This is a genomic window from Nitratireductor alexandrii, assembly GCF_004000215.1.
GTDB classification, from domain to species: domain Bacteria; phylum Pseudomonadota; class Alphaproteobacteria; order Rhizobiales; family Rhizobiaceae; genus Mangrovimarina; species Mangrovimarina alexandrii.
The window spans coordinates 1-56475 of record NZ_RBVY01000008.1 but is presented as its reverse complement, the minus strand read 5'-3'; the positions used below and the strand labels follow the sequence as shown (position 1 = coordinate 56475).

54 protein-coding genes and 2 pseudogenes (1 of these 56 only partly in view) are annotated in these 56475 nt (G+C 64.2%); 25 read left to right on the top strand and 31 right to left on the bottom strand.

Annotated features, from left to right (window positions below; translation table 11 throughout):
• Nucleotides 1-624, bottom strand: partial view of a nucleotide exchange factor GrpE gene (grpE, locus tag EP380_RS17470; RefSeq protein WP_106570435.1) — the 5' portion only. It extends 63 nt beyond the left edge of the window; the window shows 624 of its 687 coding nt (coding positions 1-624); its start codon is at nucleotides 622-624; its stop codon lies beyond the left edge, outside the window.
• Nucleotides 625-748: 124 nt separating this feature from the next.
• The gene (gene hrcA / locus EP380_RS17465; RefSeq protein WP_106570434.1) at nucleotides 749-1819 is read right to left on the bottom strand and encodes a heat-inducible transcriptional repressor HrcA; all 1071 of its coding nucleotides are present in this window, start codon (nucleotides 1817-1819) and stop codon (nucleotides 749-751) included.
• 181 nt (nucleotides 1820-2000) lie between these two features.
• Here hrcA and rph point away from each other — a divergent pair, with 181 nt between their 5' ends.
• From rph to EP380_RS17430, 7 genes are all read left to right on the top strand, one after another.
• Complete coding sequence (gene rph, locus EP380_RS17460; RefSeq protein ID WP_106570433.1) at nucleotides 2001-2717, top strand: ribonuclease PH; 717 nt, start codon at nucleotides 2001-2003, stop codon at nucleotides 2715-2717.
• Nucleotides 2718-2729: 12 nt separating this feature from the next.
• Nucleotides 2730-3140 carry a VOC family protein gene (locus EP380_RS17455; protein ID WP_127599658.1) on the top strand — a complete coding sequence of 137 codons (411 nt, stop codon included), beginning with the start codon at nucleotides 2730-2732 and terminating at the stop codon, nucleotides 3138-3140.
• Nucleotides 3141-3794 (top strand): non-canonical purine NTP pyrophosphatase, encoded by a 654-nt coding sequence (locus EP380_RS17450; protein ID WP_127599656.1) that lies wholly within the window; start codon nucleotides 3141-3143, stop codon nucleotides 3792-3794.
• Entirely contained in the window at nucleotides 3791-4951 is a 1161-nt protein-coding gene (gene hemW, locus EP380_RS17445; RefSeq protein ID WP_127599654.1) for a radical SAM family heme chaperone HemW, read from the top strand. Before EP380_RS17450 ends, hemW begins: the two co-directional genes overlap by 4 nt.
• 67 nt (nucleotides 4952-5018) lie before the next feature.
• Nucleotides 5019-5927: a 16S rRNA (cytidine(1402)-2'-O)-methyltransferase gene (gene rsmI / locus EP380_RS17440; RefSeq protein WP_127599652.1), complete on the top strand. Its 909-nt coding sequence runs from the start codon at nucleotides 5019-5021 to the stop codon at nucleotides 5925-5927.
• Complete coding sequence (locus tag EP380_RS17435) at nucleotides 5917-6297, top strand: YraN family protein (protein ID WP_127599650.1); 381 nt, start codon at nucleotides 5917-5919, stop codon at nucleotides 6295-6297. Before rsmI ends, EP380_RS17435 begins: the two co-directional genes overlap by 11 nt.
• 113 nt (nucleotides 6298-6410) lie before the next feature.
• On the top strand, nucleotides 6411-7238 hold the full coding sequence (locus EP380_RS17430; RefSeq protein ID WP_127599905.1) for a cyclase family protein: 828 nt from the start codon (nucleotides 6411-6413) through the stop codon (nucleotides 7236-7238).
• 49 nt (nucleotides 7239-7287) lie between these two features.
• Here EP380_RS17430 and EP380_RS17425 read toward each other — a convergent pair whose 3' ends face one another.
• From EP380_RS17425 to EP380_RS17380, 10 genes are all read right to left on the bottom strand, one after another.
• On the bottom strand, nucleotides 7288-8661 hold the full coding sequence (locus EP380_RS17425) for a cytochrome P450 (protein WP_127599648.1): 1374 nt from the start codon (nucleotides 8659-8661) through the stop codon (nucleotides 7288-7290).
• Between the two features lie 70 nt (nucleotides 8662-8731).
• Nucleotides 8732-10267 (bottom strand): FGGY-family carbohydrate kinase, encoded by a 1536-nt coding sequence (locus tag EP380_RS17420; protein WP_164749904.1) that lies wholly within the window; start codon nucleotides 10265-10267, stop codon nucleotides 8732-8734.
• Nucleotides 10260-11735, bottom strand: coding sequence for a xylulokinase (locus EP380_RS17415; protein ID WP_164749903.1), 1476 nt, complete (start codon nucleotides 11733-11735; stop codon nucleotides 10260-10262). The genes EP380_RS17420 and EP380_RS17415 overlap by 8 nt, the downstream gene beginning before the upstream one ends.
• Complete coding sequence (locus EP380_RS17410) at nucleotides 11728-12657, bottom strand: ABC transporter permease (RefSeq protein ID WP_127599642.1); 930 nt, start codon at nucleotides 12655-12657, stop codon at nucleotides 11728-11730. Before EP380_RS17410 ends, EP380_RS17415 begins: the two co-directional genes overlap by 8 nt.
• Nucleotides 12654-13634: an ABC transporter permease gene (locus tag EP380_RS17405; protein ID WP_106570422.1), complete on the bottom strand. Its 981-nt coding sequence runs from the start codon at nucleotides 13632-13634 to the stop codon at nucleotides 12654-12656. Before EP380_RS17405 ends, EP380_RS17410 begins: the two co-directional genes overlap by 4 nt.
• A complete protein-coding gene (locus EP380_RS17400) occupies nucleotides 13631-15160 on the bottom strand; it encodes a sugar ABC transporter ATP-binding protein (protein WP_238719909.1) in 1530 nt (509 codons plus the stop codon). The genes EP380_RS17405 and EP380_RS17400 overlap by 4 nt, the downstream gene beginning before the upstream one ends.
• Nucleotides 15161-15318: 158 nt before the next feature.
• Nucleotides 15319-16395 carry an ABC transporter substrate-binding protein gene (locus EP380_RS17395; RefSeq protein WP_127599640.1) on the bottom strand — a complete coding sequence of 359 codons (1077 nt, stop codon included), beginning with the start codon at nucleotides 16393-16395 and terminating at the stop codon, nucleotides 15319-15321.
• A 180-nt stretch (nucleotides 16396-16575) separates the two neighbouring features.
• Nucleotides 16576-17439 carry a MurR/RpiR family transcriptional regulator gene (locus EP380_RS17390; RefSeq protein WP_127599638.1) on the bottom strand — a complete coding sequence of 288 codons (864 nt, stop codon included), beginning with the start codon at nucleotides 17437-17439 and terminating at the stop codon, nucleotides 16576-16578.
• Nucleotides 17440-17487: 48 nt separating this feature from the next.
• Nucleotides 17488-18216 carry a creatininase family protein gene (locus tag EP380_RS17385; RefSeq protein ID WP_127599636.1) on the bottom strand — a complete coding sequence of 243 codons (729 nt, stop codon included), beginning with the start codon at nucleotides 18214-18216 and terminating at the stop codon, nucleotides 17488-17490.
• 35 nt (nucleotides 18217-18251) lie between these two features.
• Nucleotides 18252-19166 (bottom strand): phosphotriesterase family protein, encoded by a 915-nt coding sequence (locus tag EP380_RS17380; RefSeq protein WP_127599634.1) that lies wholly within the window; start codon nucleotides 19164-19166, stop codon nucleotides 18252-18254.
• 160 nt (nucleotides 19167-19326) lie between these two features.
• On the opposite strand from EP380_RS17380, the gene EP380_RS17375 reads away from it, so the two are divergent.
• A complete protein-coding gene (locus tag EP380_RS17375) occupies nucleotides 19327-20301 on the top strand; it encodes a phosphotriesterase family protein (protein WP_106570536.1) in 975 nt (324 codons plus the stop codon).
• A 16-nt stretch (nucleotides 20302-20317) separates the two neighbouring features.
• Here the strand turns inward: EP380_RS17375 and EP380_RS17370 are convergent, their stop codons facing one another.
• The 8 genes from EP380_RS17370 to EP380_RS17335 all read right to left on the bottom strand — a co-directional run bounded on the left by EP380_RS17370 (nucleotide 20318) and on the right by EP380_RS17335 (nucleotide 28665).
• On the bottom strand, nucleotides 20318-20962 hold the full coding sequence (locus tag EP380_RS17370; RefSeq protein ID WP_127599632.1) for a 2-dehydro-3-deoxy-6-phosphogalactonate aldolase: 645 nt from the start codon (nucleotides 20960-20962) through the stop codon (nucleotides 20318-20320).
• Nucleotides 20963-21252: 290 nt separating this feature from the next.
• Entirely contained in the window at nucleotides 21253-22164 is a 912-nt protein-coding gene (locus EP380_RS17365) for an ABC transporter permease (RefSeq protein WP_238719908.1), read from the bottom strand.
• A 17-nt stretch (nucleotides 22165-22181) separates the two neighbouring features.
• On the bottom strand, nucleotides 22182-22958 hold the full coding sequence (locus EP380_RS17360) for an ABC transporter ATP-binding protein (protein WP_106570414.1): 777 nt from the start codon (nucleotides 22956-22958) through the stop codon (nucleotides 22182-22184).
• Between the two features lie 27 nt (nucleotides 22959-22985).
• On the bottom strand, nucleotides 22986-23984 hold the full coding sequence (locus EP380_RS17355) for an ABC transporter substrate-binding protein (RefSeq protein WP_164749902.1): 999 nt from the start codon (nucleotides 23982-23984) through the stop codon (nucleotides 22986-22988).
• A gap of 114 nt (nucleotides 23985-24098) precedes the next feature.
• Nucleotides 24099-24866: an alpha/beta fold hydrolase gene (locus EP380_RS17350; RefSeq protein WP_127599628.1), complete on the bottom strand. Its 768-nt coding sequence runs from the start codon at nucleotides 24864-24866 to the stop codon at nucleotides 24099-24101.
• Nucleotides 24863-25909, bottom strand: a complete 1047-nt coding sequence (locus EP380_RS17345) for a 2,5-dihydroxypyridine 5,6-dioxygenase NicX family protein (RefSeq protein WP_127599626.1) — start codon at nucleotides 25907-25909, stop codon at nucleotides 24863-24865. The genes EP380_RS17350 and EP380_RS17345 overlap by 4 nt, the downstream gene beginning before the upstream one ends.
• Nucleotides 25910-27472, bottom strand: a complete 1563-nt coding sequence (locus EP380_RS17340; RefSeq protein ID WP_164749901.1) for a class I adenylate-forming enzyme family protein — start codon at nucleotides 27470-27472, stop codon at nucleotides 25910-25912.
• Nucleotides 27473-27519: 47 nt separating this feature from the next.
• Entirely contained in the window at nucleotides 27520-28665 is a 1146-nt protein-coding gene (locus tag EP380_RS17335) for an acyl-CoA dehydrogenase family protein (RefSeq protein WP_127599623.1), read from the bottom strand.
• A 209-nt stretch (nucleotides 28666-28874) separates the two neighbouring features.
• Between EP380_RS17335 and EP380_RS17330 the strand changes: the two genes are divergently transcribed.
• The gene (locus EP380_RS17330) at nucleotides 28875-29546 is read left to right on the top strand and encodes a TetR/AcrR family transcriptional regulator (protein WP_106570408.1); all 672 of its coding nucleotides are present in this window, start codon (nucleotides 28875-28877) and stop codon (nucleotides 29544-29546) included.
• Between the two features lie 26 nt (nucleotides 29547-29572).
• On the opposite strand, the gene EP380_RS17325 is transcribed toward EP380_RS17330, so the two are convergent.
• The gene (locus EP380_RS17325) at nucleotides 29573-30553 is read right to left on the bottom strand and encodes an NAD(P)H-quinone oxidoreductase (RefSeq protein ID WP_106570407.1); all 981 of its coding nucleotides are present in this window, start codon (nucleotides 30551-30553) and stop codon (nucleotides 29573-29575) included.
• On the opposite strand from EP380_RS17325, the gene EP380_RS17320 reads away from it, so the two are divergent.
• On the top strand, nucleotides 30513-32048 hold the full coding sequence (locus EP380_RS17320; RefSeq protein ID WP_127599621.1) for a malonyl-CoA decarboxylase domain-containing protein: 1536 nt from the start codon (nucleotides 30513-30515) through the stop codon (nucleotides 32046-32048). The two genes, EP380_RS17325 and EP380_RS17320, sit on opposite strands and share 41 nt — an antisense overlap.
• 50 nt (nucleotides 32049-32098) lie before the next feature.
• On the top strand, nucleotides 32099-32911 hold the full coding sequence (locus tag EP380_RS17315; protein ID WP_127599619.1) for an aspartate dehydrogenase domain-containing protein: 813 nt from the start codon (nucleotides 32099-32101) through the stop codon (nucleotides 32909-32911).
• A 456-nt stretch (nucleotides 32912-33367) separates the two neighbouring features.
• On the opposite strand, the gene EP380_RS17310 is transcribed toward EP380_RS17315, so the two are convergent.
• Complete coding sequence (locus EP380_RS17310) at nucleotides 33368-34594, bottom strand: MFS transporter (protein ID WP_127599617.1); 1227 nt, start codon at nucleotides 34592-34594, stop codon at nucleotides 33368-33370.
• A 121-nt stretch (nucleotides 34595-34715) separates the two neighbouring features.
• Here EP380_RS17310 and EP380_RS17305 point away from each other — a divergent pair, with 121 nt between their 5' ends.
• From EP380_RS17305 to EP380_RS17295, 3 genes are all read left to right on the top strand, one after another.
• Entirely contained in the window at nucleotides 34716-35492 is a 777-nt protein-coding gene (locus tag EP380_RS17305) for an AraC family transcriptional regulator (protein ID WP_164749900.1), read from the top strand.
• A gap of 382 nt (nucleotides 35493-35874) precedes the next feature.
• On the top strand, nucleotides 35875-36264 hold the full coding sequence (locus tag EP380_RS17300) for a hypothetical protein (RefSeq protein ID WP_127599613.1): 390 nt from the start codon (nucleotides 35875-35877) through the stop codon (nucleotides 36262-36264).
• Nucleotides 36265-36267: 3 nt separating this feature from the next.
• On the top strand, nucleotides 36268-37551 hold the full coding sequence (locus tag EP380_RS17295) for a relaxase/mobilization nuclease domain-containing protein (protein WP_127599611.1): 1284 nt from the start codon (nucleotides 36268-36270) through the stop codon (nucleotides 37549-37551).
• A 60-nt stretch (nucleotides 37552-37611) separates the two neighbouring features.
• Here EP380_RS17295 and EP380_RS17290 read toward each other — a convergent pair whose 3' ends face one another.
• Both EP380_RS17290 and EP380_RS17285 read right to left on the bottom strand, forming a co-directional pair.
• Complete coding sequence (locus tag EP380_RS17290) at nucleotides 37612-42084, bottom strand: tetratricopeptide repeat protein (protein ID WP_127599609.1); 4473 nt, start codon at nucleotides 42082-42084, stop codon at nucleotides 37612-37614.
• 69 nt (nucleotides 42085-42153) lie between these two features.
• Nucleotides 42154-42660 (bottom strand): hypothetical protein, encoded by a 507-nt coding sequence (locus EP380_RS17285; protein WP_127599607.1) that lies wholly within the window; start codon nucleotides 42658-42660, stop codon nucleotides 42154-42156.
• A gap of 225 nt (nucleotides 42661-42885) precedes the next feature.
• Here EP380_RS17285 and EP380_RS17280 point away from each other — a divergent pair, with 225 nt between their 5' ends.
• Together EP380_RS17280 and EP380_RS17275 are read left to right on the top strand one after the other, a co-directional pair.
• A complete protein-coding gene (locus EP380_RS17280) occupies nucleotides 42886-43140 on the top strand; it encodes a hypothetical protein (protein ID WP_127599605.1) in 255 nt (84 codons plus the stop codon).
• Nucleotides 43137-43880, top strand: a complete 744-nt coding sequence (locus EP380_RS17275; protein WP_127599603.1) for a hypothetical protein — start codon at nucleotides 43137-43139, stop codon at nucleotides 43878-43880. Before EP380_RS17280 ends, EP380_RS17275 begins: the two co-directional genes overlap by 4 nt.
• Nucleotides 43881-43942: 62 nt before the next feature.
• Here EP380_RS17275 and EP380_RS17270 read toward each other — a convergent pair whose 3' ends face one another.
• A complete protein-coding gene (locus tag EP380_RS17270) occupies nucleotides 43943-44215 on the bottom strand; it encodes a hypothetical protein (protein ID WP_127599601.1) in 273 nt (90 codons plus the stop codon).
• 38 nt (nucleotides 44216-44253) lie between these two features.
• Between EP380_RS17270 and EP380_RS17265 the strand changes: the two genes are divergently transcribed.
• The 7 genes from EP380_RS17265 to EP380_RS17235 all read left to right on the top strand — a co-directional run bounded on the left by EP380_RS17265 (nucleotide 44254) and on the right by EP380_RS17235 (nucleotide 49610).
• Nucleotides 44254-44724: a hypothetical protein gene (locus EP380_RS17265; protein WP_127599600.1), complete on the top strand. Its 471-nt coding sequence runs from the start codon at nucleotides 44254-44256 to the stop codon at nucleotides 44722-44724.
• Nucleotides 44724-46394, top strand: coding sequence for a type IV secretory system conjugative DNA transfer family protein (locus EP380_RS17260; protein ID WP_127599598.1), 1671 nt, complete (start codon nucleotides 44724-44726; stop codon nucleotides 46392-46394). Before EP380_RS17265 ends, EP380_RS17260 begins: the two co-directional genes overlap by 1 nt.
• Before the next feature lie 33 nt (nucleotides 46395-46427).
• On the top strand, nucleotides 46428-46745 hold the full coding sequence (locus EP380_RS17255) for an amino acid transporter (protein ID WP_127599596.1): 318 nt from the start codon (nucleotides 46428-46430) through the stop codon (nucleotides 46743-46745).
• Nucleotides 46746-46886: 141 nt separating this feature from the next.
• Complete coding sequence (locus tag EP380_RS17250) at nucleotides 46887-48149, top strand: hypothetical protein (protein WP_127599594.1); 1263 nt, start codon at nucleotides 46887-46889, stop codon at nucleotides 48147-48149.
• The gene (locus EP380_RS17245; RefSeq protein ID WP_127599592.1) at nucleotides 48146-48634 is read left to right on the top strand and encodes a hypothetical protein; all 489 of its coding nucleotides are present in this window, start codon (nucleotides 48146-48148) and stop codon (nucleotides 48632-48634) included. Before EP380_RS17250 ends, EP380_RS17245 begins: the two co-directional genes overlap by 4 nt.
• Before the next feature lie 13 nt (nucleotides 48635-48647).
• On the top strand, nucleotides 48648-49142 hold the full coding sequence (locus tag EP380_RS17240) for a hypothetical protein (RefSeq protein WP_127599590.1): 495 nt from the start codon (nucleotides 48648-48650) through the stop codon (nucleotides 49140-49142).
• Nucleotides 49143-49178: 36 nt separating this feature from the next.
• Nucleotides 49179-49610 carry a hypothetical protein gene (locus tag EP380_RS17235; protein ID WP_127599588.1) on the top strand — a complete coding sequence of 144 codons (432 nt, stop codon included), beginning with the start codon at nucleotides 49179-49181 and terminating at the stop codon, nucleotides 49608-49610.
• Between the two features lie 263 nt (nucleotides 49611-49873).
• Here EP380_RS17235 and tnpC read toward each other — a convergent pair.
• The 3 genes and pseudogenes from tnpC to tnpA form a co-directional block, all read right to left on the bottom strand.
• A pseudogene (gene tnpC, locus EP380_RS17230) lies at nucleotides 49874-51407 on the bottom strand (IS66 family transposase).
• Between the two features lie 72 nt (nucleotides 51408-51479).
• Nucleotides 51480-51836: an IS66 family insertion sequence element accessory protein TnpB gene (gene tnpB, locus EP380_RS17225; protein WP_127599586.1), complete on the bottom strand. Its 357-nt coding sequence runs from the start codon at nucleotides 51834-51836 to the stop codon at nucleotides 51480-51482.
• Nucleotides 51833-52279 (bottom strand): IS66-like element accessory protein TnpA, encoded by a 447-nt coding sequence (tnpA, locus tag EP380_RS17220; protein WP_127599584.1) that lies wholly within the window; start codon nucleotides 52277-52279, stop codon nucleotides 51833-51835. Before tnpA ends, tnpB begins: the two co-directional genes overlap by 4 nt.
• A gap of 75 nt (nucleotides 52280-52354) precedes the next feature.
• Between tnpA and EP380_RS24095 the strand changes: the two are divergent.
• Nucleotides 52355-52483: pseudogene (locus EP380_RS24095) on the top strand (sunset domain-containing protein); the annotation flags it as partial.
• 68 nt (nucleotides 52484-52551) lie between these two features.
• On the opposite strand, the gene EP380_RS17215 reads toward EP380_RS24095, so the two are convergent.
• Nucleotides 52552-54927 (bottom strand): DUF7779 domain-containing protein, encoded by a 2376-nt coding sequence (locus EP380_RS17215; RefSeq protein ID WP_164749899.1) that lies wholly within the window; start codon nucleotides 54925-54927, stop codon nucleotides 52552-52554.
• Nucleotides 54928-55097: 170 nt separating this feature from the next.
• Between EP380_RS17215 and EP380_RS23890 the strand changes: the two genes are divergently transcribed.
• Nucleotides 55098-55232, top strand: a complete 135-nt coding sequence (locus tag EP380_RS23890; RefSeq protein WP_275069012.1) for a hypothetical protein — start codon at nucleotides 55098-55100, stop codon at nucleotides 55230-55232.
• A 46-nt stretch (nucleotides 55233-55278) separates the two neighbouring features.
• Here the strand turns inward: EP380_RS23890 and EP380_RS17210 are convergent, their stop codons facing one another.
• Together EP380_RS17210 and EP380_RS17205 are read right to left on the bottom strand one after the other, a co-directional pair.
• Nucleotides 55279-56025, bottom strand: a complete 747-nt coding sequence (locus EP380_RS17210; protein ID WP_127599581.1) for a hypothetical protein — start codon at nucleotides 56023-56025, stop codon at nucleotides 55279-55281.
• The coding region (locus EP380_RS17205; RefSeq protein WP_238719907.1) for a hypothetical protein at nucleotides 56022-56475 on the bottom strand (454 nt) is incomplete at its 5' end. The genes EP380_RS17210 and EP380_RS17205, both read right to left, overlap by 4 nt.

Here is a 56475-nt window from a genome sequence, read left to right as displayed (position 1 = left end):
AGCCTTGGGGCCGCCTTTGGCCACCCCCACCATGGCCGGGCGCAGGACGCGCTCGCCGATCACGTACCCGCTCTGCACAACCTGTACCACCGTGCTGGCGGGAACCTCCGGGTTCGGCACCTCGAACATGGCCTGATGAAAATTCGGATCGAATTTCTCGCCGTCGGGGTCGATCTTCTTCACGCCATGGCGCTCGAGCGCGGCATGCATGGAGCGCTCCGTCATCTCGACGCCGTCGATCAGCGCGACGAGACCCGCCTCGCCCCGCTCGCGCGCCTCGGCGGGCACGGCATCGATCGCCCGGCGCAGATCGTCGCAAACCGTCAGCATGTCGCGGGCGAAATTGGCGATCGCGTAGGCGCGGGCGTCCTGGACGTCGCGCGCCGTGCGCCGGCGCAGATTCTCCATTTCGGCGGCCAGACGCAGGGCGCGGTCCTTGAGTTCCTCGTTTTCCTTGGCGAGCTTCAAAAACGCTTCGCGCTCGGCCTCGAACCCGCCGTCCTGACCGGTTTCGGCCGTGTCCGCCTCGCCGCCCATTTCGGCATAGTGGCTTTTTGCCGCTTCCATGTCGGAGGTGGCGGCCCGGTCGTCCTTGCCGCGTTCGTTCTTCGGATGGTCGTTCATCGACTGATCCCGTGTGTCACAGAGTTCTCGGAGTTGTGCCCGATATCGATGCTTGCGACCGGAAAATCAAGAGGCCCGGTCGCGGGCGGCGTGTCGGCCGACCCGCGGCGCAACCGGGGCGGGCTCACTGCATCAGGCGCGAGAGAACCTGGGCGGTGTAGTCGACCATCGGCACGATACGGGCATAGTTGAGCCGCGTCGGCCCGATCACCCCGAGCGCACCGACCACGCGCGCCTCCTTGTCGCGATAGGGCGCGACCACCAGCGAGGAGCCGGACAGGGAAAACAGCTTGTTTTCCGAACCGATGAAGATGCGCACGCCGGAGCCTTCCTCGGCCAGGTTGAGGAGCTGGACCAGCCCCTCCTTGGTCTCCAGGTCGTCGAACAGATGCTTGAGCATCTCGATATCGTCGGGCGCGGTCAGGTTTTCCAGCAGATTGGCGCGGCCGCGCACGATCAGCCGCGCCGGCAGGCCGGCATCGGCCCCGGCCCACACCGCCAGGCCCTTTTCGACCAGGTCCTGGGACAGGGTGTCGAGCGCGGCGCGGGTCTCCTCGAGCAGGCGGGCGATGTCGGAGCGCGCCTCGGCCAGGGTTTTGCCGCGAATATGGGCGTTGAGGAAGTTGGAGGCCTCGTGCAACTGCGCCGCCGTCACGCCGGCGGGCAGGTCGACGATGCGGTTTTCGACGTCGCCGGATTGCGACACCAGCACCGCCAGCGCCTTGGTCGGCTCGAGCTGGATGAACTCGATATGTTTGAGCGCGGTTTCGTGCTTGGCGGCCAGCACCAGCCCGGCGCCGCGCGACATGCCCGAAAGCATCTGGCTCGCCTCGGTGAGCATGTGTTCCAGCGAGGCATCGCTGCCCGAGGCCTTGACCTGGGCCTCGATCACACGCCGCTCCTCCTCCGAGAGATCGCCGATCTCCATGAACGCGTCGACGAAGAAGCGCAGCCCTTTCTGGGTCGGAAGCCGGCCGGCCGAGACATGCGGCGCATAGACCAGGCCGAGATGTTCCAGATCGCTCATGACGTTGCGCACCGTGGCCGGCGACAGCGAGGACGGCAGCATGCGCGACAGATTGCGCGAGCCGACGGGCTCGCCGTCGCGCAGATAGGTGTCGACGATCAGCCGGAATATGTCGCGCGAGCGCGCGTCGAGATTCTGCAAGGTCTTGTCGATCAAGGGTTTGGTCATCTCCGCAGCACGATCCGCCATGCCTATGAGGACTGTCAACATATAGGCGCCCCCGCCGCCGGGGCAAAGTGCCGGCGGCACGTTGCCGACAAAACCCGGCCGAAGCCGGATTTTCTTTGCGTCGCGGGTTGGGGCTCGCTACAAGCCCTTTTCTTACATGAAAAAGGCGGAAAATAGAGTGATGCGTCCTTCCAAGCGGAAGCCCGACGAAATGCGCGCCGTGAGCTTCGAGCGCGGCGTCTCCAAACATGCCGAAGGCTCCTGCCTGGTCAAGTTCGGCGATACCCATGTGCTGTGCACGGCGAGCCTGGAGGAAAGGGTTCCGCCATGGCTGCGCAATGCGGGCCGGGGCTGGGTCACCGCCGAATACGGCATGCTGCCGCGCTCGACCGGCGAGCGCATGCGCCGCGAATCGACGGCCGGCAAACAGGGCGGGCGCACGTTGGAAATCCAGCGGCTGATCGGGCGCTCGCTGCGCGCGGTGGTCGATCTGGAGGCGCTCGGCGAGGTCCAGATTACCGTCGATTGCGACGTGCTGCAGGCCGATGGCGGCACCCGTACGGCGTCCATCACCGGCGGCTTCATCGCCCTGCACGACTGCCTTTCCTGGATGGAGGCGCGCAGCATGGTGTCGGTATCCAAGGTGCTGAAGGATCAGGTCGCGGCGATCTCCTGCGGCATTCACGACGGGCAACCGGTGCTCGATCTCGACTATGTCGAGGATTCGGCGGCGGGCACCGACGCCAATTTCGTCATGACCGGCAAGGGCGGCATCGTCGAGATTCAGGGCACGGCCGAGGGCGAGCCGTTCTCCGACGACCAGTTCCAGGAACTGATGCGGCTTGCCCGCAAGGGGATCGGCCGGCTCGTCGAATTGCAGAAGATGGCGATCGGATAGAAGGGACGGACGGTGCGACCGGCGGGCATTCTGGAATCCGCGCTCTATGTCGACGACCTCGAGGCCGCCGAGGCGTTTTACGGCGGACTGCTCGGTCTCGAGCGCATCGCCAAGGACGAGGGCCGGCACGTCTTTTTCCGCTGCGGTAGAGGCGTGGTGCTGCTGTTCAACGCCAAAGCCACCGAAGAGCCCCGCGCGCCGGGTTCCGGGCTGCCGGTGCCGCCGCATGGCGCGCATGGGCCTGGTCATCTCTGCTTTTCAGCCTCGGCGGTCGAAATCGAGCGCTGGAAAGCGCATCTCGAGGCCGCGGGCGTGGCGATCGAGGCCGATTTCGAATGGCCGCAGGGCGGCCGGTCGATCTATTTCCGCGACCCGGGCGGCAATTCGCTGGAATTCGCGGAACCGAGAATCTGGGGGTTGTGAATGAGGCGACTGGACGTCAGAAAAATCGTCGTGGCGACCCACAATAAGGGCAAGCTGGCCGAGATTTCGGAACTGATCGCGCCCTATGGGCTGGAAGCGCGCTCGGCCGGCGATTACGGCCTGCCGGAACCGCCGGAAACCGGGACCAGTTTCGAGGAAAACGCCCTGACCAAGGCGTTCGCCGCCGCCGCCGCGACGGGTCTGCCGGCGCTGTCGGACGATTCGGGCCTGGTGGTCGACGCGCTCGACGGCCAACCCGGCGTCTACACCGCCGACTGGGCGGAAAAGCCCGACGGCTCGGGCCGCGACTTCCTGATGGCGATGCAAAAGGTCGAAACGCTGCTGCAGGACAGGGGCGCGACCACGCCGGACCGGCGCACCGGCCGGTTCGTCGCCGTGTTGTGCCTGGCCTGGCCGGACGGGCACGCCGAATATTTCCGCGGCGAGGTCGAGGGCACGCTGGTGTGGCCGCCGCGCGGAGACCGGGGCTTCGGTTACGACCCCGTGTTCAAGCCCGACGGCTACGACCAGACCTTCGGCGAGATGACGGCGGGCGAGAAACATGCCTGGGAGGCCGGGCGCGGCGATCTCGGCCTGTCGCACCGGGCGCGCGCCTTCGCGCGCTTCGCCACCGCGATGCTGGAGCCCGCATGAACGACGCCGACCGCGCGCCGGGTTTCGGTGTCTATGTCCACTGGCCGTTCTGCGCGGCCAAATGCCCGTATTGCGACTTCAACAGCCATGTCCGCCATCAGCCCGTCGACCAGCGGCGCTTCGTGCGCGCCTTTGAGGCCGAACTGGCGCATATGCGCGCCCGCACCGGTCCGCGCGCCGTCACCAGCATCTTTTTCGGCGGCGGCACGCCGTCATTGATGGAGCCGGCGACCGTCGGCGCGATCCTCGAATCGATCAATCGCAATTGGAGCGTCGACGGCGAGGCCGAGATCACGCTCGAGGCCAACCCCTCCTCGGTCGAGGCGGAGCGCTTTCGCGGCTATCGCGACGCGGGCGTCAACCGGGTCTCGCTCGGCGTGCAGGCGCTCAACGATGCCGATCTTCGCTTTCTCGGCCGCCTGCACGACGTCGCCGAGGCCCGCCGGGCGATCGAGATCGCGCGCTCGACCTTCGCGCGGCTGTCCTTCGACCTGATCTATGCAAGGCCCGGCCAGACGCCGGAAGCCTGGGGCGCCGAGCTCGACGAGGCGATCGGGCTCGCAGCCGACCATTTGTCGCTCTATCAACTGACCATCGAACAGGGCACGCCGTTTTTCGCCCTGCATCAGGCGGGAAAGTTCGCGGTGCCGGAGCCGGGCCAGGCGGCCGCGCTCTATCGGCTGACGCAGGACGTGACGGCGGCGCGCGGCCTGCCGGCCTACGAGATTTCCAACCATGCCAGGCCCGGCGCCGAAAGCCGGCACAACCTCGTCTACTGGCGGTACGGCGAATATGTCGGGGTTGGGCCGGGCGCGCATGGCCGCTTCCTCGAAGAGGGCGCGCGCACGGTGACGATTGCCGAACGCCTGCCGGAGAAATGGTGCACGCTGGTCGAGGAAAACGGCCACGGCGTCGTCGACGGCGAGGTGCTGTCCCGATCGCAGGAAGCGGACGAATTCCTGCTGATGGGCTTGCGGCTGGCCGAAGGGATCGACCTTGCCCGCTACGAGGCGCTCGCCGGCAAACCGCTTTCGCAACAACGCATATCCGTGCTGCAAGGCGAACATCTGGTCGCGCCGATCGGCAATTCCAGGCTGCGCGCGACGCAGGCGGGCATGATCGTGCTCGACGCCGTGGTCGCCGATCTGGCACGGTAGGGCCGGCAGCGGACGGCCAGCGGGCCTCGCGGTCCACGACCGGCCGAGCGGACAGGCGGGAACGACGATGAACGAGCGAGCGCCAGAGCGTAGATTCGTGATCGGCCAGGCGGCGCTGACGGCGCGCGCGCCGGAGCCGGCGCTTTATCTGGTCGCCACGCCGATCGGCAATCTCGCCGACATCACCATCAGGGCGCTGGAAACGCTGGCCGCGGTCGATATCGTCGCCTGCGAGGACACGCGCATTACCCGGCGCCTGCTCGAGCGCTATGCGATCCGGCGCAAACCGGTCGCCTATCACGAACACAATGCCGCCGAGGCCGGCCCGAAGCTGCTCGCCGCGCTCGGCGAGGGCCGGTCGGTGGCGCTGGTCTCCGACGCCGGCACGCCGCTGGTGTCGGATCCGGGCTTTCGCCTCGCCCGCCAGGCCCTCGGCGAGGGCATCAAGGTCGTGCCGGTTCCCGGGGCCTCGGCGCCGCTGGCGGCGCTGGTCGCCTCGGGCCTGCCGTCGGATTCGTTTCTCTTCGCCGGTTTTTTGCCGGCTAAGGCCGGCCAACGACGTACACGGCTAGCCGCTCTCGCCCCGGTTGCGGCGACGCTGATTTTTTTCGAATCGCCGCGCCGCCTTGCCGACACGCTGGCCGCAATGGCCGAGACGCTGGGCGCGTCGCGGCAGGCGGCCGTATGCCGCGAACTCACCAAGGCCTATGAGGAGGTGCGGCGCGGTACGCTGGCCGAGCTCGCCCGCCACTATGCCGAGACCGGCGCGCCGAAGGGCGAGGTGGTGGTGTGCGTGGCGCCGCCCGACGCCGCCGCGCCGCCGGCCCCGGAGGAGATCGACGCGCTGTTGCTCGACCTCGCCGCCGAGATGCCGGCGGCCAAGGCCGCCGGCGAGGCCGCGCGCATGACCGGCGGCGCGAAGGCGGAGCTCTACCGGCGGCTGATTGCGCTCAAGGCCGAAACCGATGTCCGATGAGCCCTCCTCGCGGCGGCAGCGCGCCTATCGCCGGGGCCACCGCAGCGAGTGGCTGGCGGCGCTGGCCCTGACGCTCAAGGGCTACCGGGTCCTAGCGCGCCGCTACCGGACGCGGAACGGCGAGATCGACCTGATCGCCCGGCGCGGCGATCTCGTCGCCTTCGTCGAGGTCAAGGCGCGGCCGACGCTCGCCGCGGCGATGGAGGCGGTGGGCCCGCTCGCGCAACGGCGCATCGAGGCCGCCGCCGACACTTGGCTGTCGCGGCAGGCCGATTTTGGCCGGCTTTCGATCCGCTTCGATCTGGTGGCGGTGCTGCCGCGGCGCTGGCCGGTGCATGTCGAAAACGCGTTTTTCGGGCGCGGCCGGTAGAACCTGTCGTCGTGACCGCCGGTCCGGCCGGCAAAAGCTTCCCTTGCGTCAACCCGTGCGGCGGATCATGCTTGAGCGAATGCGGCGATTTCGTTCTCAAGGGAGGAATGACCATGTGCCACCATTGCGTGATCGACAGCGTCAAGGACCGCATGCTTTCCCGGCGCGACTTCTTCAAGGGCGGCGCGGTCGCCGGCGCGGCCGCGGCGGCCACGCTCGCGGCGCCGGCGCCGCTATTTGCGCAAAAGGCGATGCCGACCAAGGCCGAGGATCTGACCCACGATCTGTTCGAGGCGTTCCCGACCTTCTTCAACGAACAGCAATTGTTCAAGAAGGTGGTGTTCAATTACGCCGAGCACAAATTCAACATCAATGAGTGGCGCTTCAACGAGCATACCGGCACCCATCTGGACGCGCCGCTGCATTTTTCCGCCGACGGCAAATCGGTGGCCGAAATTCCCGTGGCGGACCTGGTCTGCCCGCTCGCCATCATCGATATCCGCCAGAAGGCGGCCGACAATGCCGACGCCCAGGTGACGCCGGACGACATCAAGGCCTGGACGGACGCCAATGGCGATCTGCCCGAAGGGGCGTGCGTGGCGATGCTGTCGGGCTGGGGCGCGCATCTGGAGACGGACACATTCCGCAATGTCGGCGAGGACGGCAAAACGATGCATTTCCCCGGCTTTCACGTCGAGGCCGCGCAGATGCTGATGGAGGCGCCTTCGGTCAAGGGCATCGCGGTCGACACGCTGTCGCTCGATCACGGACCTTCGACCGATTTCGCCGTGCATTACGCCTGGCTGCCGTCGGGGCGCTGGGGGCTGGAATGCGTCGCCAATCTGGAGACCCTGCCGGCGAGCGGCGCGACGCTGGTGGTCGGCGCGCCGAAGCTGCGCGGCGGCACGGGCGGCCCCTCGCGCGTCATCGCCATGGTGTAGCCGAGCATCGACAAACCCGGCCCTGGCGCCCGCGGGCGGCCGCGCGGCGTCAGCGCCGGGAAACCCGCATCGGCAACCCGCCCTCGGGCTGGGTGGTGAGTTTCTGCACCGGCCACGGCCTGGTTTCGGCGACCGTGTCGAAGCGGTAGCGCGACAACAGCACGCCGAGCGCGATCACCGCCTCCTGCATCGCGAAGCTGGCGCCGATGCACACGCGCGGTCCGGCGCCGAAGGGCAGATATTGATAGCGGTCGATGCGCTCGCGGTTCTGCGGCAGGAACCGCTCCGGCAAAAAGGCCTCGGGCTGGTCCCACAGCTTGCGGTGGCGGTGGATCGTCCACGGCATGACCTGGATCTGCGCGCCCTTGACGATCTCCAGATCCTCGAAGCGGTCCGGCTCGACCGCCTCACGGCTGATCGAGGCGGCCGGCGGGTAGAGCCGCATCGCCTCCTCGAAGGCGGCGCGGGTCGCCGGCATCCTGTCGAGCCAGGCGGCCGGATCCGGCTCGGCGGCAAGCACCGCGTCGATCTCCGCCTCGACCCTGTCGCGCTCCCAGGGCGCTTCGGCGAGGCAATAAAGCGTCCAGCCCAGCGCCCGGGCGGTGGTCTCGTGACCGGCGCCGATGAAGGTGATGATGTTGTCCTCGATCTCGGCCGCGCCGAGACCGTCCGGCCCCTCGGCGCGCAGCAGCAAGGTCAGGAAGTCGTTCGGCACGCCGTCGGGATCGTCGGCCATGCGCTGCTTGCGCATCGCCATCGTCTCGGCGACGATCTGGCGGAAAAAGGCCATGGTCTTGCGGCCGCGAATGCGGGTAAAGCGCGGCAGCCAATCGGGCGCGCCCAGAAGATCGAGCGGATCGACCCGGCCCATGGTCTCGAACAGATGATCGACCTGGCGCGCGAAATTGTCGGATTCGCCGGCGATCTCGCCGGAAAACAGCGTCTCGGCCAGAATATCGTAGGTCAGCATCGTCATGTCGCGGGCGATGTCGACCGACCCGGCAATGTCCTCGTAGCGGGTGGCGAAGGCTTCGCTCCTGGCCAGCATCGGCGCGGCGAAGCCATGGATGTGGCGCGGCGTGAAGACCGGCGCCATCGCCTTGCGCGAACGCCGCCAGACCTGGCCCTCGGCCGTCAGCAGGCCGTCGCGCAGGATCGGGCGCAGGATTTTCTGGCGCACCCGTGCCATCTTGTAGTTCTTGGCGTTGTCGACCAACACGTGGCGAATGAGGCGCGGATCGTTGGCGATCACCAGCGGCCCGCCAATACCGGTGGAAATCGAAATCCACTTCTCGTTGTAGGAGGGCTCGCCCCACAGTTCGAGCGGGTTCTTGTAGACGATGCGCATCATCTGCAGCGTCGAGGGCGGCTTGGTGCGCGGCTTCGGCGCGGGCGGGATGAAGGGAGCCGGCTTGATGTCCATGGTCTGGTGTCCGGTGAGCGCGCTATGCATTTTTAGGATTTAGCGCAGACTAGACCAAAGTCAGGCGGATTTACATCGATTCCGGGCCGCAGGCGCCAGCTCGGCGCCCGGGCGCGCCCAACAGCCTGTCGCGCGCGGCGCCGTAACGCGCAAGGGCCGGCATCAGCGCCGCGCGCCGGGCCGGGTCGGGCTCGAAGCGCCGGGCAAGGCCGGAAAAGGCGACGGACGCGGCATGGACGGTGGCGAAATCGCCGGCGGCGGTCGCGGCCAGCAGCGCCGCGCCGCGCGCGCCGAACTGCGATCCCCGCGGAACCTCGACCGGCCGCGCGACGAGATCGCAGATCATCTGCGCCCACAGCGGATTCTTGGCCCCGCCGCCGGTCAGAACCAGCCGCTCTCCGTCGAAGGACAGCGCCTCCAAGAGGTCGAGCATGGCGAAGGCCACACCCTCGACCACGGCGCGGAACAGACAGGCGCGGTCGTGGCGCGGGGTCAGGCCACTGAACTGGGCGCGGGCGGCGGCATCGACGCGCGGCGCGATGATGCCGCTGTCGGACAGATAGGGGAGATAGGTCAGGCCGTGCGCGCCGGGCGGCGTCGTCTCCAACATGCGGTCGAGCGCGGCGAAACGATCGGGGCTGGAGGTCAGGTCCGGCGCGAGTGTGGAAAAGGCCCAGTCGAGATTGAGCGTGCCGGCGACGTTGAGCATCGCCCGGTACCAGCGATCGCCGGGCAGGGTGAACAACAGCCCGATATCGGCCGGCTCGAACACCGGGCGGTCATGGGTGACGCCGACCATGCAGGCGGTGCCGAGCACGGCCGTGGCGGTGCCGGCGGCAAGCCCGCCCGCGCCGATCACCGTCGCCGCGACGTCGCCGGCGCCGACGGCGACCGGCAGGCCCGGGCGCAGACCGGTCAGGGCGGCGGCCTCGGCCGTCAGGCCGCCGAAAAAAGTCTCCGAATCGGCGACCGGCGGCAGCAAATGCGCGTGGTCGGCAAGGCCGAACAGGGCGATCATCGCCTCGGAACGGTTTCGCTCGCGTGCCGAGCCCGGCACCACCGCCGCCTCGCTGCGGTCGGTTGCGATCAGGCCCGTCATGCGCAGCCTGAGATAGTCCTTGAAGCTCAGCACATGGGCGGCGCGCGCCAGCACGGCCGGCTCGTGGCGGGCAAGCCAGGCCATCACCGGCAGGGTGCAGCCCTGCTGCATGACCGAGCCGGAAGAGGCGAAGATGCGGCTGAGAAAGGCCGGGTCCGCGGCGACGTGCTCGTCGATCAGCGCCTGCGCGCGGCTGTCTTCCCAGGTGATCGCCGGGCGCAGCGGGCGGCCGTGCCGGTCGAGCACCCAGGCGCCGACCATGGCGGCCGAAAGCCCGATGCCGCCGATCGAGCCGGGATCGACGCCGCTGTCGCGCACGACGCCGGCGACGACCTCGACAGCCGCCGCCCAGGCCTCGCCGGGGTCGATCTCGCTCCAACCCGGCCGCGGCCGCTGGACGGCGGTCGGCTTTTCGGCGACCGCCAGTTCGCGCCCGTCGAGATCGAAGATGGCCGCCTTGGTCAGCGACGTGCCGGCGTCGAGGCCGATATAAAGCCGGCTACGCACTTGTCGTTCCGGCATGCGCGCAAAACCGACGCCAAGCCGCGTCCATTGCGGCGCGATGGGCGGGCTCGGGCCGGTGGACGCGCTCGATACGCACCGACCGCGCCACGATCGCCGCGAGATCGGCCGCCTCGATCGCCGCGCGCGCCAGGATCGCGGCGCCGACCGCCGAGGTGTCGCGCTCGGCCACGACATGGACCTCGCGATCGAGCGCGTCGGCGATGATCTGGCACCAGGCGGGCGAGCTGGCGCCGCCCTCGGCGAGATGAATGCGCGAGAGGCCGACGCCCGCCGCCTCGAAGGCGTCGAGACAGGCGCGGATGTTGAAGGCGACACCTTCATAGACGGCACGCACCAGCTCGGCCGCACCGTGGGTGACGTTGAGGTTGGCAAGGCCGGCCAGGCGCTGGGGATCGTTCCACGGCGTGCCGGCGCCTTCCAGGAAAGGCAGGAACGTCGCACCGGCCGCCCCCGCGGGCGCGGCGGCGAGCAGACGCTCCAGCGCCTCGAAGCCGGTCGCCGCGCCGCCGAAACCGGCGGCCAGGTTGCGCAGCCAGGCGATCGACAGGCCACCGGCCGGAATCAGCCCGAGCCAGAGCTCGCGGTCGGCGCCGACATGGGCCATGCGCCAGAGCCCGTCGACGGCGCCGGGTCCGCGATTGGGCACGGCGGCCACGACATGGCCGGCGGTGCCCAGCGTGACGGCGGCGACACCGGCCTCATAGGCACCGCAGCCGACGGCGAGCGCGCCCGTGTCGCCGGAGCCCGGCACGACCGGTACGCCCGCCGGCAGGCCGGTCGCGCGCGCCGCGGCGTCATCAACGCGCCCGGCAACGGCGTCGGAAGGGCGGATCGGCGGAAGCTGCGCCGGCGCAAGCCCGGCCAGTTCAACCAGGTCGTCCGCCCACGCGCGGCGGCCGAGATCCATCAGCAGCGTGGCCGAGGCCTCGTTGGCCTCGGTCGCGGCCACGCCCGTCAGCCGCCACAAGATGTAATCCTTGACCTGGAAGACCCGCGCCGTCCGCCGCATGGTCCCGGGTTCGTGGCGGGCGAGCCATCGCAGCTTGGGCAGCACGGCGATCGGCGAGATCGGTGAGGACGCCGTCTGGGCAAGCCGGTCGGCATGGCGCAGCTCGAGTTCGGCCGTCTCCTCGGCGCAGCGCTGGTCGAGCCAGATCAGGCCCGGACGCAGCACCGCGCCCGCCTTGTCGACGAGCACGATGCCGTTCAACTGGCCCGACAGGCCGATCGCGCCGATCCTGGCCGAGCCGAGCGCGGCCATGACGGTGCGCGACACTTCGCCGAGCGCCCGCCACCAGTCCTGCGGGTCCTGCTCGGCACGGTCGGGCGCCGGCTTGGCCGTCTGGTAGGCGGCGCTGGCGAGCGCGCGGACGCCGCCCGCGGCATCGAGCGCGACCGCCTTGACGGCGGAGGTGCCGAAATCGATCCCGAGCGTGAGTGTTTCAGCCACCGCGCCGGCCCTGCTGGTAGATGACGGCGGCAACGGCGATCACCAGGCCCTGCACGATCAGCTTGCCGGGCTGGTCGACGCCGAAGACGGTGAGCAGGTTGAGCACCATCACCAGGAGCGCGGTGCCAAGCATGGTGCCAATGGCGCCGCCGGCGCCGCCGCCGAAGACCGCGCCGCCGAGAATGACGGCGGCGATCGAACTCAAGATATAGTCGGCGCCGAGATTGAGCGAGCCGACGCCGACGAGGCCGGACAGGAGCAACCCGCCGCTGGCGGCGAACAGTCCGCTCAACACATGCGAGATCAGCAGCGTGGTGTTGACCGGGATGCCGGAATAGGTGGCGGCCGAGGGGTTGTCGCCTGCGGCGAAGATGTAGCGGCCGAGGGTCAGCCGGCGCAGCAGGACGAAGGCGACGACGCCGAAGGCGGCCCAGACCAGGCCGGAGACCGGAACCATGCCGATGCGGCCGCGGCCGAGCCATTTGATCAGTTCGGGCATGGCGTTGCCGGGCGCGCCGCCCGAATAGAGGAAGCCGATGCCGGTGACGATCGCCGCCGTGCCGAGCGTGACCACCACGGCCGAGGCGCGCAGCACCGTGACAAGCACGCCGTTGACCAGCCCGATGACCAGCCCGGCCGACAAGGCGATCGCGATGACGACGGCCGGCGGATAGCCGTTCCACATGGCATGGGCGACGATCAGGTTGACGAAGGCGATGGTGGCCCCGACCGACAGGTCGAGCGAACGGTTGGCGACGACGAAGGTCTGGCCGAGCGCGACGATGCCGAGCGGCGCCGCCTGGCGCAACAGGATCATCAGGAAGGGCAGCGACAGGAATTGCGGCTGGGTGAAGGCCGCGAAGACGCAGACCGCGGCCAGGCCCCACAGGGCCGGCGGAAGGGCGGTGAGGACGCGTTTCAAAGCCCAGCCTCCTTGCGGCGGAACAGGCTGACGGCGAGCACCAGCATCGATCCCTTCACCACGAACTGGTAGTAGGGCGACACGCCGGCGAGATTGAGACCGTTGTTGAGGACGCCGATAATGAGCACGCCCGCGATGGTGCCGATCGGCCCGCCGACGCCGCCCGAAAGCAGCGTGCCGCCGAGCGCGGCGCCGAGCACGCTGTCGAGGCCGAGCGCGCTGCCGACATTGGGATCGCCGGAGGCGAGCCGGCCGGTGAGATAGGCGCCGGCAAGCGCGGCCATCAGCGACGAGATCACATAGGTCAGGATACGGATTCGCGGCGCCTCGATGCCGCTCATCCATGCCGCCTGCGGGTTCTGGCCGGTCGCGTAGAGGCCCACGCCGTAGGTCGTGCCGTGGACGAGCCAGATCGCGGCGGCCGTGCCGGCGACGATCCAGTAGAAGCCGGCGGGCAGGCCCATGAACGTGCCGGAGGCCAGGTGGACGAGCAGGCCGGGCGCGACGCCGCCGGGCGTCGGCAGCAGGATCAGCGCCAGCCCCTGCACGATCGAGCTGGTGGCCAGCGTCATGATGATCGGGTGAACCCGCAGATGGACGCAGCCCCAGCCGTTGACGAGGCCGACCGTTGCGGCGGCCGCGAAGGCGAGCGGGATCTTGACCGGATCGGCGAGGTCGAGCGTGAGGATCGCCGAGGACAGCGAGATCACCGCGCCGACGGACAGGTCGAACCCGGCCCCCAGCAGCACGAAGGTCTGGCCAAGCGAGACCAGAAAAAGCGGCGCGAGCTGGCCGGCGAGATTGGACAGGTTGGTCGCGGAATAGAAGGTTCCCGGAACGACGGCCGCCACGAGCACCAGCATCGCGGCAAGCACGGCGAAGGACAGGACCGCGCCGCGCTGGCGATACCAGAAGGCGTCCTGGCGGAACCGCGCCAGCAGGCCGGCGCGGCGGGGTTCGGCGGGCAGCGCGCTCATGCCGCCTCGCTTTCGGCGGCCGGCAGGGCGCTGCGCAGAAGGTCGTCCTCGGTTGCCTCGCGCGCCATCGTCTCGGCCACAAGTTCACCGTTGCGAATGACCAGCAGCCGGTCGCACAGGCCGATCAGCTCCGGCAATTCGCGCGAGGTAACGAGAACGCCGCGGCCCTGGCCGGCAAAATTGCGCAACTGGCGATAGATCTCGCGCTTGGCGCCGACATCGACGCCGCGGGTCGGCTCCTCGCACAACAGAACGCGCGCGCCGGCCATCAGCCAGCGTCCGAGCACCACTTTCTGCTGGTTTCCTCCGGAGAGATCGACCACCGGCGTGCGCGCGTTGGGCGCCTTGACGGCAAGCTGGCGCATGATCTCGGCGATGCGCGCGCCCATTCCCGGCACCCAGCCGAGGAGCCGGCGCCGCGCGATCTCGGCCGTGGCCATGTTGGCGCCGATATCGAGCGACAGAAAGAGGCCGTCATCCTTGCGGTTTTCCGGCACGAAACCGATGCCGGCTGCCATCCGGCGCCGGGCGGACAGGCCTTCGATGCGCCTGTCGGCGAGCGTCAAGGCGCCTGCGCGCGCCGGGGCGAAGCCTGCGATCAGCCGCATCAGCTCCTGCTGGCCCTGGCCCTCGAGGCCGGCAATGCCGACGATTTCGCCCGCGCGGATTTCGATCGAAAGCGGCTTCGGCGCCGCCTCGCCCACGAGAGACTCCGCCTTGAGCAGAACCGGACCGAGCGTCTCGGCGCGCGGCTCGAACAGTTCCTCGATCGGCCGGCCGACCATGCCCTGGATGACCTCGTCGACATCGGTTTCGGCCGTGGCGACGGTGCGCACGAAACGGCCGTCCTTCATGATCGTGATATCGTCGCAAATGGCGAAGATCTCGCTCAGGCGGTGCGAGATGTAGAAAATCACCTTGCCATTGCCGGCGAGCCGCCTGATCAGCGCAAACAATGTCTCGACCTCATGCGAGGCGAGCGCCGCCGTCGGCTCGTCGAAGATGAAGACCGAGGCGTCGGCGAGCACGCCCTTGGCGATCTCCACCATCTGCTGGTGGCCGACGCTTAGCGAGCCGACGCGCCGGTCCGGATCGATGCGCAGGTCGAGCGCGGCCAGCGCCTCGCGCGTGCGGCGGCGGATCTCGGCGACGCCAAGCCTGCGTCCGTCCTGGCGTTCCCGCCCCAGGAAGAGATTTTCCGCGACCGACAGGTTGGGCAGCAGGGAAAATTCCTGAAAAATCGTCGAGATTCCCGCCTTTTGGGCGTCACGCGGATGATGAAAGGCCATTTCGGCGCCACGCAGTCTGATCGAGCCGGTATCGGGCCGGAACACGCCCGACAGCAACTTCATCAGCGTCGACTTGCCGGCACCGTTCTCGCCCATGACGGCATGGACCTTGCCGGCATACCCGGCGAGCGCCATGTCCTGGAGCGCGCGCACGGCCCCGAAAGACTTGCTGAGAGATTCGACCTCGATCAGGGGTGCGGTGGCCGCCATGACGTCTTTCACGCATCCTCGCTGCATCGCCATTTCCCTGCCGGGGAACTGCGATCGACTTTCGGGACCCTAGGGCCTCTAGACAGACACTAACCCGTTTGCACTGCCCGCACATCCGGCCGCGCCGGACAGGATACAGGCCGGACGGTCGAGCGACCGTCCGGCCCGATAGCGCGTTGCGCGGCTCAGTTGCCGTAAAGCTCCTTGAGCTTGTCGTCGGGCAGGATCGAGCCGACCCAGTAGGAATCGTTCAGGTCCGGACGATAGAGCGTATCCAGATCCTTGGAGGTATAGGGCTCGGCGACCACCTTGTACTGGGTGTAGACCTCCTGGCCGTTCAGCACCGCCACCGCCGCGGCGACGCCCTCGGCGACCATCCAGGTCGGGTTTTGCGGGGCGATCGAATCGAAACCGGCCTCCTGGTTCTTTTTCCAGGCTCCGAAGAAGCCGTTATTGGCCTCGCCGGTCATCGGCACGAGGTCGCGGCCGAGCTCGTTGAAGACCTCGATGCAGGCCTGGGTCATGGCGCCGCCCGACGACCAGACGCCGTCGATCTGCGGATGGGCGAGCGCGAGGCTCTCGCAGGCCTGGCGACCCTGATCGTAGGCCCATTGCGCATAGACCTCGCCGACCACCTCGATGCCGGGATGCTTGGCGAAAACCTCCTCCGCGCCGGCCCAGCGGTCGGTATCGACGGAGATGCCGGCAATGCCGCGCAGCGCGATGACCTTGCCTTCGTTGCCCATCGCCTCGGCGAGGAATTCACCGCCGTCGCGGCCGAACTTGACCTGATCGGCCAGAATGCGAACGGTCGCCTTGTCGGTCTCGGCGTCGGCGGCGACGATGATCACGGCAACGCCGGCGTCATAGGCCTTTTCCAGAACCGGAACGATCGCCACCGGCGATGTCGGATTGATGACGATCGCGTCGACGCCCTGGGCGAGCATATCCTCGACGTCGGCCACCTGCTTGGAGGGGTCGAAATTGGCGTCGGTCACGATGTAGCGCTCGATCTCGGGGAACTGCTCGGCGCGCCAGGCCGCCTCTTCCAGAAGCTGCACCACCCAGCTGTTGCCGGTGAAGACGTTGGAAAAGCCGATCGTGTAGGCGCCGTCGCGCCGCGCTTCGTATTTCGACACGTCGACGAGCGTGGCGCCCTCGGCCGGGCCCAGGCCCGAATGCAGCGTCACCTCCGTCTCGGCCTGCGCGCTCGAGGCGAGAAGAAGCGCCGTGAAGGCCGTGCAGATACCCGAAATTCTCATTGCCGTTCCCCTTTGCATTGGTCGGCCGGGCCCTTCCTGAATCGCCCAGGACGGGCCGTGACCAGCTTCCATCGGGACCGACTCTAGCACCGCCTCCAGAAATGTAAAGATTTTCTTACAAGACAATCAAACAGATAATATATTGATTTTGCTGATAAAAAAATCTCGCAAATATTTTCATTATCCCAATTCGGTGCTTTGCCCTGGCGCGAGGCCGGCCTTGATCTTGGCCAACAGCGCATCCCGGTCGAGGTCGGACGACTGCCCGATATGAAACGCCAGCAGGCCGATGACGTAGTGATAGGCAAAATGCGAGATCGACGGCGTGTAGATGTCGATCTCCTCGAAGACGGACAGTTCGAGCAGAATGTCGGCCTTGCGCGACAGCGGCGTGTGGGGCGCGGTCAGCCCGACGACCTGGGCGCCTTGCCGGCGCGCCATGTCGGCGGCCTCGAGCACCTCCTGCGAGCGGCCGGTATGCGATATGCAGATCGCGACATCGCCGGCGCCGAGCAGGCTCGAGGCGATGCGCATGAAATGGGCGTCGCCGACATAGCTCGCCTCCAGCCCGAGCCGCATGAAGCGCATCGCGGTCTCGGACGCGATCAGGCCGGACACGGCCACGCCGAATGTGCGGATGCGGCGCGCGGAGCGGATCGCGCGGATCGCGTCGACCAGCGCCTCGGCGTCCAGCCGGGTGAAGGTTGAGTTGAGCGCGGCGACGATCTGCTGGAGATAGAGATATTCGAGCCGCCCCTCGGCGATCTCGATCTCGTTCAGCGCCTGTACCGACTGATGGTAATAGGGGCTCTGCGCGCTCTTGGCCTGCGCGATCGACAGCTTGAGCTCGCGAAACCCCTCGACCTCCAGATGGCGGCTGAAACGGGTCAGGGAGGAGGCGGACACGCCGGCCGCCTGCGCGACCTCGGTGATCGAGCCGCGCAGGAAGAAATCCGCGTCGGCCAGGATGAGATCGGCGATGCGCCGTTCCGCCTTCTTCAGGCTGGGATAGATCTTGGTGATGCGGCTGAAGACGTCATTCATGGTCCATCCCGGCGACTTCGTTTGGCGACGGATCCGGTATGAAGCAGGTCAGCCGTCCGCGCAAATCTCGCGTACGGCCTCGGCCATGTTCTCGATGAAGATCGCCAGCATCGCCTCGCCTTTTTCGGCCGTGGCGAGCGTGGCGTCGCCGAACACGCCGCTGCGGCTGAGCTCGCCCATCGGGCGCCCGCCCTGGAAATAGCCGCGGTCGCGCTCGGGATATTCGCGCACCGCCTTGGTCATGTCGACAAGGTCGGGCGCGACGGCCAGCATCAAAGACGTCTCGAACTCGCAGGCATGGACGATGCCCTGCCAGGTCGGGCTTTCGCAATGCTCGGCCATCACGGCGGCGAGATCGGGGTAAAACAGCCGCCAGACCTTCACGTCGGCGCGGTCCCAAAGCCGGCGCGAGGCGTATTTCATCGTCGCGCCGTTGGCCTCGTGGCCATTGACCAGGAAGACGTGGCGCACGCCATGGCGGGCGAGGCTTTCGGCCACCTGGCAGATCACGTCCTCGAGCGTGCGCGATTCGACGCTGACCGAGCCCGGATCGTCGCGCCACACCCAGGAATAGCCGAACGGCATGGCCGGCATCACCGTGGCGCCGGTCGCCTCGGCGATCCGTTTGGACAGCGCCTCGGCCAGGATGATGTCGACCCCGAGCGGCAGATGGTGGCCGTGCTGCTCGGTCGCGCCCAGCGGCAGGATGACCGCGGGCATTTTGGCGATGCGCTCGGCAAAGGCATCGCGGCTCAGATATTTCGCTTCGACGGTCATGGGATCTCGCGGATCAGGGTTTCGGGGCCGATCGGTCAGAACCGGGCGAGCCAGCGCACGGGATTGGCCGTGAAGATCGTGTCGATGACCGCGTCGTCGATGCCTTCGCCGCGCATGCGCGGAATGAATTTGGTGGCGATGAAGGCAAAGCCCGGCCCGCCGCCATAACCGGCCAGGTAGGAGGCGCGCCCCATATCGCCCGAAATCATCAGGCGCGACGCATGTCCGGCCTCGATCAGCGCCTTGGCGCAGGCGATGCGCGTGCTGTCGGGATGATATTTCACCTTGGCCACGCCGTCGAACTGGACGGTGGCGCCGCGATTGGCGATCGCGGCATGGTAATAGGGATCGGGGTTGCGGTCGGAATGGCCGACCACGACCGCCTCCAGGTCGACGCCTTCGTCCTCCAGCAGATCGAGCATTTCCAGGCCCATGGTACCGGCCTCGGTGTGCAGCCAGATCGGCGCGCCGGTCTCCTTGTGGGCCCGGGCGACCGCGCGGGTGGTCTTTTCCTCCAATGCGTGAATGAAATTATAGGAGCCGCCGGACTTCAGATGGCCGGCCTTGTGTGGGCCGCCATCCATGCCTTCGGTGACGTCGCGCACGAGCTTGTCGGCGATCCGGTTGAGCGGCGTCGTCTCCACCCAGAGCGGGAAATAGGCGGCCTTGTTGAAACCGCTGACCGCGACGACCGGCACGCCCGCCTCGGCCGACATGCGCGCCATGGCGGCCGGATCGCGCCCGTAATCCAGCGTGGTCGCCTCGACCAGAAGCGTGCCGCCGCATTCCTTGAAGATCGTCAACTCGCGCAGCGAGCATTCATAGCTCGACAGCTCGAGATCGCGGTCCTTCTGGACGGCGGGCGGACAGGTGATGAGATGCTCATGGGTATAGATCAGCCCGAGACCATCGGCCTCGATGTCGCCCAGCACCGTACGGATCAAAGCCATGCATGCCTCTTGCCGAAATGCGCCCGCAGCGGCGCGTCGCGCCTAAGGTAGCAAATGCGCATCTTATTGCAATTATTTTCGCAGAACTTTTTCTGACGTGCTTATACGTGATTTTCTTGATATAATCGCTATGAAAATCATTTTCATACGGAGCGACAAGATGGGTTTTGTGCGAACCGTGGACGGCGATATCGATCCGACCGAGATGGGCGTAACCTATGCCCACGACCATATTTACTGCATTCCGGCGCTGTGGAAGGAAAAGGGCGACGTCGACCTGTTGCTCGACAGTCCCGAAGCGTCGCAGGCCGAACTGGAACTCTTCGCCAAGGCGGGCGGGCGCACGATCTACGACGCGACCGCGATCGATTACGGCCGCGACGTCGGTACGGTCAAGCGCATCGCCAAGGCGGCCGGCGTGCAGGTGATCGCCACGGCGGGCTTCAACAAGGCGATCATGTGGCCCGGCACGATGCCCGGCACCGGCGCGACGTTTGCCCAATGGATCGCAGCAAAGAGCCGCGCCGAGCTCGCCCGCCATGTCGTCGCCGAGGTCACCGAGGGCATGGACGGCACCGACATCAAGGGCGGCGTGGTCAAGTTCGGCACCGGCTACAACACGATGAGCGAGGCCGAGACCAAGGTGCTGCTCGCCGTTCTCGACGCGCACAAGCAGACTGGCGCGCCGATCCATTCGCACACCGAGCTCGGCACGATGGCGCTCGAGCAGCTCGATCTCGTCAGGCAGGAAGGCGTCGATCCGGCCCGGCTGACGATCGCCCATCTCGACCGCAATCCCGACGCCTGGCTGCACCGCAAGGTCGCCGATAGCGGCGCCTTTTTCTCCTTCGACGGCATCACCCGGGTCAAATATTATCCCGAGGACGTGCGCACGCGCTGCATCCTCGACCTCGTCCGCCACGGCCATGCCGACCAGGTTCTCGTCGGCGGCGACATCGCCCGGCGCACCATGTTCGCCAGCTACGGGCAAGGCGGGCTCGGCATGGGCTACATCCTGGAGAAATGGGTGCCGCGTTTCATCGAGGAAGCCGGCGAGGCCGGCTTCGACGGCGAGGCGCTGGTGCACAAATTCCTGGTCGAGAATCCGCAGCGCGCCTTCGCCTTCAGCGGCTGAGGATCAGCGTAGCCGTTCAGTTGCCGGCATAGACCGCGTCGTAGGCCGCCACGGCCCGCCTGGCGCGGTCACGCACCGTATCGGCTGTGTCGCCCGGCCTGTAGAGGCCGGAGCCCAGCCCGAAGGCGCGCACGCCTATACGGGCATAATCGGCGAAACTCGCCTCCGAGACGCCGCCGACGGCGGCGACCAGCGCGTCGGCGGGCAAGATGGCCCTGATCGCGGCAATGCCCGACGGTCCGAGCGCGCCGGCGGGAAAGAACTTCAGGCCGGACGCGCCGGCGGCAAGCGCCTGCAGCGCCTCGGTGGGCGTGAAAACGCCCGGCATGGTGACCATGCCGCGCGCGCGGGCCGCACCGATGACGGCCGGGTCGACATTCGGGCTCACCATCAGCCGACCGCCGGCATCTGCGACGCGGCCGCAATCGGCCTTTGTCAGCACCGTGCCCGCCCCGATCAGGCAGCGCGCGCCGTGACGCGCGGCAAGCTTATCGATCGAGCGCAAGGGGTCGGGGGAATTGAGCGGCACCTCGATCGCCTCGAAGCCTTCCTCGACCAGCGCGTCGCCGATCGCCTCGACCTCGCCCGGGCCGACGCCGCGCAGGATGGCGACCAGATCGCGGGTGAGTTTCGGCCAGCTCGTTTCGGGATGCGCGTTCAAACCGGGGTCCTTTCGATAGAATCGCCGGCCGCCCGGATAGCACCGATGGCCGCCGTGACGCGATAGGCAATCGTCCGAGCCCGCGCCCCAGCGCCGGTCGCAGCCGCTCCGCTCCAGGCGTTCAATCGGCGCGCGCCAGGGCGCATGGGCGGGGCATCCAGAGCGCGCGGAGAGACCAAGCCGGGTCCTGCTCGTCGCGGACCGCGAGACGGCGAGCCTGCGTATCTGCCTGGCGATCGGGACCGCCGCCGCCTCGAGTGGGCGTAAGGCCCCCGCGTGATCAGAGGCTCCTACGCCGGCGTGCTCGCCGCCTGACGCTGCCCCTTCAGGCGCGGAATGGCCAGCATGATAAGGACGAAGGCGCCGGTCAGGAATTTGAGGTCGCTTGGTTCGAGACCGAGAGCGAGCGCGAGGCTGATGGCCTGATAATAGGCGATCGCGCCGACCGCCGGCGCCAGCAGTTGCCGGGCGAGCGAATCACGCCCGACCAGGGTTTCGCCGACAATCACCGCGGCCAATCCGTTGAGCAGCACGCCGAAACCCATATTGACGTCGGCGAAACTCTGGTTCTGCGCCAGCAGCGCGCCGCCGACAGCGCACAGGCCGCCGGCAAGGCCGATGCCGAGAATGGTATGGCGCCAGATCGAGATGCCCTGCGCGCGCGCCATCAGCGGATTGGCCCCGACCGCACGCATGGCCGTGCCGAACTCGGTCTTGAAAAACAGCAGCAGCAGGCCGGTCGTCGCGGCCAGCAGGACGGCGACCAAACCAATCTGAAGCGGGAGCACGCGGGCGTACTCGCCGAGCAGGATGTCGAACAGATTGTCCTGGGCGAAAATCGGCTGGTTGGGTTTGCCCATGATGCGGATGTTCACGCTGAACAGCATCGTCAGGACGATAATACCGCACAAGAGCGTGTTGAGCCGCAGCTTCAAGTGAATGAGCGCGGTCGCGCAACCGGCGAGAAAGCCGGCGGCCAGGGCCAGCAGCGTCGCCGTTATCGAATGCATCCCGGCGGCGATGGCCGCGGCCGCGACACTGCCGCCGAGCGGGAAGGAGCCTTCGGCGGTAAGGTCGGGAAAGGACAGCATCCGAAACGGGATCATGATGCCCAGCGCGACGAAGCCATAGATCACGCCCTGGAGCAGCGTGATCGGGACGAGGTTGAAGAAGACGTTGATGATGTCCATTGCCGGGGTCATGATTGGAGTTCGCAGGATCAGGCGAGCAGCATCTTGTCGTCGACGAGATGAAAGCGATCGACGAGCTGTTCGATGGTCAGGTTCTTCTTGTCGTCGCCGCGCGCCTCGAACACGATGCGGCCGTCCATCATCATGACCAGGCGATTGCCGTAGTCGATGGCGTGCTGCATGTTGTGGGTGACCATCAACGCGGTCAGGCGCTGGTTCTCCACCGCCGCGAGCGTCGCCTGCATCACCGTGTCCGCAGTCTTCGGATCGAGCGCGGCGCAATGTTCGTCGAGCAGGAGGAGCCGGGGCGTGGTGACGATGGCCATGGCCAGAGCGAGCGATTGCCGCTGGCCACCCGACAGGAGCTCGACCTTGTGGGTCAGCCGGTTTTCCAGACCCAGCCCGAAGACGCTCAGCATTTCGCGATAGGTTTCGCGCCGCTTGCCATCAAGCGCGAAGCGCAGCCGCGACGTCAGACCGCGACGCGCGGCGAGCGCCATGTTCTCTTCGATCGTCATCGAGCCGGCGCTGCCGGCCAGTGGATCCTGGAACACACGCGCGACGAGACCGGCGCGGCGATGCGTCGGCAGGGCGGTCACGTCCCGACCTGCAATCGACAACCTGCCTTCATCGACGCTCACCTCCCCGGCAACGGAGTTGAGAAACGTGCTCTTGCCCGCACCATTGCCGCCGATGATGACGGCGAAATCGCCTTGGTCGAGCGAGAGCGAGACGTTGTCGAGGGCGGTGCGGGCATTGATCGTGCCCGCGTTGAACGTCTTCCTGAGACCTGTGGTGATCAGCATGTGTCCGTCGATCCTGTCAGATACCGCTCAATCCACCACGCAGTTGCAATCGTTGAGCGCGGCCGGCAGTTCGAGCCCCGCATCCTTGAGCCTGCGCGCGCTGATGAAGGGGGTGTGGTCTTCCTCGGTCGGGCGGTAGTTTGACAATTCGGACGGCTTGGCACCTTCCAGAATCTGGACGGCGCGCAAGCCGGCATTATAGCCCACCTTCTCCCATGAGATCGAGAAAGCGCCGAGGATGACATGCTCCAGAACGCCGTCCGGCGTGGCGCTGATGACCGGTATTTCCATGCGATCGGCGGCGGAAGCAAGCGCGGGGACCGTCGGCTGCAACATGCTGGAGGGGATGACGTAGATGAAGTCCACCCCGTCGAGCGCCATCGTGCGCTGCTGAATGTCGTTCGGCGATTCCACGCTTTCGGAGCGGAATTCCAGACCCATTTCCTCGGCGACCGATGCCGCGTAGTCGCGCAGGATCACGTCGTTCACGTCGCCGGAATTGTAGAGCATGCCGAAGGATTTCACGTCGCCGAGCAAAGCGCGCGCAAATCCGATCACCGCCTTCATGGACGGCAGATTGGAAGCGCCGACATACCGATCGGAGCCCTTGTCCCAGGAGGGGACGACGCCAGCGGCGACCGGCTGGGTGACGACGCCGAAGACGATCGGCAGAGACTTGTCGCCGATCAGATCGATGGAGGCCAGCGTCACCGGGGTGGTAATGGTCATCAGGAGGTCTGGCGAGGTCGCCTCGAGGCTGCGCAATATTTGCGGGATCAGTGACGGATCGAAATTGCCGTGGCTGTATTCGTAGACGACGCCGTCGTCCTCCTTGTAGCCCTTCTCCGTCAGTGCCTGCTTGAAGCCGTCAACGACCTGTTCGAGCGTGCCGTGCGGGCCGAAATTGGCGATCGCAATCTTCTTGGGTTCGTCGGCCGCGGCCGTTTGCACCATCGCCGGCGCGGCAAAGGTCGATACCAGCAATGCGGTTGCCGCAAGAAGCGTCCTCCGAGAAAAAACGTCCATCAGTACCCCTCCATTATCATGCCCGCGTCGGGCCTTCGTTCTTGGCTCCAAGGCGATAGGACCACGGAACCATAATCCGGTCAATACCATCTGGTATGGTATTGAATGAGGCCTCTATGCTTCCAGGAATTCCGCCAGGATGGCGTTGAACACCTCCGGACGCTCCATATTGGCCAGATGACCCGCGCCGGCCGCGCAGGCATAGCGCGCGTCGGGGATCTTCTCCGCCATGCGCTCCATCACCTTGGCGGGGGCGGCCTTGTCGTGCTCGCCGGCGACCAGCAAGGTCGGAACGCCGATCGAGGCGAGCCAGTCGCGCAGATCGAAGCGGACCAGAGCCTGCATGGCGTCGCGATAGGTTTGCGGGGCGACACGCGACATGGTGGAGACCGCGTTGCGGATACCCTCCGGGTCGGCATCCGCGCCCACCAGACCCGGAATGAACTGCGCGGCCAGATCGCTCATCGTCTTGCCGTCGTCGAGCGGCCCGATCCGGCTGCGGATGAAGTCGCGCTGGAAGTCGCCGTCGAGACGGCCGAAGGCCGGGCTTGTCGCCGACAGGACCAGCCGGGTGACCCGGTGCGCATGGCACGTCATGAATTGCTGAGCGATCATGCCGCCTATGGAATGGCCGACTAGAACGCAGCGCTCGACATCGATCTCGTCGAGCCAGGCAGCCAGCGCCTCCGCCCATTGCGGAAAATCCGCAGGCGCCGCCGGCGCCGAGCCGCCGTAACCCGGCATGTCCCATGCCAGCGCGCGGAAACGATCGCCGAAAAAGGCGAGCTGCGCGTCCCAGCTCTCCGCACCGCCTCCGACCCCGTGCAGAAAGACCAGCGCCGGGCCGACGCCCCTGGACTTGTAGGCGATGCCCGAACTCATGCGAATTCTCCCGTCAGTTCTCCGCGGTCGACCACCACCGTGCCGTCGATCGCAATCGTGCAGCGGCCGACGGGGATGTCGAAATGACCAAGCGTGTAGCGGCCAGCGAACTCGTTCGCGCCGGTCGAAAACAGGAAGTTGCCGGCATAGGCGCGCACTTCCGTGCCATTGAAATCGCGCTGGTCGTACATGGCGAGCGCCTCGTAGCGCGCGGTCTTGTTGAGCCCGAAGCCGACATGGGAGGTGGCATAGGCCTCGCGGTCTCCCCAGGCCGCGATATAGCGTCGGGTCAACTCGGCATCGGTGCCGCTGCCCTCGATGGCGGTGACGTAATCGTCTTCGATATCGAGAACCACCCGGCTTTCGATATAGCGCTTGAAGGTTAGATTGATGTCGCCCGCATCGAGCACCAGGCGACCGTTGACGGCGCCCGCCTTAGGAAAGGCAAGTGCGATGCCGCCCGGAAAGTGGGCCAGCGTGCCCGGTTTGTCGGTGTAGCCGTGAATGCCAACGGCGGCGGCGCCATCCAGGTCGGCCGTCATGTCGGTCCCGGCGTCGGAGGTGATGCGCATGCGCCGCCCCGCCTTCAAGAGGCGTCGGGCGCTCTGGGTCTTGTGCTTCAGCGCCTCGTCGGGAAGCAGTCGTTCCAGCGCGTCGGGATGTTCGTTGGAGATATTGATGATGCGGGCTCCGCCCTTGAGGATTTCCGGCGTTTCGGGCGCATGCATCAGACCCTCGACCGTCAGGTCGACGACCACGGCGGCCCGCGCCAGCGAACCGACGGCCACGCCGTTCCTTTGCAGGGCGAAAGACGCGCCGGTGGAGCGGATCGGCAGCTTGACCGGCAGCGGCGGGGTGGGCATCACCAGATGGAAGGCACGCGCCTTGAGCCGCAGCAAAGCGAGTTCGGCGAGATGGACATTGAGCTGCCGAGACTGGGTTTCGGACAGAATGACGACATCGTCGCCCGGTTTGATCCCGCACATGCCGAACAGCGCGACAAATACGTCGATCCATTTTTCCTCGATACGATCGGCCAGCATTCAGGCAGCACCTTTCTTTTCGGGTCTCGCGGCGGAATGTCCCGACGGCGTCGCAGCACGGGGCTCGCGCAGGGCTTTGCGGTAAAGCTTTCCGGTCGGTCCGGTCGGCAACGCGTCGAGAATGTGGATCGCTTTGGGCCGCATGGCCTTCGGCAGCACCTCGGCCCGGGCCACGGCATCGGCGATCTGTGCCGCCGTCGTCGCGGGATCGGCCGGCACGACATGGGCCTCGATGCGCTCGCCCCAGCGTTCGTCCGGCATGCCGACAACGGCAACGGCCCGCACCTCGGCCAGGCTCAACAGCGCCGCCTCGACCTCTTCGGCATAAATCTTGATTCCACCGCTATTGATGCGATTGTCGAGCCGACCCTTGAGGTGCAGGACGCCGGACTCGTCCACAAAACCCAGGTCGCCGGTGCGCCACCATCCCGCCCGGAAGGCCTCAGCCGTCAAATCTTCCTGGCCGACATAACCCGGCGACAGGGAGGGGCCGCGAATTGCGACTTCGCCGATGGCGCCGGGCGGCAGCGGCGTCATATCGCTGGAAACCGCATCGACGACCCGCAGCGCCCCGCCTTCAACGGCGCAGCCGGCTGCACCCGCCATGCCGGGCCGGCCCAGCAAGTCCTCATCGGCGACGATGCCGCAGGCGCACCCTCCTTCGGAGGAAAGGTAGACGCTGCGCAGGCGCGGGGCGAGCTGCTTGAGCGCCGCGACCAGATCCGGCGTTCCCGGCTCGCCGGAAAATATCGCCACCTTGAGCCGACGCGGCGTGCGGGCGCTGAGCGCCGGCAATGCCGCGCGCCACAGTGTCGGCACCATGGCTGCAACGGTCAGGTCCTCGCGATCCATGATGTCGGCATAACGCGCGGCGTCGAAGGCCTTTTCGAAATAGAGTTTCGCGCCGATCGCAAGAAACGGCAACACGGTGTGCAGCCAGGCGGCAAAGGAGGGTGCCATGGGAATGACGACACCGTCGTCGGGTCCCTCCGCGCCATAGACCGGCGCGGCCATCGCGGCGGTGGCGAGCACGGTTCGCTGCGTGTGCAGCACCTGCTTGGGAGCGCCTGTCGTGCCCGAGGACAGAAGAATGACCGCGGGGTCGGCATCGCGACGCGACGCGGCTTGGGTCTGCTTGGAACCGACAGCCGACCCGAGCAGTTCGCCCGCGACAAGCACGGGTGCGGCGATATTGGTTTGCGCAAGCAGCGCGCGTAGGCGCTCGGCCTGGTCGGCGTCGCACACGATCAGGCGCGGCCCGACCGCGCTCAGCGTGCCTGCCATACGCTGATCGCTTTCCTTGACGTGCAGACAGCAGCAAACCGCGCCAAGATGCTGCGCGGCGAAAAACGACACCGTATGCGCGACGGACGGCCCGCAGACAAATGCGACCGTGTCGCCGGGCCCGACCGCTTTCGCAGACAGGGCAGCGGCCGCACTGGCGCGGGCGCGTGTTGCCTCACGCCCGGTCAGGCGCAGGCCGTCTTCGAGCAGAAACGCCCGTTCGCCGTTCAACCGGCAGGCCCGCTCGAAAAGCGAACCGACCGTTCTTGTCTCCTCCACGCCAAACTCCTCCAGGCGCAAGGCGGCCAGATCGACGGGGTTCGACCCTAGAGCTGGCGACCGATTATGTATTTCATGATCTCGTTCGTGCCTGCGTAGATGCGGTGGACCCGCGCATCGGCCCAGGCCCTGGCGATGGGGAACTCCCATACATAGCCATACCCGCCATGCAACTGCAGGCAATCATCGAGCACGCGATCGGCGAGTTCGGTTGTCCACAGCTTCGCCTTGGCCGCCGTCACCATGTCGAGTTCGCCGCGCGCATGAAGCGTGATGCAACGATCGACGAAGGGGCGGGCCACCTCGACGTCGGAGGCCATTTCGGCCAGCTTGAACTGGGTGTTTTGAAAATCGAAGACCGTGTTGCCGAACGCCTTGCGCTGCTTGACGTGTTCGACGGTCTGATCGACGGCGGCCTCCGCGATGACGGCGGAGCGAACCGCCACGACGAGGCGTTCCTGGACGAGGCCGTGCATCAGCACGCGCCAACCTTCGTTCTCGCCGCCGATGACGCAGTCGGCCGACACCTCGACATTGTCGAAGAACAACTCCGCCGTGTCCTGCGCTTTGTTGCCGATTTTTTTCAGGTTCTTGCCACGGGTGATGCCGGGACTGTTGAGATCGACCCACAGCATCGTCACGCCTTTGGCGCCGGCTTCCGGCGCGGTCTTGGTGGCGAGCAGAACCCGGTCGGCGATATGGCCGTTGGTGATGAAGGTCTTGGCGCCGTTCACGACATAGGTGTCGCCGCGCCGCACCGCGGAGGTGCGCAATTCCTTCAGGTCGCTGCCGCCGCCAGGTTCGGTCAGGCCGATCGAGGCGATCATCGTGCCGTCGGCCATCCTAGGCAGCCATTCCTGTTTCTGGGCCTCGGTCCCGAAATGGGTAATGAAGGGGGCGATGATATAGGCGTGCATGTCCCAGGCCGGCGCGGCGACGCCGAAACGACCCAGTTCCTCCAGCACGATGGCGTCGAACAGGAAGTCGCCGCCCATGCCGCCATAGGACTCCGGGACACTCGTGCCCAGAATGCCGATCTCACCGGCGCGCTTCCAGATCTCGCGTGGCGTGCGGCCGGCGTCCTCCCACGACTCGTAATGCGGCAAGACTTCCGCCTGGATAAAGCGCACTACCGTATCGCGGAATTGCTCATGAACGTCGTCATAAAGCGTTCTTGGAATTCCGAATTTCATGCCGGAATCGTGCCTCCATGCCTCATTGTCGATGCATGAATGCCGTCGAGATATCGTTCTGTCAATACCATTTCGTATAGTATGGAATTGACACTTGCGCAGCGGTGGATTTTGATAGAACAAGTTTCACGATGCCGCAGAGCCGGTGGTGGCCGGCATGAGCGACCGGGCGCCAGGCAGACGCGCACGAACGGCGCGCGGAGGTTGAGATGGCCTTGAAGGACAAGCACGACAACACGACCGCAGAGCGCGATCCGGGCGGCGGCGATCCTGGCAGCCGCTATCTGCGCCGACGAAAAAGCAACGCCGGACGCAAACCCGACGTCACACCGGAAAACTGGCTGGACATCGGGCTGAGGGAACTCGGCCGCAAGGGACCCGGCTCGCTCAGACTCGATGCGCTGTGCAAGAAGCTCGGCATCACCAAGGGAAGCTTCTACTGGTACTTTTCCGGACGCGACGACTTCATGCGCAAGCTCCTGCAGACCTGGGAGGAGCGCGAGACGCTGGCCCTGATCGAGCATGTCGAAAAGCTCGGCGGCACCCCGTCGGAGAAGCTGCACAAGCTGTTCCTGGAGGCGAATTCGGGTCGGGTGAATTTCCGCACCGAACAGGCGATCCGCCACTGGGGCCACAGCGAGCCGGCGATTCGCGCCATGCTGCATAAGGTCGACCACGAACGGATCGAGTATCTGCGCCGGCAGTTGACCGCGCTCACCACGGACGCCGCGATCGCGGAGGCGCAGGCGACGCTGCTTTATTCGCTGATTTTCGGCGAGGCGATGATCTACCGGCGCGAAGAACGCGATCGCCGCCGGCAGCGACAGGACGCCGCCTTCCGCGCCATCATGCGGATGAGCGCTGAAAGCGGCGACCGATAGGCAGCAGCCGTCCGCGAGACGGTCGGTCAGGCGACCTCGAGGACGATCTTGCCGAAATGGGCGCCGCTTTCCATGCGGGCATGGGCTTGCGCCGCCGCCTCCAGCGGAAACACCTTGTCGATCACAGGGCGAATCGCGCCGCGCTCGACATGCGGCCACGCCCACGCCTCGACCGCGCGCGCGATCGCCGCCTTGTCATCGTCGGAGCGGGAGCGCAGCATGGATCCAGTGAGACTGGCGCGCTTGCGCATCAACAACCCCAGATCGACAACCGGCTTCATGCCTTCCAGAAAGGCGATCTGGACGATCCGCCCCTCGACCGCGACGGCGGCGAGGTTGCGTTCGAGATAGTCGCCGCCCACCATGTCGACGATCACGTCGGCGCCGCGGCCGTCGGTAAAACGTTCGACCGCCTCGACAAAATCCTCGCTCTTGTAGTTGACGGCATGGTCGGCACCGAGTGCCAGGCAATCGCCGCATTTCTGGTCCGAGCCGGCGGTCACGATCACCCGGGCGCCCAGACACTTGGCCATCATGATCGCCATCGTGCCGATGCCGCTTGCGCCACCGTGGACCAGAAGGGTTTCTGCAGCCTGCAAACGGCCGCGCTCGAACGCGTTGTGCCACACCGTGAACATGGTTTCGGGGATTGCCGCGGCGGTGAGCAGATCGATATCGCCGGGCACCGGCAAGGCGGCACGTTCCGGCACGACACAATATTCAGCGTAGCCTCCGCCGTTAGCGAGGGCGGTGACAGCATCGCCGACGGCATGACGCGACGTGCCGGGTCCGACGGCGACCACGTGCCCCGCCACTTCCAGGCCTGGCAGGTCCGTCGCGCCGGGCGGCGGCGGATAGACACCCTGGCGCTGGGCGACGTCGGGCCGATTGACGCCTGCGCCAACGACCCGGACGAGGAGATCGCCCCGCTCCGGTGTCGGAACCGGCCTCTCGGCCGGTCGCAACATGTCCGGACCGCCGAAACCCGCGATCTCGACCACCCTCATCGTTTTCGGTACCTGCAAGAATAACCTCCCTTTCTCACCGACGCGCCCGGAGCGCATTCATTCAATAATATACAATATAGTATTGAATTTTGAATGCACTTCAATCACGATTGCCTGCGTCATCCCGCCTCCTCTCCGCTGGCGGCCATCACGGATTCCGACGATGAACCTGACCAATCTGCGCTATCTTCTGGCCACCATCATGAACGGCCGCGCCTCCGGCCGCAGGCGCCGCGTGACGGCCGGAGGCGCGCAAGCCCTGGTCGCACGGTGCGTCACGCTGGCATCCAGTCAGCGCGATGCCGTGGACGGCTCGGAGGCCGAGGACATACTTGCCGGTTATCGCAGTCTCGATGAGGCGGCAAAGCTCGATTTCCTGTGCCAGCTGGCGACCGTTCTGGAACCCGCCCTGCCGAAGCTTGAGGAGACCATTGCGCTGTTCCTGCGCCAACCAGGACCGGAGGCGGCACGCGCCGTGCACGCGGCAGCGACGCCGCCGCGCCATCTGCTTTTCAGCCGCCTGAACGAGGCGGAGGACGGAACCGCAGAACTGGCCGCAATGCGCGCCACCGTGCTGTCGTCGCTCGACGACCATGCGGTGCTGGCGCCGCTGGAGGCGGATCTGGCACACCTGCTCTCAGGCTGGTTCAACCGCGCCTTTCTCGTTCTGCAACGCATCGACTGGTCGAGCCCGGCCAACGTGCTGATGCACATCATCAATTACGAGGCTGTGCACGAAATCAAGGACTGGGACGATTTGCGCCGGCGGATCGATCCGCCTGACAGGGCCTGCTTCGCCTTCTTTCATCCCTTGCTCGCCGACGATCCGCTGATCTTCGTCGAGGTCGCGCTCACACGGGACATCCCGACCGCCGTCGACGATCTGTTGGACGAGTCGCGCACCGTGCTCGACCGGGAAGATGCGAACTGCGCGGTGTTTTATTCGATTTCCAACTGCCAGCCGGGTCTGCGCGGCATTTCGTTCGGCGATACCCTGATCAAACGCGTGATCGCCGAAATCGCCCGCAGTGCGCCGCACATCGACACATTCGTCACACTCTCGCCGATGCCGGGTTTTCGGCAATGGCTACGCGCGCGGGCCGAAACGAACGACCAAGCGGCCGCGGCGGTCGTCGGCGCGCTCGAGACCGCTGCCGAGCGCGGTCCGTCAGCGGATGACGGCGACGGCATAAAGAACGCGATCCTGAGTTGCGGCGCGCGCTACCTGCTCGAAGCGCGGCGCGATGACGGCCAGCCCGTCGACAGCGTCGCGCGCTTCCACCTCGGCAACGGTGCGCGGATCGAACAGCTTCACTGGCCGGCCGATCGCTCCCGGAAGGGCTGGTCGCGCAGCTTCGGCCTGATGGTCAGCTACCGCTACGAACCGAACGAAATCGAGACCAACCTGCTGCGGTACCGCAAACAGGGGATCGTCGCGTCCACCGCCGCGATAAGTCGGCTTGCGGGCCACAAGATCCAGAGACGGTCGGCCTGACGCGGCCGCACTGCCGGAGCCGACCACGCCAGACGAAACAGGAGATCCGATTGCAAAACGCCGTTGAAGCCCCACGCATCGGCATAGCCGGCTTCGGTTATGTCGGAAAACAGCTCTATGACGTTCTGACCGACACGGCCGGGCAAACGCTCGGGCTCGAACCGGCCTTTGTCTGGGCACGCCGCGCCGAACGCCTCTCCGGCGTCGATGCATCGCATCGCCTTGACGACCTGTCCGGCTTCGCCATCCGTCGACCGACCCTGATCGTGGAAGCCGCCCACCCCGACGTCACCCGCAGGCACGGCGCGAATTTTCTGGCCTTTGCCGACTATATGCCGCTATCGGTGTCGGCGCTGGCCGATGCGGAGCTCCACGAAGCGCTGGCAGAGGCTGCGCGGCGCAACGGCACCCGGCTGCTCCTGCCCGCCGGCGCCCTTGTCGGCGCGGCAAGCCTGGTCGCATCGCGGTCGATGTGGCGCGACGTGACCATCACCTTCCGCAAGAACCCGCTCAACATCGACTTTTCCGAAAGCGGGATAAGGCCCGAGACGATCGCGCGGGCGCAAACGGTGTTCGAGGGCCCCGTTCGCGAGATCGCCCTCCTGTTTCCGCGCAATGTCAACACGATGGTGACCTGCGCGCTGGCGACCGTCGGGCTCGACCGCTGCATCGGCAGGCTGGTCGCCGCCCCGGATCTGGATTGCGCCATCGCCGAAGTCGAGGCTGTCGGTCGCGACGGATCGGTGGTGCGCACCCAAAAACACCAACCCGCGATCGGCGTCTCGGGCACGGAGATGTTCGCTTCCCTGCTCCATTCCATCAAAACCGGGCTCGGGCGCTTCGACGCCATCGACGTCGTGTGAGGCTCCTAGGCCGATTGTCTCGTCGCGCTTCCTGTCGCGAATCGCACGAACCTATCCGGCTTGTGGAAGGGAGGCGACCAAAGCGCCCGGCGTGAAACCGATGCCGCATCTCGAGCTTTCACCGGCCTTCGCGGAGGCGTCGAACGACGTCCGCTGCCTTGAAACATGTGAAGACTGCTACATACGATTTCCGTTTTTGGACAGGAAAACACGGCAAAATCAATGCGAGGGAAGCCCGCAACGCGATGATCCTTCCATGTTGGCCACATATGTCTTTCATGCCACCGGTGCCGCCCTTCGCTACACGACGCGGGACGGGCGGCTGTGTAGGACAAGGCTGCCATCCCACCAATGTCGGTTCAGAGAACGAGGAGCCTTGTTCTACGGCTCCCCAAACGCTTCGCGGTTTCCGTCTCCGCTTCCTCATGTCCATGTCCTGGAGGAGGTGCGGGCTCGTTAAGAGCCGTTCTTCCAAGTCCTCGCGGCGGCGTGTCCTTTCTTTCTAGACACGCGCTCTCGAGAAGGGATCTGGTCGCGACTTGCCATGCTTCCCGCACCGAGAACCGCGGCAGTCACGGCGAACGCGGCGGTGAGTGCGAACATGAGCTGCCAGGAAATACCCGCCGCCATCCCGGCCAACACCGCCCCAAAGGCTCCAACCCCATCCATGAGAACAAAGGCGAGGCCCAGGGTCTTGCCTTCGCTCCGCTCTGAGTGATCGACGGCGGCGGCCAACATCGCCGCGCGGATCGCATCGAGTGCGGCAACGGCGACTGCCATCAACGGGATCATGAGCCAGAAGGGCGGTCCGAATGCCAAGCCGGCGACGGCGAAAGCAGCGGTTCCATTGCCAAGAACGAGGACCGGACCGCGCCCCGCTCGGTCGGACAGCGATCCCGCCCACGGCTGCGCCAGCGCCCCGGTGATAAGCAGCGCCGCCAAGATGATGCCAATGCTGGCCGACGCGAGGTCGTGGACCGCCGCGAGGTAGAGCGGGATCATGCTGAGAAGCGCGATCAATGCCATGTTGTAGAGGCAGATCATCGCAACGATGCGCAGGCCGCGACCCGTCCGCCACGTCCGGATAAGGCCGGCGAGGTCCTCGCGAAGGGCCGTCCTGCTCTCGACCGCCGGAACAGCTCGCGCCACCCTGAGAAAACATAGCCCGCACAGGACGGTGGGAACCGCTGAGATGACCAATGCAGCGCGCCAATCGACGACCGACAAAAGAAACCCGACCGACAATGGGGCCAGCACCTCGGCGAAAGACCCGCCTATGGCGTGAATGCCCAAGGCCTTCGCCCGACCGTCCTTGCTGTCGCGCGTCAGCACGCCGGTCGCGATCGGATGCCAGGCCGCGTTGCCCATCCCGGCGACCGCGAGCAACACGGCGAGGCTCCAGAACCCCGGTGCAAGGGCGGCCACGCCATACCCGATCGCAACCCACCAGAACGTCACGACCAGCAGACGGCCACGGTTGGAGACATGATCCGCCAGACAGCCGGCCGGAATGTAGGCCAGCGCACCGCCCAGGTTGAACAGCGTGAAGAGCAGGCCGACCTCGACGGGCGACAACCCCATGGACAGTCCGGCGGCAGGCACGATCAGCCAAAGGGCGGCAATCGGCCAGTCGTTGGCGAGGTGGCCCAGGGCGAACCATGTCATGAATGCGCGATTGTTCATCTGGCACTGCCGTCCGATGCGAAAGGCTGCACGCCCTGTCCGGTTTCCTGGCGAAGCCTACCCCTTCGCGCTATGTCTTTCTGTCGAGGATTGGCCTTCTAGCATCGAGGATTCGTCATTGATGAACAGTGAGCCGCTTGGAACGGATAGACCATCCTATCTCGGTGAAACGAACACGCAGGATGCAGGGGCGAATTCCGATTGGCATTCGCATGAGTTCGGCCAGCTCATCTCGGCCGATTCAGGTTCGATGTATGTGGGAACATCGGACCGCGTTCTGCTCTTAAGCCCCGCCATGGCGGTCTGGATACCGCCAGACGCTCAGCACTGGTTGCGCTTTGGGTCCGAGAACGTGATGCGCTATGTCGATGTCAATCGCGATGAGGCCGAAAGGCTCGGCAGCGCTTGCCGCGTCTTCGCGATGACGCCGCTTCTGGGAACGTTGTTTAGGGCGACCATGCCCGACGGCATCAAGGCCAGGACGGCCAAACACATCCGTGCCCTTTATGGGCTTCTTCGGCACGAAATACTGTCGGCGCGGGATGTGCCGCTTTCCCTGGTGATGCCGCAAGACAATCGCATTCGCGGCTTCGCCGAGGCGGCGCTTGACGATCCGGGAAAGGTTCGGTCGGTCGAGGCATGGCTCGCTGACGCACCCGCGAGCCGCAAGACCATCGAACGTCTCTTCGTCTCCGAGACCGGGATGCCGCCGTCGCGGTGGCTGCGGCATGCCCGCGTCTTGCATGCGGTCTCGCTTTTGGCCAGCGGTCAGAAGGTGACAACGGTTGCCTTGGACATGGGATACGACTCGTCCAGTGCGTTCAGCTATATGTTTCGACGGACCCTCGGCGTCAGCCCGCGCGAGTTTGTCGCAAAGCCGCCATTCGCTGCGCTTTAACGCATGTGCAAATTGGTCAATTCGGCCAAGCGCGGCGCGGCGCGCAAAGGCCCGCCGACGGCCCCGGCGCTGGCCGCAGGTTGCAAGAAAACGACAAAACCATTGTCGAAAACGGGAGACCTATGTCTCCGGGCTGTACAGCGTGAAATTGGTGGACCTCAAGGGAGCTCAATCGAACCAACTTACGGCTCTTTTCGATGAGCTGGAAGGCTGGAATCGCGCCCTGAAAGGTTCGTGCCTGGACAGGTCGACGCCGAAGCCATAGGCGGCGTCGGCTTCGCCATTTTTCGTATTTCCTGAATCTCAATCCGCGACCGAACGCGCCCGGCATCGACCGGGCAGGCAGCGTTCGTCGTCGCACGATTTTCAGAAGCTCACCACCATGACAAAAAGGAACTCAAGGCACGGCAAGTCGCCGGCGCCGATCTCGCTACGCGTGACGCCCGAAGAGCGCCAGGCGCTGGTGACGGCAGCCAAGGGGCAGACCCTGAGCGCCTATATCCGGACCAGGCTGTTTTCCGATTCTGCCCAAGGTATCCGGGAAACCGGTAGATTATCGGAGTCTGCACGGCAGCAACTGCTAGCCCGCATTCTGGCCGAACTCGGCCGATCGGCCCTGTCACGGTCCATGGCAGAATTTGCAGAAGCCGCGCGGCTGGGCGTGCTGCCGCTGACACCCGAGGTACTCGCCGAAATCCGAAGCGCCCGTGACCACATCCGCGATCTGCGCCGCATGCTCATCCGCGCCCTCGGACTGCAAGCGGAGGACTGACCCATGATCCTCAAAGGCAATCAAAGAGGCGGGGCGAAGCAGCTTGCCCTGCACCTGCTCAATGATCGGGACAACGACCATGTGGAACTTCACGCGATCGACGGGTTCGTCGCAGACGACCTAACCGGGGCATTGAGGGAGATGTACGCGATCAGCCGGGCGACGAAGTGCAAGCAGTTCATGTTCTCGCTGTCCTTGTCACCGCCGAAAGACGCCAGCGCCACCATTCGGGATTTCGAGGACGCTATCGACCAGGCGATGGAGAAGCTCGAATTGGCTGGACAGCCACGGGTCGTGCTGTTCCATGAGAAGAACGCCCGGCGTCACTGCCACGTCGTGATCAGCCGCATCGATGTGGACGAGATGAAGGGTATCAATCTCCCCTTCTTTAAGACCCGGCTAGCGGAACTCTCACGCGAGCTATACCTGTCTCACGGTTGGGATTTGCCGAAAGGGCTTTCGGACAAGTCGCTGGCCAATCCGACGAACTTTACCCTGACAGAATGGCAGGAAGCACAGCGGGCCAAACGCGATCCGCGCGAGATCAAAGCCGTTCTCCAACATTGCTGGGCGCAATCGGACGGAGGCCAGGCTTTCGAGGCTGCCCTGAAGCAAAGAGGCTTCTGGCTGTGCCGCGGCGACCGGCGCGGCTTTGTCGTGCTGGACTGGAAGGGCAATGTCTGTTCGCTCTCTCGCTGGCTCAACGTGAAACCAAAGGAACTGATGGCCAGGCTGGGCGACCCGGAAAGCCATCGATCCATCGAAGAGGCGAAGGCGGATATCGCCACCGCGCTGACGGATAGACACAAGGCCCTGATTGCCGAGATCGACGTGGAGTTCGTGCGCCGGATGGAACCGCTGGAAGCGCAGCGTCGGCGTATCCGGGATCGGCACCGGCGTGAGCGTGACGACCTGCGTACGAGGCAGCAGGTACGGCGGCAGCAAGAAGCCAAGGAGCGGTCAGATCGCCTGCGCAAAGGATTGCTCGGCGTTTGGGACTGGATGACAGGCCGGCGCAAGGAAACGTTGTCTCGCAATCGGGCAGAACTGGAAGCAGCCAATGAACGCGACCAACGCGAACGGCTGCGGCTGATCACCGAACAGCGCCGCGCCGATGCACCGCTTCAGGAGAAGCGCGACAAGGCCAAAGGCTGGCGAGAGCGGGAGTTTGCTACTTTGAGAACGTTGTCGACGAAACAGCCGTCTTTCGACTTACAATCAACGCATTCCGCACATGCGCAGCCTGGCTTTGGTAGAGATGCATGCGAACATAGTCGCGATGCATAGGAAGATTGGATTTTGACCATGGTCATTATAGCTATGTGCCGGGATGGCAGCAGATCAACTCTAGCCCGGCACACGGCGGAACCGGAACACGCCTTCGAATCCCTCCTCGTAAAAGGGCAAGTTGTCGGCAATGGGTGTGTTGTCTAGAGGCTCCACAATTTTTATTCGCCCGCCGCGAAGAACCTTCAAGTAAGTGCTGAAAAGTTTGTCAGCGTATTTGATCGTAGCGGAAAAGATGAATGGCACTTTTGCTTCTTTATCCAGGCGGAACGGGATGATTTTTTTGGAGAGATCGTGCAGAATAGGCCGTTGCAACTCATGATAAAACATCGACGAATGTACATTGTCGACGATGCAAAAATGACCTCCCCTGCCACATACCGCCATGCAGAAAAATCTTGCATAGTCTCCTACTACGGTCGGGTCGATAAGCGAAAGATGCCCAAGCGCGTTTAGGTAGTGGACCACGTCACTTTTGCCGTTGAGCAGGAGCTCAATATCGTTGCCCGCAAGCAGGCAGACAATTTTCAGTTCTCCGTCATGTTCGAGCAATGCCTCGCTCAATTGCAAATTCGGATAGAACGATAGCGGGATGGATCGCAAGCCCTGCACTATCGCTCCGTCCTTGATGCGCAGATGCGAAAAGCGGGTCAGTGCGCGCAACAACGCAAGGCGGTGCCTGAACTTTGGTTTGCTCCAATCACCTGGGAGCAAAGGCTGCATTGGCCAGGTCGGTTGGCCCATCTTTTCGGCCCATTTCTGCAGCAGCAAGTCATCAAGAGGCAGGCCAGGACGGTCAGGGTGAGATTGAATAATCGTTTTTGCCGCTTCGTGACCGGCCTCGGCCGCTTTGCGGTACCACTTCACTGCCTGCTTCGCGTCAGTCGCCACGCCCGTGCCGTTCAAATAGCAGACGCCGAGGTTGGCCATGGCCCTGCTGTTGCCGGCCTCGGCCGCTTTGCGGTACCACTTCACTGCCTGCTTCGCGTCGATCGCCACGCCGGTGCCGTTCGAATAGCAGACGCCGAGGTTGGCCATGGCCCTGCTGTTGCCGGCCTCGGCCGCTTTGCGGTACCACTTCACTGCCTGCTTCGCGTCGATCGCCACGCCGGTGCCGTTCGAATAGCAGACGCCGAGGTTGGCCATGGCCCTGCTGTTGCCGGCCTCGGCCGCTTTGCGGTACCACTTCACTGCCTGCTTCGCGTCGATCGCCACGCCGGTGCCGTTCGAATAGCAGACGCCGAGGTTGGCCATGGCCCTGCTGTTGCCGGCCTCGGCCGCTTTGCGGTACCACTTCACTGCCTGCTTCGCGTCGGTCACCACGCCCGTGCCGTTCGAATAGCAGACGCCGAGGTTCAACATTGCATTGTTGTTGCCGGCCTCGGCCGCTTTGCGGTACCACATCACCGCCTGCTTCGCGTCGGCCGCCACGCCCGTGCCGTTCGAATAGCATACGCCGAGATTGAACATGGCGTCGCTGTTGCCGGCCTCGGCCGCTTTGCGGTACCACATCACCGCCTGCTTCGCGTCGGCCGCCACGCCCATGCCGTTGTCATAACAGACGCCGAGATTGAACATGGCGTCGCTGTTGCCGGCCTCGGCCGCTTTGCGGTACCACATCACCGCCTGCTTCGCGTCGGCCGCCACGCCCGTGCCGTTCTCATAGCAGACGCCGAGATTGACCATGGCGCTGCTGTTGCCGGCCTCGGCCGCTTTGCGGTACCACATCACCGCCTGCTTCGCGTCGGCCGCCACGCCCGTGCCGTTCGAATAGCATACGCCGAGATTGAACATGGCGTCGCTGTTGCCGGCCTCGGCCGCTTTGCGGTACCACATCACCGCCTGCTTCGCGTCGGCCGCCACGCCCATGCCGTTGTCATAACAGACGCCGAGATTGAACATGGCGTCGCTGTTGCCGGCCTCGGCCGCTTTGCGGTACCACATCACCGCCTGCTTCGCGTCGGCCGCCACGCCCATGCCGTTGTCATAACAGACGCCGAGATTGAACATGGCGTCGCTGTTGCCGGCCTCGGCCGCTTTGCGGTACCACATCACCGCCTGCTTCGCGTCGGCCGCCACGCCCATGCCGTTGTCATAACAGACGCCGAGATTGAACATGGCGTCGCTGTTGCCGGCCTCGGCCGCTTTGCGGTACCACATCACCGCCTGCTTCGCGTCGGCCGCCACGCCCATGCCGTTGTCATAACAGACGCCGAGATTGAACATGGCGTCGCTGTTGCCGGCCTCGGCCGCTTTGCGGTACCACATCACCGCCTGCTTCGCGTCGGCCGCCACGCCCATGCCGTTGTCATAACAGACGCCGAGATTGAACATGGCGTCGCTGTTGCCGGCCTCGGCCGCTTTGCGGTACCACATCACCGCCTGCTTCGCGTCGGCCGCCACGCCCGTGCCGTTCTCATAGCAGACGCCGAGGTTGAACATAGCACTGTTGTTGCCGGCCTCAGCCGCCGCCATGGTCAAGCGGAGTCCTTCATCATTGTTCTTTTCGAACGCCACGCCCGTCAGCATGCAGAACCCTAAGGCAGTCATTGCCTTCGGTTCTTTGGACTCAGTCGCTACGATCTCGAGCCGTTTTAGTATTTCCTTCGGGAAATCCTCAATGCCAGCCTTGTAGAGATTGGCGAAGAGCGACGCACAGACGGAGCCATAGGCCTTTCTCGCATCATCATCCGGCGGTGCCACGTCCAGCAGGCGATACGTCTCCGGCCTATTCAGTTTGCTCGGAAAGTCTTGACTGCACCGCTCAAGAAACACCGCCGTTTTGTGCGGTGCCAGTTTCCATGCTGATCGCGTCATCGATTGGTAGTCGATGACACCGCTCGCAAAGGCCCACAGCACAAACCATTCGCCCAGAATATCCGGCTGCATGGGAGGAATATATCCAGCAAAATGAGACCCGCTGCCGCGCGCGCCATCGACCAGAACAAGCGCTTCCTCCAATACCCTCTTCTTGCCTAATCGCGGCCAGTCCTCCTCGGGCAGAGTGTTCGCGGCAGTCACGTTTTCGAGCCCCTCAATCATGGTCGCGATGCGCGCAATGCGCATGGAATCGCTGTTTTCGTCGAGATCGGGGCATGGTCGCCCTTCTGCCCCGAAAGCCTGTTTCCAGCGCTTGTTCTGTTCGCGTTGGAGCGAGTGAGTCAGAAGGTCTTCCCGGCCCCAGCCCTCGTCGAACCGACCGTCTGCCAAGCTGTAGGCCAGCAAATAGGCAAAGAGTGGTCGGCCAGATTTGTCGATGTGCTCAAGCGTCGTCTTGATCTCGTGGTTGGATAGCGAAATCTCGTGCCCGCGCTCTTCGGCGATTTCGCGCGTGAGCGAAACCAACTCATCCGGCTCCAGCGGAGCCAGTTCGATCACGCCGGTTGGGCAAATCAACTCATCCTTGAAACAGGTTCCGGTGATGCGCGCATCCTCGGGAGATATGTCCGCGTCGTCGGGAGAAGGCTTCTCACAAATGTTCAGAAACCATTGCGCCTTGCCGCCTTCGGTGGGCTGGAATTCAACGGACGGTTTGCCGGTCGCGCCTCGCGCTTGCCGTCTTTCGAGCCCGCCGCGATCCCAGCGCTGGCGCTCCACCAAAAGGAGGCGCACGGACTTCTCGAATTCCTTGCTACGCCGCAATAGATCCTGAAAAGCCGGGGCGATCTCACGTTCGCGACCGAGAACGTAGTCGACGACAATGAGCGTGTTTTTTGTGGGACGCCAATTCGGCCAGTGATCCCTGAAGGCGATCAGGCCACTTTCTGTCAGAAAGCCGGCATCCCACTCTCCGCTTTTCCTTGCTTCGCAAACCAAATCGAATGCAAGGCGGCTCTTGCCCTGTCCGCCCACACCAGCAAGCTGAAGCCAATAGAAATTGCGACCAGGCCCTAGGAAGTCGTGCAGGACACGCTGTTCGCGTTGGCGGCCATGCACATCGACCACATGCTTCGAGTAATGCAGGTCGTTGTCGATCCTCTCGTCGCTGAACAGAGTCGCAAGGTTGGGAGTGACGGCAGATAGCGGTTCTAATTCCTCATGCTGCGCCTGTTGTATCGTCGCGCCTGGCTTATCGGGTTCCTGCGCGACTGTCTTTCCGCCGTACTTTTTGGAATTGAGATCGATCTCCAGAGCAAACTCGCACTCATCCAGCGAATGGCCGGACAGTTGGGCCTGCTCGCTGAGCTTAACTAGGTCGTTCAGAGCGTCCCCGTATTCCTTGAATCGCTGATCATGGCGGCTAGCGCACAGAAAAAGGAAATGAAACGCTGCCGCCTTCTTGAATTTTCCCTTGTTGCTGGCGAAGCTCTTCAACAGATCCTTGTTGTTTTGATCGAGTGTTTCGGGAGCGCGCCCGGCGCGTGCACTAGCTTCTGCATTGTCAAACGCGGCAAAGCGCAACAGCTCGAAAGCTTCCGGGGACTTGTGCTCTTGGCGTATGAGGTCGGAAAGTCGCCGCCGAACTTTAATGTCTTTGTCTGCGTAGGCTGCCTCAACCCATCTGCAAAAGCTCGGGAAATAGATCGGCGTCATGCAACAAGGCCTTGCTTGCGACTGCAGTCGCGAGAAAGGCTAGTTCAGGGGCACGGAGGACTCAAGACGTCAGAACAGTCTTGGCATTGCGCAATCGGGTAACCATTTTTCGTCAAATCCCTCAAATTCGACTGGGTCATCGTTATCGTCCACGGGCGTGCCGTCGAGGTGGAAGTTAAAAAGAGGGTTTTGACCGGCGCGGCGGAAAAGCTGTCCGTTCTTGCAGAACGCAAGCTCCTCCAACTGCTCGCTACCTTGACGAAAAATGATACGCGACGGTCGATCGCCTTCACGATGTTCGAGGTCGTCCTTGTCCCAAAGGAATGCATATGGCTTTCCGGTGTCCGCCGCATAGTAGATGCGCGTCGGCAGATCGCCCGGTCTGTTGAGCTTCCCGCCCCTTCGCCAAAAAGCGCATTCCAAGACACCCTTCTCGCTGAACAGCATTTCGGACGGGAGATCGCCAGGCGCATCCTGCTGGCCTTGCGCATTCTCCCAGACCATAGAAGTCGGCATCCCGGTCGACTGGTTGAATTCCGTTCTTACTGAATACTTCTCCTGATAGGACTCGTTCATATGGAAACAGTAACATATCTATATATCCAGATACAAAGATATTTTGAATAGCTGCGCTATCTCAATGCGTTAGAGCCTTCGGAGCTTCTGAGGCTCCCCGAACATTCCCCGGTTCTCCCCTGAAGCTCCCCACAATTCCCCCTGCGAAACGTTCACAATCCCCTCCATCGCAGCGCGCAATTTCGGAGCTTTCGCCTCCGGTTGCGCCAATATTGGAGGTATCAAATGTCTCATGAACCATCTCCTTGCCCTGCCTGCCGCGAGCCATGGGTCTCGGCGGACGGTGAATTCGCGGTCTGCCGCGACTGTCCCTATCGTATCGCGCCGGTTGCCACCGGCGGCAATGGCTGCTGCGTTGCCGAAGCGCTGGTCCGGGCGATGCTCGAACTGACTGCCGAAGTCAACGAGCTGAAGGCCGCGCGGGCGGCGGACGCGAAGCTCTGGGCCGAGACCGTGTTTTCGAAGGAGGCGGGCCGATGAACGCCTGCTTCGACCACGGCCGCGAGCGCGACGCCGGGGCGGCTTCGGCCGCCCCGGCCTGGGACACCACTTTGCCGCTGACGACCTTCGCGGCGGCGAACCTGCATACGGGGCTGACGATCCGCGGCTTTCGCCCGCTCGCCGACGCTGACGCCCTGCGCGAGACAGCGGCATGCGAGGACCTGTTCAACCGGGTGCTCAATAGCGAGGCGGGTCGGCCCTATCTGTTCCGGTTCGGTCCGGTCGATCTTTGGGAGCGGAACGCGCATCTGATATCGGTGCGCGACGGCGCGCGTGTCGTCGGCACGATGCATTTCCACCGCGATCAGCCGGGACGGACGATCTTTCGCGGCGCGGTTGTCGATCCGGCCTACTCGGGCCAGAGGATTTGCAGCGCGATGGGCGCACACGGCCTGCTGCACGATTTCGTGGCGAACGGCGACGCCGAGGAGGTCCATTGTGCCGTGAGGGTGGTCAACGGAATGCCGAACGAAGGCTCGCGGGTCTCGTTCTCGCGGCTCGGTTTCCTCCTTGAAACCGATTGCGGCGCTACCTACCTCGATGGGAGTTTCCGTAGCCGGCATCTGTTCGAATCTGCCGAGCGAGACGAGTTCGGGAACGCTTTCATCCGATATCGCCGCATGACAGCCGGGCCAGACGTCATTCCGCGTGCGCGAGCATTTCTCGCCGCGTGGTCGCAGGCCCTGCTTCCCTTCCCGACCACGAGCCTCTCGTCGTAGCGTAGCGCGCCTGCCGCACCGTTGGCGGCGGGCGCGCCACCCGTCCCGGGAAAACCGGCTCCTTAGTTAAGCCTCTGCCGGCGATCTTCGTCGAAAATCTCTTCCAGCATACGTGCCTGTTCGCCGAGTATCTCTGCGGTTTTCGCGCACCATTCGGCCGTGATTTGCGGTGGTTGCGTTCGGCACACATGGCCAAGCAGCGCCTTGGTGACAGCGTAGGCAAGCTCCAGACGCTCGGTCCCGTATTGCTCGGACCAGTCGGCCAGGCATCCAAGAATCTCGCCCTCAAGGCGAGCATCGGGGTCATGAGATGCGCCCCGTCCAAAATCCTGCATCTCGAAACTCCTTCCTTCAAAATCGTGAGGTAATGACAATGGCCGATGATAGCACGTCCGGTGGCTCGAATGCGAATAACGGACAGTCCGAGACCACCAGCGAGGCGTTCAACCGCCAGAACACACTGGAAGCCGAAATCGCCGCACTCTCGCCCCAGGCGCAGGAGCGGGCCCGGTTCGTCCAGGAGCTCGGCAAGGACCAACTCGAAGCGGAGAAGAAGGCGCAGCAACGCTCGCACGCCCATCGGGTGATGAAGGTCCAGATCGGGCTTCTCGAAAACTACGTACGAGACCGCTCCGCGCGTCCGGAAGAAATCAGGGCCGATCCGGAGCCCGATCTTCAGGTGATCAGGGACCAGGCAGAGCGCATGGTCCAGCAGCGTGAAGCCTTTTATCGCGAGCAAACCCAGCGCGTGACCGAGCAGAACCTGCGCCAGATCATCGCGATGGACAGGCGCGGGCAGTTCCAGTCCGAACCGGAACAGGAGCACGACCAAGAGCACGACTGATGGGCTCCCACGCCGGCGGGCAGGCCCTCGCGGGCCTGCTCGTCTTTCTATTCTGCCGCTTTCTCGATTCTGTCGGGGCTTCGGCTGCCTTGGTCTGGGCTTTCGGTGGCCTTTCCGCCCTGTTCTTCCTTTCGGCGCTGTGGGCCCTTTACGGCGCGTTCCAGTGGGACCGGCTGCTCCGGTCGATGAAGACGCCGACGGGTCTCTATGGCCGGACTTCGTTTCCGACCGCCGCGCACGCTGAGGAATTCGGGCTGAGCTTTGCCAATGACGGCGGCAACGGAATCCCGGTCGCCGCCGTGGGTGACCGGATCATCTACTACCCCGGTCCCGGCCATCTCAGTATTCGCGCCCCGACCAACGCCGGCAAAACGGAGAGCAGTGCCGCCAATATCTGTTTCGCGCTTGGGGCGCATCGCAACATCATCGCCACAGCGAAGGGGCCGGAACTAGCATGGCTCTGCGCACGCTACCGCAAGGACGTGCTGAAGCAGAACGTGCACATCGTCGGGCCCTGGCAATTGATGCAGCGTCACGGCCTGACCTACAGTGACTTCAATCCGGTCGGCCATCTCGTCGGCTATGCCGAGCGCAAGGACCCGGCGCTGATCGACAAGGCGCGTCAGGTGGCGCAGATTCTGCTCGCCGAACCGGAGAACGGGTCGGGCGAGAACAAGTTCTTCCGCTCGCTCGGCCGCGATCTGCTGGCGTGGTGCCTGGTCTTTCTGGCGATACAGGAAGCCGATACCGGCGAGCTGTGCTGCAACCTCTCCTATCTCTACAAGATGATCTGCGGCTCGGATGAAGAGCTGCGCAGATTCCTCGAAGCGATGCGCGCCTGCGCCGAATTCGACGGCTCTGTCCGACGCGCCGCCGACCGGTTTCTGGGCAAGCTGACCCGTTCACCGAAGCTTGGTGAATCGATCCTCAGCGAGGCTGCCGACGCGATCCAGATCTACGAGCCCGGCGGCGTGCTGGCGCGGCGGTCAGAATACAGCGACTTCAACCCGCGCGATCTGAAGAGCCCCGACACGCCGACATCCATTTTTTTCGAGATACCGCCGGACTATATCGCAACCCACGGCAAGCATTTTGGGCTCTGCCTCAACACGCTGATCGACCTCTGTATCGAGGCGGACCGGTTCGAGCCTCGCGTGACCGTCGTCGCCGACGAGTTCGCCAACATCTGCGATGGGGCTCTCCCGGCCGCGCTGCCGACGCTTTTCCTTGGAAGATCGAGAGGCGTGCAGCTGGTCACCTATGTCCAGGAGACCGAGAGCTATTCGCGCTATGGTCGCGAAGCCTCCGCCTTCACCACGCAGTGCGAGGTGGTGATGGCCTGGGGCATCCGCAGCACCAAGGACGCGAAAGAGTATTCCGAGCGTTCGGGCGTGCTCAGCACGATGACGGAATCGGGCTCACTGCCGGTGTCTCTGCAAGAGAGCGGCGGCAAATATTCGATCGGCCTTTCCGAAAAGGGCGTGCCGAACTTTCGGGCCGACGAGTTCCTGCATCTGCCCGACTACACGGCGGTGCTGTTCTACCGCCAGAACCCGCCGGTGATCGTCGATCTCGTCTCCTATCGCATGGTCGAGCCGTGGCGCAGCCACGCGACGCCGATGCCGGGGGCGCCTGCCCTGGGTGAAATCCCGGTGAAGTTCAAGGCCTGACCGCGTTTTCATCATCCTGATCGGAGTAACCCGATGACACCGAGAAAACCGGCTCGCAGGCCCGCGAGCACGACGCCGATCTATGACCGCAGCGCCAACCGCTCCCTGCGCGCCGGCCTTTTCAAGCTCGTCCTTCTGGTCGGCGTGCCGCTCCTGCTGCTGTCGCTCTACGGGCAGCCGGCACTACGCTTCGAATATACGTGGTACGGCAATGAGAACGCCCGCACTCACACGCGCTGCGTCTACCTCGCCCTCGATGGCTGGCACGTGATCCGGCCGCCCTACGGCTTCAACCAGTGCCCGATCATCAAGCTGCTGCCCATCGATCTGATGAACTTCCTGCTCGGATAGCATCTTCGCTCTAGCACCGCAGCCTGCTGTGCCTTCCCCGTCGCAGTGTAGCCTCCTGAGGCTCCCGGCGTCGCCGACCGTCCAGCACCTCTCTTTACCCCTCCCACCGCGTTTTTCTCTCACCCGAAGGAATCGCCTGCCATGTCTGTTGAACTCAGAAACAAGGTCCTCTTCTTCCTCGCACTCGTCTCCGTTGCGGCCAGCTATGTCGGCTTATCTGACAGTGTGCCCGATACGCTGTGGTACAAGCTGTTCGCGCTCATCATTGCCGCCGGCGTCGGCTTTGCCCTGTACACGTTCTGGTCCGGCGCTTTCGAGGCGGCGGTCAAGCCGCATCAACTTCACAATCGCACCGCCGGATGGCTCGCGACGCTTGTCGGGGCGATCTTCGTCCTGGGCATCAGCTCCTGGTGGAACGCCGCCGCGATCGGTGGCCCGGAGGCCCTGCGCGCGGCTCTCTATACAACCCTGCCGCAGTTGTCCGAACGCCTTTCGGCAGCCGTCGCGACGGCGACGCGCCATCGCACCTACCGATCGCGGATTGAGGCGCTGGCTGCAGAGATCGACGCCCTGATGACGAGCGAACGGACCTACGGCACGACGTCCGGAAAGGCCGGTGCCGGCGGCGTGGTTGCCACGCTTGACCTCCTGAGATCCAAGGCTGGCGAAACGGCGCAATCCATTGCGGCGCTCGATGAGGCATTGGAGGAGAAACGCGCCAAAGCTGAATCGTGCATAGCAGACTATCGCGGCGGGCTATCGAGCGACCACCCGATGGACAAGGCTGCCTCGGCCACCGATTGCTTCAATGCAGCCCTTGCCGATATCAGCAACAACGGACAGCTTGAGCGCATCGCCGAAGACATGGACGGCTTTACTGCCGGGATTGTCCTGCCCGCCGGGGTGCGCACCGAGGTCCAGCGTGATGCCGTTGCAAGGGTGTTTGCCAGCCTGCAAGAGCGCGCGGGCCTGATCGCCACAGATGCTCGATCTGCCGCGGCGGCGATGCCGGCTATCGATCCGGTATCGGTCCCGCGCATGAGCAAGATGAAGGCCGTTGTCGTCTATTTCGATAGCGTCGTTCCCGCCTGGGTAACGGGCATTGCGCTCGACCTGCTGCCGCTGATCCTGCTTTCGTTTTCGTCGACCATGGCCGCCTCCCGGCGTGAGCAGCCAGACATGCCCGGCGATCTCACCATCGCCGATACACTGCGCACCATCGATGCGTTGCGCGTCCTCGACGAAGTCCGGACGCCGAAGCACGAGCAGGTTACGTCGCCGGCCCCTTCGACGAACCCCGTCCGCCGCATCGGCTATCAATTCGACGATGATCAAGAGCCGGATTATTGGGACGAGTTTATCGAGATTGGCGAGGACGACGATCCCCATGATCGGCGCTCATGATGAGGGGCAAGCTGCGATCTCTACGAGGCCGGATCGGCTGGTACTTCGGTCGTGATCGGCTGATATCTGCAGCCGGCATTGCCCTTATCGCCAGCCTCATCGGCGCCGACCTGATCGTCGCCTCCGGTGGGGACTGGCGAGGATGGCTGCGCACGCTCTGGTATGGCGAGCGTGCCAGCGCTTCCGGCCAGCCAGACATCGTCAACTATGTCGAGTTCACGACCGTCACGGCGGAAACGCTGGAGTTCACCACCGGCGTGCGCTTCGCCTCCTCGAGTGACCGGCGCATCGTTCGGCAGTGGTGCTATGTGCGTGAAGCCAATGCGCTGCCCGGCGCTGCAACCCACATGCTGGAGCTTGCCGCGCGCGATGAAACCGGCACGCACAGCCCCAACCTCTTCACGACTTTCAACCTCGGCCCCTTCGGCCTGACTGAGGCCGAAGCCCTTGACCTCACCCGGCGGCATTGCCGGTTTCGCGACTGATGGAGACCGCATCATGTGGGATACACTCTTCAAACTTTTGCCACCCCCCGTATTGCTTGGGCTGGTCATCTATTCCGCCGTCACCTTCTTGTGGCTCCAGCCCTTGATCGAACGCCGGATGGCCGACCTGATCTACATCCCGCAATGCGAGCGCGGGGACTTGCCAAAGATCGTCTCGCGCCGCCCCGATCCGGCCCCTCCGGTGATCCAGGGCCCGCTACCGGACGGCTCTGTCATTCCCATGCCGCCAGCGCCGCCCGTCGAACCTCCGCTCGGTGTACAGATCATCTCCGGCCTCAAAGACCTCCTGCGCGGGGATGACAATCCGTACTCCGTGCCAGCCGGTGCCGCAGGCAGCATCTGTGGCTGCAGCGTGGCGCTTGCTTTTGATTCCGTGTTCTGGCGCAGCCACATCCACGTCATGAGCCTGCGGACCTACACCCCGCGCGCAATCCGGCACTTCGATGAACGTGTTGCCCAGGCCAGAGCTACTGGCCTGTGCGGCTAGACAGGTTGACGCCCAAAACCCGGAAGGAGCTATCCCGTGCAGCGCATCAAGGTTTTTTTCGACAACAAACGCGGCGTGCGCGTCACCGAGCGAGTGTTTTCCACGCGCATGCGCGACCATGACCTCGCTTGCATCGTATTCGTCAAGATCGGGCGCGATCCGCTGATGATTGCCGGCGTGACCGGCCTCGCCCTGGCCTTGTTCGCATTCCAGTTCGGCGATCTCCTCTACCCAGGGGAGCAAATGTCCTTGTTGGCCATCGGTGCCTGCCTGCTCGGCGGAGGCTACGCGCTCGCCTCGCTCACCGTGGGCACGATTTTCAATGAGAAGACCGTCTGGCACCACGATCTGTGGACCGTCAAGAAAGTCCGTGATGCGATCCGCAATGCTCAGCATGTGCGCAAACATAAGCGCCGCGCAACCGGTGAACGCAGGCCGACCGCAACGTTGCGGCTGCCTGAACGCTGAGTGCGCGTACGTCTTTACCCTGACTTCGGCGTCAATTCTAACGATTGCCCTTACTCGTCTTTAGCGAGAAGCATGCGATCATCGCCACATGCTGCGCATGCGTGCTTACAGTGTCCCTGTCCTACTACTGGTCGGCGGTGCCGCCGGCGCCACCTATTTGTCAGTCGCAGACTTAGGGTCAATGGCTGGAGCGTCGCCCAAAGCCTGCAATATCAAGGGCAACATCAGCATCGGCACAGAGGAGCGTATCGTAAGCGCTGTTTTCAGGCCACGGCCTTGAGTTCGGGAGCGGCAATGTAGGCCCAGGGCAGGAGGTCGTCGATCTGGCTGTTGGGATGGCCATTGACGATCCTGGAGAGCACGTCGGCAAGATAGCCGAGCGGCTCGACATCGTTCAGCTTGCACGTCTCGATCAGCGAGGCGATGACGGCCCAATGCTCGGCGCCGCCGTCGGATCCGGCGAAGAGGGCGTTCTTGCGGTTGAGCGCGATCGGACGGATCGAGCGCTCAACCACATTGGAGTCGATCTCGACGCGTCCATCGTCGAGGAAGCGGGTAAGCCCCTCACAGCGCGAGAGCGTATAACGGATCGCCTCGGCGAGTTTGGTCTTCTGGCTGATCAGGCCGAGCTTCTCGCGCAGCCATGGTTCGAGCGCGGCGACGATCGGCCGGCTCCTTTCCTGGCGTGCGCCACGGCGTGTCTCCGCCGGCTGGCCGCGGATATCGTCCTCGATCTTGTAAAGTTCTGCGATACGCAGGAGCGCCTCGCTGGCGATCGGCGCCGGGCCGGCCACGGCGAGCTCATAGAAGCGTCGGCGCACATGTGCCCAGCAGAAGGCGAGCGTGACGCTGCTCTTCTCCGCCAGTGTGCGATAGCCACCGTAGCCGTCGACCTGCAGGATACCGCTGAAGCCGGGCGAGATGGGCGATCGGTCGCTCCGCCTTGCGGTCCGGTGCATAGACATAAGCAACACCCGGCGGATCAGCTCCGTCCCATGGCCGGTCGTCGCGGGCGTAGGCCCATAGCTGACCTGTCTTGGTCTTTCCGCGGCCGGGGTCGAGCACCGGTGCGGTGGTCTCGTCGGCAAAGAGCTTGGGAGACCCCTTCAGCTTCTCTAGGAGCCGTTCATGCACCGGACGCAAATGCCAGGCCGCGCGGCCGACCCAGTCGGCCAACGTGGAGCGGTCGAGATCGATGCCCTGCCGGGCGTAGATCTGCGCCTGACGATAGAGCGGCAGATGGTCGGCATATTTGGAGACCAGAACCTGGGCGACAGTCGCTTCGGTCGGCAGCCCGCCTTCGATCAGCCGGGCGGGCGCGGGAGCCTGAACGACAACGTCCTCGCAGGCGCGACAGGCGTATTTGGGCCGGCGCACCACGATCACGCGCAGCTGCGCCGGCACGATGTCGAGCCGCTCGCTGACGTCTTCTCCGATACGATGAAGGCCGTTGCGGCAGCATGGGCAGGCATGGTCTTCGATGTCGACGACCATCTCCATGCGCGGCAGGTGCGCCGGCAGCGAACCACGGTTCGTGCGCCGCTTTGCAGTGCGCTCTCTGCGTTTTGTGGAGTCGGCGCTTTCGGCCTCTTCCGCACCGGCCGCCTCGATCTGCTCGGCCTCTTCGAGCCCCAGCAGCAGCTGATCTTCAGGCAGGCTCTCGGCGCGGCGGCCGAACCGGTTGCGCTGCAGTTCCTTGATGATCTGGCGCAGCCGTTCGTTCTCAGCCTCACGGGCCAACACCAGCGCCTTCAGCGCAATCGGATCGTTGGGAAGCTGGTCCGCCGTGATCGCCATGATGGGCAGGACCACAGCACATTCCCCACCCTGCGGCGAGGCCGGAATGCCGCCTGATTCACTTGGTCGCGGCTATCCGGCCTCGGCCGGAACCCGCGTCCTGCGCATCTGATGGACCCGCCGCCAATCGAGCCCTTCGAGCAGTGCCGACAGCTGTGCCGCCGTCAGCCGCATCACCCCGTCCTGCACCTTAGGCCAGCGGAACTCGCCATCCTCCAGCCGCTTGGCGAACAGGCATATGCCGGTCCCGTCCCAGAAGATCAGCTTGACCCGGTCCGTGCGCTTGGCGCGGAAGACGAAGACCGTGCCGCCGAACGGATCGGCGCCTATCTGTTCGCGCACCAGTGCCGCCAGCCCCTCCGCACCCTTGCGGAAGTCGACCGGCTTCGTCGCCACCATCACCTTGACCGTCCCGGTCGGCCCGATCACGTCGTCGCCTTCAGGGCGCGGATGACGGCGGTGATCGTCTTGGCATCTGCACCGCGGCCAACCCGCAGGGCGACGCCGTCGATCTCCAGCTCGATCATACCGGCCTCGCGGGAGGCTTTCTTCCTGCGCGGCCGTGACGGGCGCTTCATCACAGGCTGCGGCGGCGGTGCATCGACGAGTGCCGGCACGAACATGGATTCCGATGGTGCTGCATCGGCGACAGCTTTGCGCGCCGCGCGGCGCCAGGCAAACAGCTGCTGCGGGGACAAGGCGTAACGGCGCGCCACCGCGCTCACGCTCTCGCCTGCCTCGTAGCTCTCCGCCACGATCCGCGCCTTATCCTCAATCGGCCATTCCCGCCGTCGCCCGGTGCCGGTGAACACCTCGAACCGGCGCACCGGCTCCACCTCACTCGATTTAAGCGTAAGCTCTGAAATCGTCATGTGTCGAAGCCCTCAATGGCTCCGAACATCGCCCCTCAAGCCGCCGCCCGAAAGGTGCCGCCGTAACAGCGCTTACAGCGTATCTACCACGTGCCTGGCCAGCGTTATTACGATTCAACGCGGATATCGCCTTGGTACGGCGAACGCTGGTTTTGTAGTGAGCATGAAGCGCGACGGGCTGGTTGGCGCCGATCACGGGTGTGACAGGGGCGGCGCTAACCAGACCAAGGACACTTGGCCACCGAAATTGCAGTAGGCCAGGCTAGCCGCCGTCAGATGTTTTGGTTGGTAATCGAAAGAGCCCTTTCTTCGATTTCCTTATGGTCTAGGTGCTGTCCGTATCGCTCAACCAAAGCGTCGACACCGGCCCGATCACCCAGTAGCCTTTCTGCAACAGCGAGCCACATCGCATTCGCTATCAGCACTGGATGCGCGTAATTGCCACGGTACGCATCTTCTCTTATGGCAATTGCGGCCCCAAGGTGCTCTTTCCCTTCAAGTGCCCTGTTCGCCTTCACCTCAACTCTTCCGAGATTGGATATCCGCGTAACGAACTCCATTTGCTTTTCACCACTTGCGTCGGGCGTACGTTTCACAGCAAGGGCGAACATTAGACGCGCTGCACCGAGTCTACACAAGCTCTCATGAACTAGCCCGAGTGCGTTCATGACCAAGCCAGTGTTTATATCGTGTTTGTTGCCGGACGCACGAATAATGCGAATTGCTTCGTGTAGGACCAGGCGCGCTTCGGAGAGCAAAGGATGCTTTTGCTCCGGCGCATACGTATTGGCACGATTTCTGATTCTGTGACCGAGATTTGCAAGCCACCGGACACGACGGCTGTCTGGAACGTCGACATTCAATCTTAGAATCTCGACCGCCCGCCTAGCACTCGCTTCTGCCCAAACAGCGCGGCCTAGAGGGGTGAAGCGATAAGAAAGATTGTGGTAGCCCCGCCCGATCTCGATATGGCCGCGTGGCAGCCTCGCTTTCTTCCGTCTGAGATACTCTATCGAATACCTTAGTGCGATATTCGACAAACGGTTATATCCGAGATAAATTCCTGCCTGATTTATTATGTACTCGAATGGAATACTTGTACGATGGCGTACCCTGTGCATGAACAAATGTTCGACATGCGGGTTTATTTTTCTACATTGCGGCCAAACGTGCCTATTGTCTACGCGCGCTCCAATAGACCCGTCCGGCTCTTTTCCTGGATAAGATGCGGAAACCAAGCCAGCAGTTGAATTCCACGCGTCGGCCGGATTTGGCATGGTCATACGAAACACCGACTGGGTCAAGCGGTGAACGCGGTATGATCTAGACTGGCGTGATATCAGGCTCTTTTCTTCCAATTCAGTGATAGCAGTCTCAATAACCGCAGGTGCTTTTTCAGCTTCCCACAGCATGTCGTGAACATCGCTGTATCGATCACTTCCTCTGTCTTTCCCGGCCAGGCCAAAGAAAATCTCCGGTGCTATGTGGTCTGGTGCCAAGAACGATATGTATTCCATAAGACGCTTTGCTGAAGGCGAAAGCGTCTCAAAGGACAGCGATAATGAACCGAAAACGGAAAGCGGATAGCCGTTTGCCAAAGTAGGAGCCTCGCGAATCCGGGTATCGAGCTCTCGCAGATATTCTTCGAAGGACGTTTTGGGCGTTCTGCGGAGCCACGAGCCCGCTGTGACAATGGCTAACGGAAGGCCATCAAGCGCTTCGCTTAATCGCCTCGCCGGTTCGATGTCCGTTCGGTTGGACGTATCCAGTAGCAATTTCAGAGCGTCCTCGCTGGCCAAGCGTTCAACTTCGATCAAAACGAAGTTGTCTGGCCATGAGGCCTCGCGACTAGTGAACAGTAAGCGGACATGATTTCCACTCGGGACCCAGCGACGAAGCATTTCGTAGTTGTACGCGTTGTCATAGACAATTAGCCAATTTCGGGTGTTTGATTGAAGAAACACAAGAACCGATCGGGCGAATGCATCGGGTCCGTTGCCACGATCACTCATCCCCAACGTTTGTCCGAGCTCACAGAGGTCCGCTACCAAGGTCCGCTCGGTTTCGGATCTGAGCCACCAAACGCCATCGAAGTGACCCGAGTAGAGACTAATGAAATAGCGACCGAGTGTGGACTTTCCTATCCCACCTTGTCCTTTCAGGACGATCCGTGTGCCGTCTCGTTTGGCTAGACGCGAGAACATCATATCGTGAACGATCTTCGCGTCGTCGTCTCGCCCAACTGTCGCGCGGTCTTCGTTCAAGCCCGGAGGCATTATTGGTATCGAGCCAGACGTAGGATTGACGTCACCCATTTTCTGTTTGGGCGGCGTTCGTATGTCCGGCAAAGACGGTGGGACGTCGGGAACTGGCCTTGATCCGCGTTGAAGGTGCTCGTCAATGCGGCTTATTTCGGCCTTGTTGCGGAGATCGATCTCGAATCCGAACAAATTGCTGAACGATGCTCCGAGGGCAATCGCCAGATCGTGTGACACTTGGTCGTTGCGTTCAGAACGGACTATTGTTGACAGGCTTGTTTCAACTTCCTCTGCAAGTTCTACCTGGGTGAGGTCGGCGGATACCCTGAGGCGCGCAAGAAACCCCCTGGGTATCTCGACTGGCGCTTTGGGGCCGCGGCGGATCGTCATCTTGGTAGGTCTTCCTTTGTGCGTTGTCCTTGTCGTGTACCTCGGCAACTTGTCCAAAGTTACCATTATCACATCGTCATAGTGTCGTGACCAGTTGGTGACAACTTGATGCCCTCAGGAAATCGACCGGGTGATCGTACAAGATTTTGCACCAGAACGATGAGGTTCCCATGCAAAAGCTTTACGAAACATGGCGCGCGGCAGATCCGATCAAGCGTTTTGAGGTTGGCCTGGCGTCGGTTCGGACAACGGTCGGCGTCGCGATGCTGTTGTTTGTAGTCGCTACCTGGTTGTACGCACAATAACGTGCGTGCGACCCCAACCTTAGAAACTTCGATGACTTGCGAAGTGTTATCCGGGCGTCGGTCCGGCGGGTGACGATGAAGGCACCATTTCGTCGGTGATGTCGAGGTCGATACCTGCGGTGACGGAGCTCGGCGCTGCTTCCGCGTCATGGTCGCGCGCGAGATCGGGAATCTGCGCGCGCACGGCACCTGGCATTTCGGCCTTTAGGTCTTCGCGCAGCTGCTCGTATTCGCCCCGGGTCAGACCGCCTTCGTCCAGACGCTCCCGCGCGTCGTCGAGCTTTTGCTGGTAGTCGAGAATGTCGGTGCGTTCGTGCTCCAGCGTTTCGAGCCGTTGCCACTGCGTCTCGAACTTCTCCCAGCGGGGCCGTTTGTCATCGATTTCCTGCGGTGCAATCACGTCGTCAAACAACTCATTGCCGTGCTCGTCGAAGACCCGCAGGCCATCCTCGGTCTTGAAGACGCGGCGACCATCCGGGAGCACGTGCGCCTTGGCCAATAGCCTGTCCATCTCCTCGCGGGTCTCGATCAGCTGGCGTTCGTTTTCTTGCAAGGCCGCGATGGTGGCGGCATCGTAGGTGTCGAGCTCGATGCGGAACTCGATGGCCTCGTCGATGGTGATCATCGCCATGGCGAAGTCCATGAACTCGGCAGCCTCGCCCTCCATCTGCTCCTTGCGTTCGCGGCGCTCTTTCTCTGCGATCTTGTGCTGGCGTGCGGCAAGGCGATAGGCCTCGCCACTGCTTTGGCGGAAGGTGCGTCGGAGATCGATGGGAGGCGCGATGACCATCATTCACCGCACTTCTTCTTGATGAGCGCAGCGACGATAACCGGTGGGCCGTGTTCGGGATATTTGCGGAACGCGGCGGTGATGTCCGCGTACGACCTGCCGTTCCCGGAGAAGAACCAGTCGTAGATGCAGGTCATTCCAGATTCGGTCTTGGCACCTGCTGCAACGGTGTCTTTTCGGAACCGTGCATAGGCCATGCCTTCCACGATGCCGTAGACATAGGAATAGAGTTCCTTGGGTTTCATCTTCTCCATGACGACGCCAGCCGTCATCGGCGTATCGGCGTCCGCCGTGGGTGAATACATGCCCGCTGCCAGGCAAACGGCGAAAGCCGCCGCTCCATTCCTTGAGAAACCTGTTCTCGAAATCGCCCTCATATCCGACCGGTTTGGTGGATATTTGAAGTGCGGGCTGTTGATTGCCACTGAGAACTGACCCGGCGTGGCCTGATAT

Bases quoted from the DNA above. Each gene is read 5' to 3' on its own strand.
- hrcA (WP_106570434.1), bottom strand. From the start codon at position 1,819: ATGACCAAACCCTTGATCGACAAGACCTTGCAGAATCTCGACGCGCGC.
- rph (WP_106570433.1), top strand. From the start codon at position 2,001: ATGCGTCCTTCCAAGCGGAAGCCCGACGAAATGCGCGCCGTGAGCTTC.
- EP380_RS17450 (WP_127599656.1), top strand. From the start codon at position 3,141: ATGAGGCGACTGGACGTCAGAAAAATCGTCGTGGCGACCCACAATAAG.
- hemW (WP_127599654.1), top strand. From the start codon at position 3,791: ATGAACGACGCCGACCGCGCGCCGGGTTTCGGTGTCTATGTCCACTGG.
- rsmI (WP_127599652.1), top strand. From the start codon at position 5,019: ATGAACGAGCGAGCGCCAGAGCGTAGATTCGTGATCGGCCAGGCGGCG.
- EP380_RS17435 (WP_127599650.1), top strand. From the start codon at position 5,917: ATGTCCGATGAGCCCTCCTCGCGGCGGCAGCGCGCCTATCGCCGGGGC.
- EP380_RS17430 (WP_127599905.1), top strand. From the start codon at position 6,411: ATGTGCCACCATTGCGTGATCGACAGCGTCAAGGACCGCATGCTTTCC.
- EP380_RS17425 (WP_127599648.1), bottom strand. From the start codon at position 8,661: ATGGACATCAAGCCGGCTCCCTTCATCCCGCCCGCGCCGAAGCCGCGC.
- EP380_RS17405 (WP_106570422.1), bottom strand. From the start codon at position 13,634: ATGAGCGCGCTGCCCGCCGAACCCCGCCGCGCCGGCCTGCTGGCGCGG.
- EP380_RS17400 (WP_238719909.1), bottom strand. From the start codon at position 15,160: ATGCAGCGAGGATGCGTGAAAGACGTCATGGCGGCCACCGCACCCCTG.
- EP380_RS17395 (WP_127599640.1), bottom strand. From the start codon at position 16,395: ATGAGAATTTCGGGTATCTGCACGGCCTTCACGGCGCTTCTTCTCGCC.
- EP380_RS17390 (WP_127599638.1), bottom strand. From the start codon at position 17,439: ATGAATGACGTCTTCAGCCGCATCACCAAGATCTATCCCAGCCTGAAG.
- EP380_RS17385 (WP_127599636.1), bottom strand. From the start codon at position 18,216: ATGACCGTCGAAGCGAAATATCTGAGCCGCGATGCCTTTGCCGAGCGC.
- EP380_RS17380 (WP_127599634.1), bottom strand. From the start codon at position 19,166: ATGGCTTTGATCCGTACGGTGCTGGGCGACATCGAGGCCGATGGTCTC.
- EP380_RS17375 (WP_106570536.1), top strand. From the start codon at position 19,327: ATGGGTTTTGTGCGAACCGTGGACGGCGATATCGATCCGACCGAGATG.
- EP380_RS17365 (WP_238719908.1), bottom strand. From the start codon at position 22,164: ATGACCCCGGCAATGGACATCATCAACGTCTTCTTCAACCTCGTCCCG.
- EP380_RS17360 (WP_106570414.1), bottom strand. From the start codon at position 22,958: ATGCTGATCACCACAGGTCTCAGGAAGACGTTCAACGCGGGCACGATC.
- EP380_RS17355 (WP_164749902.1), bottom strand. From the start codon at position 23,984: ATGGACGTTTTTTCTCGGAGGACGCTTCTTGCGGCAACCGCATTGCTG.
- EP380_RS17350 (WP_127599628.1), bottom strand. From the start codon at position 24,866: ATGAGTTCGGGCATCGCCTACAAGTCCAGGGGCGTCGGCCCGGCGCTG.
- EP380_RS17345 (WP_127599626.1), bottom strand. From the start codon at position 25,909: ATGCTGGCCGATCGTATCGAGGAAAAATGGATCGACGTATTTGTCGCG.
- EP380_RS17335 (WP_127599623.1), bottom strand. From the start codon at position 28,665: ATGAAATTCGGAATTCCAAGAACGCTTTATGACGACGTTCATGAGCAA.
- EP380_RS17330 (WP_106570408.1), top strand. From the start codon at position 28,875: ATGGCCTTGAAGGACAAGCACGACAACACGACCGCAGAGCGCGATCCG.
- EP380_RS17320 (WP_127599621.1), top strand. From the start codon at position 30,513: ATGTCCGGACCGCCGAAACCCGCGATCTCGACCACCCTCATCGTTTTC.
- EP380_RS17325 (WP_106570407.1), bottom strand. From the start codon at position 30,553: ATGAGGGTGGTCGAGATCGCGGGTTTCGGCGGTCCGGACATGTTGCGA.
- EP380_RS17310 (WP_127599617.1), bottom strand. From the start codon at position 34,594: ATGAACAATCGCGCATTCATGACATGGTTCGCCCTGGGCCACCTCGCC.
- EP380_RS17305 (WP_164749900.1), top strand. From the start codon at position 34,716: ATGAACAGTGAGCCGCTTGGAACGGATAGACCATCCTATCTCGGTGAA.
- EP380_RS17300 (WP_127599613.1), top strand. From the start codon at position 35,875: ATGACAAAAAGGAACTCAAGGCACGGCAAGTCGCCGGCGCCGATCTCG.
- EP380_RS17295 (WP_127599611.1), top strand. From the start codon at position 36,268: ATGATCCTCAAAGGCAATCAAAGAGGCGGGGCGAAGCAGCTTGCCCTG.
- EP380_RS17290 (WP_127599609.1), bottom strand. From the start codon at position 42,084: ATGACGCCGATCTATTTCCCGAGCTTTTGCAGATGGGTTGAGGCAGCC.
- EP380_RS17285 (WP_127599607.1), bottom strand. From the start codon at position 42,660: ATGAACGAGTCCTATCAGGAGAAGTATTCAGTAAGAACGGAATTCAAC.
- EP380_RS17280 (WP_127599605.1), top strand. From the start codon at position 42,886: ATGTCTCATGAACCATCTCCTTGCCCTGCCTGCCGCGAGCCATGGGTC.
- EP380_RS17275 (WP_127599603.1), top strand. From the start codon at position 43,137: ATGAACGCCTGCTTCGACCACGGCCGCGAGCGCGACGCCGGGGCGGCT.
- EP380_RS17270 (WP_127599601.1), bottom strand. From the start codon at position 44,215: ATGCAGGATTTTGGACGGGGCGCATCTCATGACCCCGATGCTCGCCTT.
- EP380_RS17265 (WP_127599600.1), top strand. From the start codon at position 44,254: ATGGCCGATGATAGCACGTCCGGTGGCTCGAATGCGAATAACGGACAG.
- EP380_RS17260 (WP_127599598.1), top strand. From the start codon at position 44,724: ATGGGCTCCCACGCCGGCGGGCAGGCCCTCGCGGGCCTGCTCGTCTTT.
- EP380_RS17255 (WP_127599596.1), top strand. From the start codon at position 46,428: ATGACACCGAGAAAACCGGCTCGCAGGCCCGCGAGCACGACGCCGATC.
- EP380_RS17250 (WP_127599594.1), top strand. From the start codon at position 46,887: ATGTCTGTTGAACTCAGAAACAAGGTCCTCTTCTTCCTCGCACTCGTC.
- EP380_RS17245 (WP_127599592.1), top strand. From the start codon at position 48,146: ATGATGAGGGGCAAGCTGCGATCTCTACGAGGCCGGATCGGCTGGTAC.
- EP380_RS17240 (WP_127599590.1), top strand. From the start codon at position 48,648: ATGTGGGATACACTCTTCAAACTTTTGCCACCCCCCGTATTGCTTGGG.
- tnpA (WP_127599584.1), bottom strand. From the start codon at position 52,279: ATGACGATTTCAGAGCTTACGCTTAAATCGAGTGAGGTGGAGCCGGTG.
- EP380_RS17215 (WP_164749899.1), bottom strand. From the start codon at position 54,927: ATGACGATCCGCCGCGGCCCCAAAGCGCCAGTCGAGATACCCAGGGGG.
- EP380_RS23890 (WP_275069012.1), top strand. From the start codon at position 55,098: ATGCAAAAGCTTTACGAAACATGGCGCGCGGCAGATCCGATCAAGCGT.
- EP380_RS17210 (WP_127599581.1), bottom strand. From the start codon at position 56,025: ATGATGGTCATCGCGCCTCCCATCGATCTCCGACGCACCTTCCGCCAA.